54 protein-coding genes, 1 tRNA gene and 1 pseudogene (2 of these 56 cut by a window edge) are annotated in these 56,593 nt (G+C 71.1%); 35 read left to right on the forward strand and 21 right to left on the reverse strand.

What is annotated here, in order from left to right; genetic code table 11:
* From ssd to ABZ808_RS11775, 8 genes and pseudogenes are all read left to right on the forward strand, one after another.
* A protein-coding gene (gene ssd, locus ABZ808_RS11740; RefSeq protein WP_357004836.1) for a septum site-determining protein Ssd crosses the window boundary here: on the forward strand, positions 1–421 show its final stretch. Its footprint begins 635 nt before the window's first position; 421 of the gene's 1,056 nt are visible here — the last part of the coding sequence; its start codon lies off the left edge, out of view; it ends in the stop codon at positions 419–421.
* Positions 418–1,629, forward strand: a complete 1,212-nt coding sequence (locus tag ABZ808_RS11745) for a TadA family conjugal transfer-associated ATPase (protein ID WP_357004055.1) — start codon at positions 418–420, stop codon at positions 1,627–1,629. Before ssd ends, ABZ808_RS11745 begins: the two co-directional genes overlap by 4 nt.
* 641 nt (positions 1,630–2,270) lie before the next feature.
* A pseudogene (locus ABZ808_RS11750) lies at positions 2,271–2,873 on the forward strand (hypothetical protein); the annotation flags it as partial.
* Positions 2,873–3,601 carry a type II secretion system F family protein gene (locus ABZ808_RS11755; protein WP_357004058.1) on the forward strand — a complete coding sequence of 243 codons (729 nt, stop codon included), beginning with the start codon at positions 2,873–2,875 and terminating at the stop codon, positions 3,599–3,601. The pseudogene ABZ808_RS11750 and the gene ABZ808_RS11755, both read left to right, overlap by 1 nt.
* Before the next feature lie 20 nt (positions 3,602–3,621).
* Positions 3,622–3,789, forward strand: coding sequence for a DUF4244 domain-containing protein (locus tag ABZ808_RS11760; protein WP_081883916.1), 168 nt, complete (start codon positions 3,622–3,624; stop codon positions 3,787–3,789).
* A gap of 50 nt (positions 3,790–3,839) precedes the next feature.
* Positions 3,840–4,226: a TadE family type IV pilus minor pilin gene (locus ABZ808_RS11765; RefSeq protein WP_357004061.1), complete on the forward strand. Its 387-nt coding sequence runs from the start codon at positions 3,840–3,842 to the stop codon at positions 4,224–4,226.
* A gap of 20 nt (positions 4,227–4,246) precedes the next feature.
* Positions 4,247–4,636 (forward strand): Rv3654c family TadE-like protein, encoded by a 390-nt coding sequence (locus ABZ808_RS11770; protein ID WP_357004064.1) that lies wholly within the window; start codon positions 4,247–4,249, stop codon positions 4,634–4,636.
* A complete protein-coding gene (locus ABZ808_RS11775; protein ID WP_357004067.1) occupies positions 4,633–4,815 on the forward strand; it encodes a hypothetical protein in 183 nt (60 codons plus the stop codon). The genes ABZ808_RS11770 and ABZ808_RS11775 overlap by 4 nt, the downstream gene beginning before the upstream one ends.
* A gap of 1 nt (position 4,816) precedes the next feature.
* Here the strand turns inward: ABZ808_RS11775 and ABZ808_RS11780 are convergent, their stop codons facing one another.
* From ABZ808_RS11780 to ABZ808_RS11790, 3 genes are all read right to left on the reverse strand, one after another.
* Entirely contained in the window at positions 4,817–5,395 is a 579-nt protein-coding gene (locus ABZ808_RS11780) for a hypothetical protein (RefSeq protein ID WP_357004070.1), read from the reverse strand.
* Positions 5,396–5,519: 124 nt separating this feature from the next.
* A complete protein-coding gene (locus ABZ808_RS11785; RefSeq protein WP_357004073.1) occupies positions 5,520–5,723 on the reverse strand; it encodes a hypothetical protein in 204 nt (67 codons plus the stop codon).
* Between the two features lie 100 nt (positions 5,724–5,823).
* Positions 5,824–8,196, reverse strand: a complete 2,373-nt coding sequence (locus ABZ808_RS11790) for a DEAD/DEAH box helicase (RefSeq protein ID WP_357004839.1) — start codon at positions 8,194–8,196, stop codon at positions 5,824–5,826.
* A 188-nt stretch (positions 8,197–8,384) separates the two neighbouring features.
* Here ABZ808_RS11790 and ABZ808_RS11795 point away from each other — a divergent pair, with 188 nt between their 5' ends.
* From ABZ808_RS11795 to topA, 6 genes are all read left to right on the forward strand, one after another.
* The gene (locus ABZ808_RS11795) at positions 8,385–8,741 is read left to right on the forward strand and encodes an STAS domain-containing protein (RefSeq protein WP_357004076.1); all 357 of its coding nucleotides are present in this window, start codon (positions 8,385–8,387) and stop codon (positions 8,739–8,741) included.
* Complete coding sequence (locus ABZ808_RS11800) at positions 8,738–9,175, forward strand: ATP-binding protein (protein WP_357004079.1); 438 nt, start codon at positions 8,738–8,740, stop codon at positions 9,173–9,175. The genes ABZ808_RS11795 and ABZ808_RS11800 overlap by 4 nt, the downstream gene beginning before the upstream one ends.
* Positions 9,176–9,489: 314 nt before the next feature.
* Complete coding sequence (locus tag ABZ808_RS11805) at positions 9,490–11,850, forward strand: sodium-translocating pyrophosphatase (RefSeq protein WP_357004082.1); 2,361 nt, start codon at positions 9,490–9,492, stop codon at positions 11,848–11,850.
* Positions 11,851–11,965: 115 nt separating this feature from the next.
* Positions 11,966–12,508 (forward strand): hypothetical protein, encoded by a 543-nt coding sequence (locus ABZ808_RS11810; RefSeq protein WP_357004086.1) that lies wholly within the window; start codon positions 11,966–11,968, stop codon positions 12,506–12,508.
* A gap of 80 nt (positions 12,509–12,588) precedes the next feature.
* A complete protein-coding gene (locus tag ABZ808_RS11815; RefSeq protein WP_357004841.1) occupies positions 12,589–13,242 on the forward strand; it encodes a hypothetical protein in 654 nt (217 codons plus the stop codon).
* Positions 13,243–13,645: 403 nt separating this feature from the next.
* Positions 13,646–16,498 (forward strand): type I DNA topoisomerase, encoded by a 2,853-nt coding sequence (topA, locus tag ABZ808_RS11820; RefSeq protein WP_357004089.1) that lies wholly within the window; start codon positions 13,646–13,648, stop codon positions 16,496–16,498.
* Positions 16,499–16,651: 153 nt separating this feature from the next.
* Here topA and ABZ808_RS11825 read toward each other — a convergent pair whose 3' ends face one another.
* The gene (locus tag ABZ808_RS11825) at positions 16,652–17,968 is read right to left on the reverse strand and encodes a D-arabinono-1,4-lactone oxidase (RefSeq protein WP_357004092.1); all 1,317 of its coding nucleotides are present in this window, start codon (positions 17,966–17,968) and stop codon (positions 16,652–16,654) included.
* 225 nt (positions 17,969–18,193) lie between these two features.
* Between ABZ808_RS11825 and ABZ808_RS11830 the strand changes: the two genes are divergently transcribed.
* Positions 18,194–18,796 carry a TetR family transcriptional regulator gene (locus ABZ808_RS11830; RefSeq protein WP_357004845.1) on the forward strand — a complete coding sequence of 201 codons (603 nt, stop codon included), beginning with the start codon at positions 18,194–18,196 and terminating at the stop codon, positions 18,794–18,796.
* A gap of 136 nt (positions 18,797–18,932) precedes the next feature.
* Here the strand turns inward: ABZ808_RS11830 and ABZ808_RS11835 are convergent, their stop codons facing one another.
* Positions 18,933–20,141 carry an amino acid deaminase/aldolase gene (locus tag ABZ808_RS11835; RefSeq protein ID WP_357004095.1) on the reverse strand — a complete coding sequence of 403 codons (1,209 nt, stop codon included), beginning with the start codon at positions 20,139–20,141 and terminating at the stop codon, positions 18,933–18,935.
* A gap of 307 nt (positions 20,142–20,448) precedes the next feature.
* On the opposite strand from ABZ808_RS11835, the gene tmk reads away from it, so the two are divergent.
* From tmk to ricT, 6 genes are all read left to right on the forward strand, one after another.
* Positions 20,449–22,548 carry a dTMP kinase gene (gene tmk / locus ABZ808_RS11840; RefSeq protein WP_357004848.1) on the forward strand — a complete coding sequence of 700 codons (2,100 nt, stop codon included), beginning with the start codon at positions 20,449–20,451 and terminating at the stop codon, positions 22,546–22,548.
* Positions 22,548–23,828 (forward strand): DNA polymerase III subunit delta', encoded by a 1,281-nt coding sequence (locus ABZ808_RS11845; protein WP_357004098.1) that lies wholly within the window; start codon positions 22,548–22,550, stop codon positions 23,826–23,828. Before tmk ends, ABZ808_RS11845 begins: the two co-directional genes overlap by 1 nt.
* A gap of 145 nt (positions 23,829–23,973) precedes the next feature.
* Positions 23,974–24,300, forward strand: a complete 327-nt coding sequence (locus ABZ808_RS11850; RefSeq protein ID WP_357004101.1) for a YbaB/EbfC family nucleoid-associated protein — start codon at positions 23,974–23,976, stop codon at positions 24,298–24,300.
* 1 nt (position 24,301) lies between these two features.
* A complete protein-coding gene (locus ABZ808_RS11855; RefSeq protein ID WP_357004104.1) occupies positions 24,302–24,607 on the forward strand; it encodes a hypothetical protein in 306 nt (101 codons plus the stop codon).
* A complete protein-coding gene (locus ABZ808_RS11860; protein WP_357004107.1) occupies positions 24,607–25,287 on the forward strand; it encodes a hypothetical protein in 681 nt (226 codons plus the stop codon). The genes ABZ808_RS11855 and ABZ808_RS11860 overlap by 1 nt, the downstream gene beginning before the upstream one ends.
* Before the next feature lie 166 nt (positions 25,288–25,453).
* The gene (ricT, locus tag ABZ808_RS11865; RefSeq protein ID WP_357004110.1) at positions 25,454–26,293 is read left to right on the forward strand and encodes a regulatory iron-sulfur-containing complex subunit RicT; all 840 of its coding nucleotides are present in this window, start codon (positions 25,454–25,456) and stop codon (positions 26,291–26,293) included.
* A gap of 46 nt (positions 26,294–26,339) precedes the next feature.
* Here the strand turns inward: ricT and ABZ808_RS11870 are convergent, their stop codons facing one another.
* Complete coding sequence (locus ABZ808_RS11870) at positions 26,340–28,133, reverse strand: metallophosphoesterase (RefSeq protein ID WP_357004113.1); 1,794 nt, start codon at positions 28,131–28,133, stop codon at positions 26,340–26,342.
* A gap of 142 nt (positions 28,134–28,275) precedes the next feature.
* Between ABZ808_RS11870 and ABZ808_RS11875 the strand changes: the two genes are divergently transcribed.
* Positions 28,276–28,352, forward strand: a tRNA-Thr gene (locus tag ABZ808_RS11875).
* Positions 28,353–28,444: 92 nt separating this feature from the next.
* On the opposite strand, the gene ABZ808_RS11880 is transcribed toward ABZ808_RS11875, so the two are convergent.
* Entirely contained in the window at positions 28,445–29,035 is a 591-nt protein-coding gene (locus ABZ808_RS11880) for a site-specific integrase (RefSeq protein ID WP_357004116.1), read from the reverse strand.
* Positions 29,036–29,563: 528 nt separating this feature from the next.
* Complete coding sequence (locus ABZ808_RS11885) at positions 29,564–30,613, reverse strand: DNA cytosine methyltransferase (RefSeq protein ID WP_357004119.1); 1,050 nt, start codon at positions 30,611–30,613, stop codon at positions 29,564–29,566.
* 125 nt (positions 30,614–30,738) lie between these two features.
* Between ABZ808_RS11885 and ABZ808_RS11890 the strand changes: the two genes are divergently transcribed.
* The 4 genes from ABZ808_RS11890 to ABZ808_RS11905 all read left to right on the forward strand — a co-directional run bounded on the left by ABZ808_RS11890 (position 30,739) and on the right by ABZ808_RS11905 (position 35,496).
* Entirely contained in the window at positions 30,739–33,006 is a 2,268-nt protein-coding gene (locus ABZ808_RS11890) for an ATP-binding protein (RefSeq protein WP_357004121.1), read from the forward strand.
* Positions 33,007–33,545: 539 nt separating this feature from the next.
* Positions 33,546–33,938: a hypothetical protein gene (locus tag ABZ808_RS11895; RefSeq protein WP_357004123.1), complete on the forward strand. Its 393-nt coding sequence runs from the start codon at positions 33,546–33,548 to the stop codon at positions 33,936–33,938.
* 408 nt (positions 33,939–34,346) lie between these two features.
* The gene (locus ABZ808_RS11900; RefSeq protein WP_357004125.1) at positions 34,347–35,069 is read left to right on the forward strand and encodes an SDR family oxidoreductase; all 723 of its coding nucleotides are present in this window, start codon (positions 34,347–34,349) and stop codon (positions 35,067–35,069) included.
* A 1-nt stretch (position 35,070) separates the two neighbouring features.
* Complete coding sequence (locus tag ABZ808_RS11905; protein ID WP_357004127.1) at positions 35,071–35,496, forward strand: Atu4866 domain-containing protein; 426 nt, start codon at positions 35,071–35,073, stop codon at positions 35,494–35,496.
* A 57-nt stretch (positions 35,497–35,553) separates the two neighbouring features.
* Here ABZ808_RS11905 and ABZ808_RS11910 read toward each other — a convergent pair whose 3' ends face one another.
* Both ABZ808_RS11910 and ABZ808_RS11915 read right to left on the reverse strand, forming a co-directional pair.
* Entirely contained in the window at positions 35,554–36,300 is a 747-nt protein-coding gene (locus ABZ808_RS11910; RefSeq protein WP_357004129.1) for a hypothetical protein, read from the reverse strand.
* Positions 36,301–36,562: 262 nt separating this feature from the next.
* Positions 36,563–37,207 carry a class I SAM-dependent methyltransferase gene (locus ABZ808_RS11915; protein ID WP_357004132.1) on the reverse strand — a complete coding sequence of 215 codons (645 nt, stop codon included), beginning with the start codon at positions 37,205–37,207 and terminating at the stop codon, positions 36,563–36,565.
* Between the two features lie 146 nt (positions 37,208–37,353).
* Between ABZ808_RS11915 and ABZ808_RS11920 the strand changes: the two genes are divergently transcribed.
* Both ABZ808_RS11920 and ABZ808_RS11925 read left to right on the forward strand, forming a co-directional pair.
* Positions 37,354–37,752, forward strand: coding sequence for a VOC family protein (locus ABZ808_RS11920; protein ID WP_357004135.1), 399 nt, complete (start codon positions 37,354–37,356; stop codon positions 37,750–37,752).
* Positions 37,753–37,799: 47 nt separating this feature from the next.
* Positions 37,800–38,345, forward strand: coding sequence for a DUF4240 domain-containing protein (locus ABZ808_RS11925; RefSeq protein ID WP_357004138.1), 546 nt, complete (start codon positions 37,800–37,802; stop codon positions 38,343–38,345).
* A 66-nt stretch (positions 38,346–38,411) separates the two neighbouring features.
* On the opposite strand, the gene ABZ808_RS11930 is transcribed toward ABZ808_RS11925, so the two are convergent.
* Positions 38,412–39,029, reverse strand: a complete 618-nt coding sequence (locus tag ABZ808_RS11930) for a pyridoxamine 5'-phosphate oxidase family protein (RefSeq protein WP_357004141.1) — start codon at positions 39,027–39,029, stop codon at positions 38,412–38,414.
* 164 nt (positions 39,030–39,193) lie between these two features.
* Here ABZ808_RS11930 and ABZ808_RS11935 point away from each other — a divergent pair, with 164 nt between their 5' ends.
* From ABZ808_RS11935 to ABZ808_RS11945, 3 genes are read left to right on the forward strand one after another with little or no spacing between them, the layout of a single operon-like run.
* Complete coding sequence (locus ABZ808_RS11935) at positions 39,194–39,700, forward strand: DUF2231 domain-containing protein (RefSeq protein WP_357004144.1); 507 nt, start codon at positions 39,194–39,196, stop codon at positions 39,698–39,700.
* Entirely contained in the window at positions 39,697–40,242 is a 546-nt protein-coding gene (locus tag ABZ808_RS11940) for an Hsp20/alpha crystallin family protein (protein ID WP_357004147.1), read from the forward strand. The genes ABZ808_RS11935 and ABZ808_RS11940 overlap by 4 nt, the downstream gene beginning before the upstream one ends.
* 8 nt (positions 40,243–40,250) lie before the next feature.
* Positions 40,251–41,357, forward strand: a complete 1,107-nt coding sequence (locus tag ABZ808_RS11945) for a glycosyltransferase family 9 protein (protein WP_357004150.1) — start codon at positions 40,251–40,253, stop codon at positions 41,355–41,357.
* Here ABZ808_RS11945 and ABZ808_RS11950 read toward each other — a convergent pair whose 3' ends face one another.
* Both ABZ808_RS11950 and rfaE2 read right to left on the reverse strand, forming a co-directional pair.
* Positions 41,358–42,236, reverse strand: a complete 879-nt coding sequence (locus ABZ808_RS11950; protein WP_357004154.1) for a glycosyltransferase — start codon at positions 42,234–42,236, stop codon at positions 41,358–41,360. It lies immediately after the preceding gene.
* Positions 42,233–44,074, reverse strand: coding sequence for a D-glycero-beta-D-manno-heptose 1-phosphate adenylyltransferase (gene rfaE2, locus ABZ808_RS11955; protein WP_357004157.1), 1,842 nt, complete (start codon positions 44,072–44,074; stop codon positions 42,233–42,235). The genes ABZ808_RS11950 and rfaE2 overlap by 4 nt, the downstream gene beginning before the upstream one ends.
* A gap of 185 nt (positions 44,075–44,259) precedes the next feature.
* Here rfaE2 and ABZ808_RS11960 point away from each other — a divergent pair, with 185 nt between their 5' ends.
* Positions 44,260–45,933, forward strand: a complete 1,674-nt coding sequence (locus ABZ808_RS11960; RefSeq protein WP_357004161.1) for an MDR family MFS transporter — start codon at positions 44,260–44,262, stop codon at positions 45,931–45,933.
* Positions 45,934–45,981: 48 nt separating this feature from the next.
* Here ABZ808_RS11960 and ABZ808_RS11965 read toward each other — a convergent pair whose 3' ends face one another.
* Positions 45,982–46,614 carry a TetR/AcrR family transcriptional regulator gene (locus tag ABZ808_RS11965; protein WP_357004164.1) on the reverse strand — a complete coding sequence of 211 codons (633 nt, stop codon included), beginning with the start codon at positions 46,612–46,614 and terminating at the stop codon, positions 45,982–45,984.
* Positions 46,615–46,740: 126 nt separating this feature from the next.
* On the opposite strand from ABZ808_RS11965, the gene ABZ808_RS11970 reads away from it, so the two are divergent.
* Complete coding sequence (locus ABZ808_RS11970; RefSeq protein ID WP_357004167.1) at positions 46,741–47,772, forward strand: aldo/keto reductase; 1,032 nt, start codon at positions 46,741–46,743, stop codon at positions 47,770–47,772.
* Positions 47,773–47,804: 32 nt separating this feature from the next.
* On the opposite strand, the gene ABZ808_RS11975 is transcribed toward ABZ808_RS11970, so the two are convergent.
* Positions 47,805–48,296: an NUDIX domain-containing protein gene (locus tag ABZ808_RS11975; protein WP_357004170.1), complete on the reverse strand. Its 492-nt coding sequence runs from the start codon at positions 48,294–48,296 to the stop codon at positions 47,805–47,807.
* Between the two features lie 56 nt (positions 48,297–48,352).
* Here ABZ808_RS11975 and ABZ808_RS11980 point away from each other — a divergent pair, with 56 nt between their 5' ends.
* Positions 48,353–50,002 carry a fatty acid--CoA ligase gene (locus ABZ808_RS11980; RefSeq protein WP_357004173.1) on the forward strand — a complete coding sequence of 550 codons (1,650 nt, stop codon included), beginning with the start codon at positions 48,353–48,355 and terminating at the stop codon, positions 50,000–50,002.
* Positions 50,003–50,188: 186 nt separating this feature from the next.
* On the opposite strand, the gene ABZ808_RS11985 is transcribed toward ABZ808_RS11980, so the two are convergent.
* From ABZ808_RS11985 to ABZ808_RS12010, 6 genes are all read right to left on the reverse strand, one after another.
* On the reverse strand, positions 50,189–51,199 hold the full coding sequence (locus tag ABZ808_RS11985; RefSeq protein ID WP_357004176.1) for an NADPH:quinone reductase: 1,011 nt from the start codon (positions 51,197–51,199) through the stop codon (positions 50,189–50,191).
* A gap of 153 nt (positions 51,200–51,352) precedes the next feature.
* Positions 51,353–52,009 (reverse strand): HAD family phosphatase, encoded by a 657-nt coding sequence (locus ABZ808_RS11990; protein ID WP_357004179.1) that lies wholly within the window; start codon positions 52,007–52,009, stop codon positions 51,353–51,355.
* A 32-nt stretch (positions 52,010–52,041) separates the two neighbouring features.
* Complete coding sequence (locus tag ABZ808_RS11995) at positions 52,042–52,866, reverse strand: hypothetical protein (RefSeq protein WP_357004851.1); 825 nt, start codon at positions 52,864–52,866, stop codon at positions 52,042–52,044.
* 187 nt (positions 52,867–53,053) lie between these two features.
* Positions 53,054–53,767 carry an FKBP-type peptidyl-prolyl cis-trans isomerase gene (locus ABZ808_RS12000; protein ID WP_357004182.1) on the reverse strand — a complete coding sequence of 238 codons (714 nt, stop codon included), beginning with the start codon at positions 53,765–53,767 and terminating at the stop codon, positions 53,054–53,056.
* A gap of 100 nt (positions 53,768–53,867) precedes the next feature.
* Entirely contained in the window at positions 53,868–54,506 is a 639-nt protein-coding gene (locus ABZ808_RS12005) for a DUF4241 domain-containing protein (protein WP_357004185.1), read from the reverse strand.
* 74 nt (positions 54,507–54,580) lie between these two features.
* Positions 54,581–55,606: a Ku protein gene (locus tag ABZ808_RS12010; protein WP_357004188.1), complete on the reverse strand. Its 1,026-nt coding sequence runs from the start codon at positions 55,604–55,606 to the stop codon at positions 54,581–54,583.
* 85 nt (positions 55,607–55,691) lie between these two features.
* On the opposite strand from ABZ808_RS12010, the gene ligD reads away from it, so the two are divergent.
* Positions 55,692–56,593, forward strand: the 5' portion of a protein-coding gene (ligD, locus tag ABZ808_RS12015; protein ID WP_357004190.1) for a non-homologous end-joining DNA ligase. Its footprint extends 40 nt past the window's final position; only the first 902 of its 942 coding nucleotides appear in the window; it begins with the start codon at positions 55,692–55,694; its stop codon lies beyond the right edge, outside the window.

Raw genomic sequence — 56,593 nt, forward strand, 5'->3', positions numbered from 1 at the left:
CGCGATGGCGGCGACCGTCGACGCCGCCCAGCGCGGTCGGGACTTCGTCGTGATCGATCTGCCCCGACAACTGGACGACGCCGCCGTGATCGCGTTGCAGGCGGCCGACCACGCGTTCGTCGTCGTCCCGGCGGAACTGCGGGCCACCGCGGCCGCCGCCCGGGTGGTGGCCGCCGCCACCCCGCACTGCGCCGCGCTCTCGGTGGTGGTGCGCGGGCCGGCCCCGGGTCGGCTGCGCGCGACCGAGGTGGCGCGGGCGCTCGGGCTTCCCCTCGCCGGCACGCTACGGCCCGAGCCCGGCCTCTGTCGTGGCCTGGAAAGGGGCGAGGCGCCAGCGGCCGCCGGCAAGGGTCCGCTGGCCGTGCTCTGCCAGCGGATCGTCGCGGACCTCACCGGCGTGCCTGTGCCGGGTGCGGCATGACGGGCCGGCCGGAGGACGGCGACCTCGCGGTCCGGGTGCGGCAGCGGATCGCCGGCGCCACCACCCCGGTCACCCCCGCGGCGATCGTCGCCGCCGTACGAGCCGAGCCGGCCGCTGCGGTGTTGGGCGACACCGCCGTGCTGCGGATCGCCGACCGCGTGCACGACGACCTCGTCGGTGCCGGGCCGCTGGCACCGCTGCTGGCCGATCCGGAGGTGACCGACGTCCTGGTCAACGGCGCCCGCGTCTGGGTCGACCGAGGATCAGGGCTGCACCAGGTGGCGATCCCGATGGGTTCGGTGGAGGACGTCCGCCGGTTGGCGCAGCGGCTGGTCGCCAGCGCCGGACGGCGGCTCGACGACGGCTCCCCGTACGCGGACGCCCGGCTACCCGACGGCACCCGCCTGCACGCCGTGCTGCCGCCGGTTGCCACCGAGGGTCCCTACCTGTCCCTGCGGACGTTCCGGCACCGGCCGTTCACCCTCGACGAGTTGGTACGGCAGGGAACGGTGCCGCGACCGGTGGCACCACTGCTCGCCGCCATCGTCGCGGCCCGGCTGGCGTACCTGGTCACCGGCGGCACGGGGTCGGGCAAGACGACCCTGCTCAACACGTTGCTCGGGTTGGTGCCGGGCACCGAGCGGATCGTTCTGGTGGAGGACGCCGCCGAACTGCAACCGGGGCACCCGCACGTGGTGGGGCTGCAGGCCCGTACGGCCAACGTGGAGGGAACGGGCGTGGTCAGCCTCGCCGACCTGGTTCGGCAGGCGTTGCGGATGCGCCCCGACCGGCTGGTGGTCGGGGAGTGCCGGGGCGGCGAGGTGGTCGACCTGCTGGCCGCTCTGAACACCGGCCACGACGGCGGTGCCGGCACGCTGCACGCCAACACCCCGTCCGACGTGCTGGCCCGGCTGGAGGCGCTCGGCATGCTGGGTGGGCTGCCGCGCGCCGCGCTGCACGCCCAGGTGGTCGCCGCGTTGCAGGTGCTGTTCCAGGTGCGCCGGGGTGATCGGGGACGAGTCCTGGAGTCGATCTGCCTGCTGCTTCCCGAAGGGCCGGAGCGGTTGGTCACCGTGGTGCCGGCCTGGGTACGCGGTCGCGGGCTGGGGATGGCCGCCCGTGCCCTCGGCGCGCTGCTGCGGGACCGTGGCGTAGCGGTGCCGCCGATCCTCAGCGAGCCGTGGCCCGGATCGGCGGGTCCGGCGTGAGCGCCGCGACGATGCTGGTGGCGGTGCTCCTGTTGGCTGCTGCGGCCCTGGTGGCCTGGCCCGTGCGGAGCATCCGTGCCCGCCGCCGTCGCGTACTGGCGTCGCGGAGTGGCGCCGACGACGCCCTGGTGGAGTGGGTCAGGAGCCTCGGTCGCGTACTCGATGGGTCTGTGGACGGGGCCGGTGCGGCGCTGACCTCGGCCCGTCCGGCCGCTGTCTCTTACCCGACGGGAGCGCCGGATTCGAGTGGTGGGCGGACGGCGGTCAACTGGTCCACGCGGGACCGCGACGACAGCACGAGCCAGCCGAGAGCATCGGGCGGGCCGCTGGGGTCCACCCGACCGGCGGGCCCGGGACGTCCGCCGACGCGTCGGGATCCCCGGCGCCCGGCTGCCGCAGCCCGTCCGGAGGCCGAGACCCTGGACACCGGACGGCGTGCCGGTACGTCCGTGGCCGCGCCGACGATCGACGGCATAGATCTGGAGCTGGACTGGCCTGGCGACAGTTGGGGCGTACCGGCGGTCGACAGCGGGCCACACGACGGCCCGGACGTCGATCGATCCGACCCGGCGCGCACTGATCCTGCGGACCCGGCGGCGGGCAGGGCGACGGCGCGACTCGCGATCCGCGTCAACCAGCCGCCAACGCGTCTGTTGCTGCTGGTGGGCCTGGTGGGCGCCGGTGTCGGTGCCGTGGCCGCCGGGCCGGTGGCCGCCGTCGCGGTGGCCGGCTACGGCACGCTGGCCGTGCGCGCCCTGCTGCGCTGGCGGGCCAACCGGCTCGCCGAGCGGCTTCGACGGCGCGGGTTGGACCTGCTCTGCGGTCTGGCGGCGGACCTCCGGGCGGGCCTACCCGTCCCGCCGGCACTCGAGATCGCCGCCGTCAGCGGGCCGGGCGGGTCGGACCGGCTTCGCCAGCTGACCTCGGCCGCGGTGCGGCTGGCTGACCGGACCGGCGCGCCGCTTGCGGAGTTGGTCGAGCGAATCGAGGCGGATGCCCGGGCGACCGACCGAGGGCTGGCCGCCGCCGCGGCACAGGCGGCCGGTGCCCGGGCCACGGCCTGGTTGCTGGCGGCCCTGCCAGTCGGAGGGATCGGGCTCGGCTACGGGATCGGGGTCGACCCTCTGGCGGTGCTCCTGCACAGCACGGTCGGCGGGGTCTGCGCGGTCCTCGCCGTGGCTCTGCAGGTCATCGGCCTGTTCTGGGCTGAGCGGCTGGGCGCCACCCCGGGGCGGGCCGCCTGATGTCCCGGACGGCTCTCGTGGCCGCCGCTCTGGTGGTGGCGGCGCTGCTCGTCGCGCCGCTACGGCTGGGCCGCCCGGCTCGCCGAGCCGACCCGCCGGCAACCTCCCGACCACCCGGACCAGCCGGCCGACGACGACCGGACGCGATCCGGCTCGCCGCCGGGATTGCCGGGCTTGCCGTGGCTGTGGTCGTCGGAGGTTGGCTCGGGCTGCTCGGCGCGATCCCGACGGCGGTCCTGTTGGACGTGCTGTTGCGGCGGATCGAATCCCCTGCGGCACGCAACCGGAGGCTCCGCGAGGCCGTCGACCTGCCGCTCGCCGCCGACCTGTTGGCAGCGGCGATGCGGGCGGGCGCCCCGGTCGACCGCTCGGTGCTCGCCGTGGCCGAGGCGCTGGACGGTCCGCTCGCCGACCGACTGGCCCGGGTTGGCCGCACCCTTCTGCTCGGCGGTGGCCCGGCGGAGGCGTGGTCGGCCCTGGACGGGGTGCCCGGTGCGGAGCGGCTGGCCGCGGCGGCGTTCCGCTCGGCCAACAGCGGCGCAGCCCTGGCCGGTGCGCTGACGCGTCTCGCCGATGACCTGCGTGCCGACCGGGCTACCGCCGCCGAGGCGTCGGCCCGTCGGGCGGGTGTGTTCATCGTGCTGCCGCTGGGGCTCTGCTTCCTGCCCGCGTTCATTCTCGCCGGCCTGGTGCCGGTGATCGTCGCCGTCCTCGGCGACGTGCTCTGACCCATCGAGAAGGGAAAACCATGCGTAAGCTCATCGCCCGCCTGCGCGGCGACGCCGGGATGAACACCGCCGAGTACGCCGTCGGCACGCTCGCCGCAGTCGCCTTCGCCGGGATCCTGTTGAAGGTGCTGACCTCCGGCAACGTCCAGTCGGCGCTGACCGCCGTCATCGACCGGGCGCTCAAGTGATCGGGCGCCGGCAGGCTGGCCGCGATGCGCGGTCCGGCACTCGGGGGCGGGTGGCCGGCGGCGGGCGACGACAGCGCGCTGTCGGACGGGCTGCCGAGGGGGATCGGGGATCCTTCACCGCCGAACTGGCGGCTGGCCTGCCGGCGCTGCTCCTGCTCCTGCTCGCCGGGCTGACCACGGTCAACGCCGTCAGCATCCGGGCCGGTTGCCTGCACGCCGCTCGGGAGGCGGCGCTGGCCGCCGCGCGGGGTGAGGCCGGGAATCTTGGCCCTGGCGCCCCGCCAGGTGCGGACGTGTCGGTGTCGATCGTCGGGGACCGGGCGCAGGCAACGGTACGGGCACCCGTGCGCGCGTTGGGCGGGCGGCTGCCGCGGATCACCGTGGTCGCCACCGCCGTCGCCGCACTCGAACCCGGGGCCGGGCAGGAGACCCGGTGAACGACCGGGCAGGAGATTCGGTGTGCGAGCAGCCATGGGGTGAGCGGCCGGGCATCGAACCGGCGGGCGGTGAGCGAGGCGGGGCGACCGTCCTGCTGTTGGCGGTGGGGCTGGTCTTCGTGCTGGTGGGGACATTCGGCGCTGCCGTCGCCGTGGCCGGAATGGCGGCTCAGCGGGCGGCGGTGGCGGCCGACCTCGGTGCCCTCGCCGGGGCTGCCAGGGCGCTCGACGGCGACGCGGTGGCCTGCGCCGCCGCCGGGGACATCGCGGGCCGCAACGGTGGCCGACTGGTCGGCTGTCGCCTTGACGGGCTGGACGTGCTGGTGACCGTCGAAGTGGTGTTCACGCCACTTCCCGGGCTGACCAGGGTCGCAGCGTCAACCGCGCGGGCTGGCCCGGTGCGCGGTTGACGCTGGCGCGGGCTCTGGAGTCGTCGGTCGCCGAGTTGGCGCGGCAGCCCGCCGGCCGGGATCGGGGCGGAGGCCCCGACCCCGGCCGACGGCCGACGGAGGTGGTCGAGCGGGAGGTGGTCGAGCAGGGGGTGGTCGAGCGGGAGTGCCTGAGCGGGGTGGCTGAGCGGGGTGGGTAGGTCAGCGGGACTGGAGCGCGTCGAGGGCGACGGCCATCGCGATGACGAGGCGGCGGTCGATCTGCGGGTTCTGCACCTCGACGACGTACTTGTCGCGCAGGCCCCACTTCTTGATCACCGAGAAGGCCGGCTGGCCGCTGGCGGTGAAGTCGAAGTGGTACGGCAGCCAGGACAGCGAGTCGACGAACCGGCGCAGCAGCGCCACCGGCATGCTGCGCTCCTGGCCCGTCACCTGCGGCAGGCCGGCCTGCTCGACGTGCCAGGTGGAGCGGAGCAGCGACTGGGCGAAGTCCTTGCGGAACAGGCCGATCGGGTTGCCGGCCGCGTCGGTGACGTCGTACGTGGCGCCGAGGTCGAGGCGCTGGCGGGCCTTGAAGCCCAGCAGGGGCTGCTGCTTGGAGTCGTCGGTGTAGATCGTCACCTGCTCCTTGAAGGCGAGCCGCTTCTGCTGCGCGAAGGCCAGCAGCTCACCCTCGGTGCCGTCCGGCGCGACCGCCCGGACCTCGTACTGGTTGACCATCATCCGCAGCCGCTGGCGGATGTGGAACTGCTGCAGGGTCTGCAAGTTGTCGAGCTGCATGGGTTTCTCCTCAGAGGGGCTGATGCGCCGGAGTCTCGCACAGGCCGGCAACTGCCGCCGGCCCGCCGCCTCCGGCGCTCCCACCCCTGGTCGGCCCGTCCCGTCCGGCCCGTCGCTTGGGAGTTCAGCGGCCGTCGACGGTGACGCGCAGCGCCCAACCGTTGAGAACCTGATGAATGCCGCGCAGCCGTTCGTTGATCTGTTCCAGTCGTTCCGCCTGGGCCAGGGCGGCCAGCGCGGACGCGAGCGCGATCTGCTGGTCGAGGGTGAGATGTTCCTGGTCGATGGTGTAGAGCAGGTCGACGGTCTCGGCGATGGTGTCGGCCACAGCTCCTCCTCAGGCGCGGGGGACGAACAACGAAATAGACATCGATGGAAGCGCTCCCAGGCTATTGTGCCCAGGGCCACGGGGATTCATGCAAGACGGCTCAGGTGGGCAGATTCGCCAGCACCACGTCGAGTACCCGGATCGCGTCCGGCTTGGAGAGCGGGTTGTTGCCGTTACCGCACTTCGGCGACTGCACGCAGGACGGGCACCCGGTCTCGCAGCCACACTCCGCGATCGCGTCCCGGGTCGCCCGCAGCCACGCCGAGGCCGTCCCGTACGCCCGCTCGGCGAAACCCGCCCCACCCGGGTGCCCGTCGTAGACGAAGACCGTCGGCGCCTCGGTGTCCGGGTGCAGGGCGGTGGAGAGTCCACCGATGTCCCACCGGTCACAGGTGGCCATCAGCGGAAGCAGGCCGATCGCGGCGTGTTCGGCGGCGTGCAACGCACCGGGCACATCCGAGGTCTGCACCCCTGCGGAGGTCAGCGACTGCGGGGACAGCGTGAACCACACCGCCACCGTGCGCAGCTCCCGGGTGGGCAGGTCCAGGGGCCGGGTGTCGATCACCTCGCCGGTGGCGATCCGGCGCCGCTGGTACGACACCACCTGACTGGTCACGTCCACCTCGCCGAGGAACATCCCGACCGGCCCTGCGTCCACGTAGGAGCGCACGGACACCACGGACAGGTCGGTGACGTCGCGGGCGTGGGTGGACCAGTCCGGCTCCTCGGCGTGCACCAGCGCGCAGCCGTCGGCCAGGTCGAGTTCGTCGACCACGTACGAGACGCCCTGGTGCAGGTAGACCGCGCCGGGGTGGAGCAGGAAGTGCGAGGAGCCGCCGTCGACCGTGCCGAGCAGGCGGCCGGTCGACGACTCCACCACGCAGACCGGGGCGCCGCCCTCGCCGCGCAGGTCCACGTCGGGGCGTTCCCGGTGCCGCCAGTACCAGCCGGTGGGCCGCTGCCGCAGCGCCCCGGCCGCCACCAGCTCGTCGACCGCCTCCTTCGCCCCGTCGCCGAAGAGCGCCAGGTCGGCCGGGGTGAGCGGCGCCTCGGCCGCCGCGCAGGCCAGCTGTGGGGTCAGCACGTACGGGTTGGCCGGGTCGAGCACCGTGGCCTCCACCGGCGCACCGAAGATCGCCTCCGGGTGGTGCACGAGGTAGGTGTCGAGCGGGTCGTCCCGGGCCACCAGCACCGCGAGGGCCTCCTGCCCGGAGCGCCCGGCGCGGCCCGCCTGCTGCCACAGCGACGCCCGGGTGCCCGGGTAGCCGCAAATCAGCACCGCGTCCAGCCCGACCAGGTCCACGCCCAGTTCCAGGGCGTTGGTGGAGGCCAGGCCGAGCAGGTCGCCGTGCAGCAGTGCGCGCTCCAGCTCGCGTCGCTCCTCGCGCAGGTAGCCGCCCCGGTAGGCGGCCACCCGGTCGCCGAGCCCTGGGACCGCGTCGTCCAGTGCCCGGCGCGCGTTGGCCGCCACCACCTCGGCGCCCTTGCGGGACCGGACGAACGCGAGCGTGCGTACCCCCTCGGAGACCGTGTCGGCGAGCAGGTCCGCGGTCTCCCGCAGCGCCGACCGGCGGACCTGGTGGAGGTCGTCATGGTCGCCCGTCGCCTGCGGGGGCACCGGGGAAGAGGAGCCCGAGTCGGGTGGGAGCAGCGGCGGCTCCCAGAGCGCGAAGGTCACCCCGCCGCGCGGTGACGCGTCCTCGGTGACCGCCGTCACCGGCAGGCCGGTCAGCCGGCCGGCGGCCGTCGCCGGGTCGCCGGAGGTCGCCGAGGCGAGGACGAACACCGGTGTGGCCCCGAAACGCGCACACTGCCGGCGCAACCTGCGCAGCACGTGCGCCACGTGCGAGCCGAACACCCCCCGGTAGGTGTGGCACTCGTCAATCACCACGTACGCCAGTCGGCGCAGGAAGCCGGACCACTGGGCGTGCCCGGGCAGGATGCCGTGGTGCAGCATGTCGGGGTTGGTGAGCACGAAGCGGGAGTGCCGGCGGATCCACTCCCGCTCGGCGCGCGGAGTGTCCCCGTCGTAGCAGGCGGGGCGTACCCCCTCCAGCTCCAGTTCGGCGACGGCCCGCAGCTGGTCGGCGGCGAGCGCTTTGGTCGGCGCAAGGTAGAGCACTGTGGCCCGGGGGTCGGCGAGCAGGGTGGCCAGCGCCGGAAGCTGGTACGCCAGCGACTTGCCGGACGCGGTGCCGGTGGCGACCACCACGTGCCCGCCCTCGTACGCCAGGGTGGCCGCCTCGGCCTGGTGTCGCCAGGGCGCGACCACGCCGCGGCGGGCGAACGCCGCGCGCAGCTCCGTCGGCGCCCACGGCGGCCACGGCGCGGGCACCCCGGCGCGGGCCGGCACCCGCTCGACGTGGGTGACCGGGTCGCCGGCACCCCGGGCGCGCAGCCGGCGCAGCAGGTCGACCGGCGCTGATGCAGGGCCGTGACCTGCGGGCGCGCTGGCTGCGGGCGACGGCTTCAGGTCGCTGACCGGCGACGGACGCGCCGAGCTGAAGTCGTCGGAAGTCACGTCCTGCACTCTCGCACTGGTGTTCGGAGATGAAAAGTCAGGCCCGGGGGTAAGGGGAAGCCTCCGCCGGTGACCGCAGGGTGCCCCGGCGGTAGTGGTTAGATGCCCAGGAGAGTTTACGGCTCTGGCGAGGAGGACCGATGGAGCTGTCGTTGGCGACGCGCACCGTGGGCGAGCACACGGTGCTTGAGGTCGGCGGTGAGGTGGACGTCTACACCGCGCCCCGGCTCCGCGAACGACTCCTCGAGCTGATCGACGGTGGTGTCCGGCACGTGGTGGTGGACCTCGGTCGGGTGGACTTCCTCGACTCCACCGGGCTCGGCGTGTTGGTGGGCGCGCACAAGCGGCTGCGGACGGCCGGCGGCTCGTTCGCCCTGGTCTGCGACAAGGAGCCGCTGCTCAAGATCTTCCGGATCACGGCACTGGACCAGGTGTTCCCGCTGCACCCTACGGTCGAGGCAGCGGTCGGCGCGGGCCCGACCGGCGCCAGCGCGTGATGGCGACGGTCCGCCTCTCCTTCTCTCCGGCGCCGGTGCACGTGCGTACCGCCCGCCTGGTCGGCGTCGCCGTCGCCCGGCGCGCCGGCGTCCGTGAGGACCTGCTGGACGAGGTCCGCCTGGCCATCGGCGAGGCGTGCACCCGGGCGGTTGCCCTGCACCGGCAGTACGGCCTGGCCGATCCGGTGCTGGTGGAGATGTCCGACGGCGGCACGTACGCGGTGCGCGTGGTGGATCGGGCACCGATCGAGGCCGGCATCGGGTTGACGGCGCTGCCGCCGGACGAGTTGGCCAACGAGTCGCTGACCGATGAGGCGTTGACCACGGGCGTCGGCTTCGCGCTGCTCGCCGGCTTCGTCGAGGACCTGCAGGTGCGCCCGGTCGACGAGGGCATCGGCACCGAGGTACGGATGGTGTGGCCGGTCAGCCGCTGACAGATCCCGATTGGTAGGCCGCATCCCCACCGGGGGTGCGGCCTCTTGTCATGGACCAGGCCCTATATCAGATTTCGTTTCATAACACAGCGACGAAGATCATCGAGACACGGTGCCACCTGCGTGTGACCTCCGACACGGCGGAGGGCTACAGTACCCGGGTTGTCAGCAAGTGACCCATCCCGCAGCCAGCGGTTATGGGTGGTCATCGCTGGTCCGCTGGGATGGGATGGCGCGCTTGCGAGTCCGCATCCAGGCGCTGGTCGGTGCGTCTCCACCCACCGGCGCGAGTGTTCGGTAACAGGAGGACACAGATGTCCGAGACCTTGGCCGCCGATGGCGGCGGGCTTTCCCTTACCGGAAGCAATGTCACGTACGTCGTCATCGCCGCGGTCATCGCGCTGGTGGCGCTCGTCTTCGCCGCCGCCCTGACAAAGGCGGTGCTGGCAGCCGGCAAGGGCACCACCAACATGCAGGAGATCTCGGAGGCGGTCCAGGAGGGCGCCTCGGCCTACCTGCTCCGTCAGTTCCGTACCCTGGCGATCTTCGTCGTCATCGCCGTGGTTCTGCTCTTCCTGCTGCCGGTGCACGACACCAATGGCAGTGAGTTCGCGGTGAAGTTCGGCCGCTCGCTCTTCTTCGTGGTGGGCGCCCTGTTCAGCGCGTCCATCGGTGGCGCCGGCATGTGGCTGGCAACCCGCGCGAACCTGCGCGTGGCCGCCGCCGCCCGGGAGCGACAGGGTGGCCGCGAGGCGGCCATGAAGATCGCCTTCCGGACCGGTGGCGTGGTCGGCTTCCTCACCGTCGGCCTCGGCCTCTTCGGCGCCGCGCTCGTCGTCCTGGTCTACCGGGGTGACGCGCCGACCGTGCTGGAGGGCTTCGGCTTCGGCGCCGCGCTGCTCGCGATGTTCATGCGGGTCGGCGGTGGCATCTTCACCAAGGCCGCCGACGTCGGCGCCGACCTCGTCGGCAAGGTCGAGCAGGGCATCCCCGAGGACGACCCGCGTAACGCCGCCACCATCGCCGACAACGTGGGCGACAACGTCGGTGACTGCGCCGGCATGGCCGCCGACCTCTTCGAGTCGTACGCGGTGACGCTTGTCGCCGCGCTGATCCTCGGCCGCGCCGCGTTCGGCGAGGAGGGCCTGGTCTTCCCGCTGATCATCTCCACCATCGGCGTGCTGGTCGCGATCTTCGGGGTCTTCATCACCCGGCTGCGCGCGTCCGACCGCAACGCCCTGACCGCGATCAACCGGGCCTTCTACATCTCGGCCGTGCTCTCCGCCGTGCTCGTGGCGATCGCCGCCTACGCGTACCTGCCGGCGACCTTCGGCGAGTTCAGCAGCGGGCTGACCGACGCGACCGGCAACCCGCGGCTCGTGGCCATCGGCGCGGTCGTGATCGGCATCGTGCTGGCCGGCGCGATCCAGGCGCTGACCGGCTACTTCACCGAGACCAACCGCCGTCCGGTGCAGGACATCGGCAAGAGCTCACAGACCGGTGCGGCCACCGTCATCCTGGCCGGCATCAGCGTCGGCCTGGAGTCGGCGGTCTACTCGGCGCTGCTCATCGGCGCTGGTGTCTTCGGCGCGTTCCTGCTCGGCGGCAGCTCCATCACGCTGTCGCTGTTCGCGGTGGCGCTGGCGGGCACCGGCCTGCTCACCACCGTCGGCGTGATCGTGGCGATGGACACCTTCGGGCCGATCTCCGACAACGCCCAGGGCATCGCCGAGATGTCCGGCGACATCGACGAGCACGGCGCACGGACGCTCACCGAGCTGGACGCGGTCGGCAACACCACCAAGGCGATCACCAAGGGCATCGCGATCGCCACCGCGGTGCTCGCGGCGACCGCGCTGTTCGGCTCGTACACCGACTCGCTGCGCACCGCGTACGCGGACGCCGGTGTGGGCGACGTCGGCGGCGAGATCCTCAACTCGCTGAACGTGGCGAACCCGCGTAACCTGGTCGGCCTGATCATCGGTGCGGCGGTCGTGTTCCTCTTCTCCGGGCTGGCCATCAACGCGGTGTCCCGCTCGGCCGGCGCCGTGGTGATGGAGGTCCGCCGGCAGTTCCGTGAGCTGCCCGGCATCATGGACCGCACCCAGCGCCCGGAGTACGGCAAGGTCGTCGACATCTGCACCCGGGACGCGCAGCGCGAGCTGGTGACCCCCGGCCTGCTCGCCATCCTCGCGCCGATCGCGGTCGGCTTCGGCCTCGGGCCGGGCGCGCTGGCCGCGTACCTGGCCGGAGCGATCGGGGCCGGCACCCTGATGGCCGTCTTCCTGGCCAACTCCGGTGGCGCCTGGGACAACGCCAAGAAGATGGTCGAGGACGGCGCGTACGGCGGCAAGGGATCCGAGGCGCACGCCGCCACGGTCATCGGCGACACCGTCGGTGACCCGTTCAAGGACACCGCCGGCCCGGCGATCAACCCGCTGATCAAGGTGATGAACCTGGTCTCGCTGCTGATCGCCCCCGCCGTGGTGGCGTGGAGCGTCGGTGACGATCGCAATGTCGGGCTGCGGGTGACCATCGCGCTGGTCGCGACGGCGATCATCGTGGCGTCCGTCGTGTTCAGCAAGCGCAAGGGCATCGCGATGGACGACTCCGACACCGGTGGCAACACCGGCGCGGGCAGCACCGACCACCGCCCGGAGACGGTCAACGCCTGACCTGAACCGACACCCGGTCCCCGGTCGGCGCGACAGGCCGATCGGGGACCGTCAGTGTCCGGTCCGATCCATCTGACCAGTGCCACACCTGCCCAAACGTCGTACGCTGCAACGCATGCGTACGTGCCGGGCGTCTGCCGCCGGAAAGCTCACGGTGGTCCTGGCCACGTTCGTCGTCGTCCTCACCGGCTGTGGCGGTGGACCCAGCCCACGGGCCTGGGCGGCCTCGGTCTGCGGCGCGCTCACCCCGTGGCGCTCCGAGATCAGCAAGTTGACCAGCAGCACCGACGAGCAGATGACCGCGCAGACCACCCCGGCGCAGGCCAAGGAGAACCTGGTGCGGCTCTTCGGCGGAGCGGAGCAGGCGAGCGAGACCGCGCGGCGCAAGGTGGAGCAGGCCGGCATCCCGGAGACCGAGAACGGCGAGGCCATCTCCGTCGGCTTCCGTACCTCCCTGGGGAAGATGCGCGACGCCTACGGCCGCGCGCGGGACACCATCGACGGGCTGGGCACCGGCGAGCCCACTGTCTTCTACGACGGCGTGCGGGCCGCCGTGGCGACGCTCAACAAGGAGTACGACGCCAGCGCGCTGGACACCAGTCAGCTCAACTCCGAGGAGCTGAAACAGGCCTTCGACGAGGTGCCGGAGTGTCGCTGAGCGGGCTCGACGACACCGGGGCGGCGCAGCCACCGCCGGCCCTGTTTCCCGCACCCGAGCCCGACCCGCCGACGTCCGCCATGGGACGGCGGCGCGGCGGCCCGAACCGTCCCGGGCCAGCCCTCCCCGGGTCGTCCAACGCGGATGACGCGGGGCGGCAACTGGTCTTCTTCGGCGCGGAGGCCGCCGAACCGACGGTCGCCGACCTGGCCGGGTTGCTCGCGGGGCCGGGTGAGGTCGTCCGGATGGGCGGCACCGCGCGCCTCTCGGTGCGGGTGGACGCCGCCTGGCGGGTGCACGTGCTCGTCGCCGAACTGGCGCTGCGGGGCCTCGCCGCGAGCTGGGAGCCGACCGAGGACGAGCGACACACCGTCCGTACGTCGTACACCCGGATGTTGAAGCCGCTCGCGGTCGCCTGGCTGCACGGCACGGTCAAACGCGCGCCGGCGGTGTTCCACCTCACCGGCCGGCGGCTGCGGCTCTGGGTCGCCGCGGCCGGGACGCCGGAGCCGCCCGGCGGCTACCTGCTGCGGCTCGGCGACGGCGACCAGGACTCCTGGGACGCGATCGGTGCCGCGCTCGCCGCCGCCGGCCTGTCCGGCCCGCTGCTCGGCCCGGACGAGGGCGGCCCGGCGTACCGGATCACCGGCCGCCGCCGCCTGACCCGGCTAGCCGAACTGATAGGCCGCCCACCACCCTCAACACCCCCCAACACCTGGCCCCCAAACCCCTAACCCCACCCTCACCGAGTCGATCATGGAGTTGTGGTGGGGGACGTAGTGCTCTTCCGGTGTGAAAACGCCCACCACTAGTCCATGATCGACGTGGTTGGGCCGCAATTTAGAGGTGTCCGGTGCCGGACAGGCGGCGGGTCTCCGCCGAGGAGAACGGGTGGTTCGGGCCTCGGTCGAGGGTCCGCCATCGTCACAGTGACCCGCTTTGAGCCCTACCCACGGTGTACGGTGGCGCCGTCCGGCAGTGCTGAGCGCCGCGCCGCAGCGGTTTGCCGCCCGCGAAACCTGAAACGCGGACGGCGCGTTACGTTGGACATCCGGACCGCCGGTGCCACGGCGGGGTCGAGAGCTGTCGCTTTTCGAGCGCCGGCAGGCCACGAGCAGGAGTGAGGTCGACAGAGACGTGCCGAGCAACGCTGGAACCACCCGTCTGGTCATCGTCGAGTCACCGGCGAAGGCCAAGACGATCTCGGGCTACCTCGGCCCGGGGTACGTCGTGGAGGCCAGCTTCGGTCACGTCCGCGACCTGCCGCGCAACGCCGCCGACGTGCCGGCCAAGTACAAGGGTGAGCCGTGGGCTCGCCTCGGGGTGGACGTCGACAACGGCTTCCAGGCCCTCTACGTCGTCTCCGCCGACCGCCGCCAGCAGATCAGCAAGCTGGTGAAGCTGTCGAAGGAAGTCGACGAGATCTTCCTGGCGACGGATGAGGACCGCGAGGGCGAGGCGATCGCCTGGCACCTGGTTGAGACGCTCAAGCCCAAGGTGCCGGTCAAGCGGATGGTCTTCCACGAGATCACCAAGCCGGCGATCCAGGCGGCGGTGGCGAACCCCCGGGAGATCGACCGCGATCTGGTCGACGCCCAGGAGGCGCGGCGGATCCTCGACCGGCTCTACGGCTACGAGGTCTCCCCGGTGCTGTGGAAGAAGGTCATGCCGAAGCTCTCGGCCGGCCGCGTGCAGTCCGTGGCGACCCGGATCGTGGTCGAGCGGGAGCGGCAGCGGATGGCGTTCCGCACCGCCGAATACTGGGACATCCTGGCGACTCTCGCCGTGGCGAACGCTGGCGAGGGGCCGCGGGCGTTCAACGCCACCCTGATCGCGCTGAACGGCGACCGGATCGCCACCGGCAAGGACTTCGAGGCGACCACCGGCAAGGTGAAGCCCGGCGCCGGCGTGGTGCACCTGGACGAGGGCGGTGCCCGCGGGCTCGCGGCCCGGTTGGAGGGGCGGCCGTTCACCGTCACCCGCGTCGAGGAGAAGCCCTACCGCCGCCGCCCGTACGCGCCGTTCATCACCTCCACGCTCCAGCAGGAGGCGGCCCGCAAGCTGCGCCTGTCCTCGCAGCAGACGATGCGTACCGCGCAGCGGCTCTACGAGAACGGCTACATCACCTATATGCGTACCGACTCGGTGAACCTGTCGGAGACCGCCATCTCGGCGGCCCGCCGGCAGATCGTCGAGCTGTACGGCGAGCGCAGCGTGCCGCCGGAGCCGCGCCGCTACACCGGCAAGGTGAAGAACGCCCAGGAGGCGCACGAGGCGATCCGCCCGGCGGGGGACAACTTCCGCACCCCGGGCGAGGTGGCCAAGGAGCTCTCCGCCGAGGAGTTCAAGCTCTACGAGCTGATCTGGCGCCGCACCATCGCCTCGCAGATGACCGACGCGGTCGGCTCCAGCGTCTCGGTGCGTATCCGCGCGGTCTCCACCTCCCAGGAGGAGGCCGACTTCGGCGCGACCGGCAAGACCATCACCGACCCGGGCTTCCTGCGCGCGTACGTCGAGTCCAGCGACGACGAGAACGCCGAGGCCGAGGACGCCGAGCGTCGGCTGCCGACCCTGGTCAAGGACCAGCCGCTGACCGCCGACGAGCTGGCGGCGCAGGGTCACCACACCCAGCCGCCGTCGCGCTACACGGAAGCGTCGCTGGTCAAGGCACTGGAGGAGCTGGGCATCGGCCGCCCGTCCACCTACGCGTCGATCATGCAGACGATCCAGGACCGGGGGTACGTCACCAAGCGCGGCCAGGCGATGATCCCGACGTTCCTGGCGTTCGCGGTGATCGGGCTGATGGAGCAGCACTACCCCCGCCTGATCGACTACGACTTCACGGCCAGCATGGAGAACGAGCTGGACGAGATCGCCGGCGGTGACCACGCTGCGGTCGACTTCCTCACCGCGTTCTACTTCGGCAGCTCCAACGGTGCCGGTGACCAGGACATCGCCCGTTCCGGCGGCCTCAAGAAGCTGGTCACCGAGAACCTCAGCGACATCGACGCCCGCAGCGTCAACTCCATCCCGCTCTTCACCGACGACGATGGCCGCGAGGTCGTCGTGCGGGTCGGCCGGTACGGGCCGTATCTCCAGCGGGAGCTGCCCGACGGCGCGCAGCCGGCGCCGGCCGCCTCGGGTGACGGCGAGGAGGGCGGCGCCCAGGGTGACCGGGCGCCGATCCCCGAGGGCCTGGCCCCGGACGAGCTGACCCCCGAGAAGGTGCACGAGCTGTTCCTCGGCGGCAGCGGCGAGCGCAAGCTCGGCGACGACCCGGCCACCGGCGAGCCGATCGTGCTCAAGGCCGGCCGCTTCGGCCCGTACGTGTCCAGCGGTGAGCGGAAGTCGTCGCTGCTGCGCTCGCAGACGCCCGACTCGCTCACCCTGGAGCAGGCGCTGAAGCTGCTCAGCCTGCCCCGGTTGGTGGGCGTCGCGCCGGACGGCGTCGAGGTGTTCGCCAACAATGGCCGCTACGGCCCGTACGTGAAGCAGGGCGAGGAGTTCCGCTCGCTGGAGTCCGAAGAGCAGATGTTCACGGTCAGCCTGGACGAGGCGCTGGCCCTGCTGGCGGCTCCGAAGACCCGTGGACGGCGGGCCGCCGCGCCGCCGCTGCGGGAGATGGGCGTCGACCCGCTGACCGAGAAGCCGCTGGTGATCAAGGACGGCCGGTTCGGCCCGTACGTCACCGACGGGGAGTTCAACGCGTCGCTGCGCCGCGGGCAGACCCCGGAGGCGTTGAGCATCGAGGAAGCCTCGGAGATGCTCGCCGAGAAGCGGGCCAAGGGTCCGGCGCCGAAGAAGGCGGCGGCGAAGAAGGCTCCGGCTAAGAAGGCTCCGGCGAAGAAGGCCACGGCCACCAAGAAGACGGCCGCCGCCAGCAAGTCCACCGCCGCGAAGAAGACCACAACGGCCAAGGCCACCACAGCGGCCAAGAAGGCACCGGCCAAGAAGGCTGCTCCCCGCAAGGCCGCAACGACCACCGAGTAAGCCGTGGGCAGTTTTGATCCACTCAGTTTCGCCGATATGGGGGCATCCGTTCCCAGGGACACCGCCACATCGGCGAAACGGAGTCGATCAAGCCCTCGCAGGCGCGCCCAACCCTCGCCGGGCGGGTCAAGCCCCCCGGGCGCGCTCTAGCCGTCAGGCGCCGAGGATGTGGGTCAGGTGGGGGTTGGCGAAGACGCGGTTGGGGTCCAGCCGGTCGCGTTGGGCCAGGAAGTCGGCGAAGCGCGGATAGGCCGTGCTCAGCGAGTCGGCGTCGCGGTAGTGCAGCTTGCCCCAGTGTGGGCGGCCGCCCAGCTCGGCGGCGATCTTCTCGAAGGCCTGGAAGTAGGGCTCGTACGGCATACCGACGTACTGGTGCACGGCGATGTACGCGGAGTCCCGGCCGTAGCCGTGCGACAGCCAGATGTCGTCGGCGGCGGTGAACCGCACCTCCACCGGGAAGAGCACCTTGAACGGCAGCCCGTCGACGATGCGCCGGAGCGCGGTCAGCGCCTCGGGGAGCGCCTCGCGGGGCAGGCCGTACTCCATCTCCACGAAGCGGACCCGGCGCGGTGTGCAGAACACCCGGTCGGAGCGGCCGGTGTACCGCCGTTCGGTGAGCGCGCGGGCGGAGACGGCGCTGATGCCCGGTGCCAGGGCGGGCACGGCCCGGCCGACGCGGCAGGCGCCGGCGAAGACGGTGTTGGACAGGAAGTCGTCGTCCAGCCAGCCGCGCCACCGGGGCAGGGGTTGGTCGTTGGCGGGTACCCGGTCGTTGGCCTTGACCTGGACGCGTGTGGTGTAGGGGAACCAGTAGAACTCGACGTGGTCGTGCCTGCCGACGAGTGCCGGCAGTTCGCCGAGCACGTCGGCGAGTTCGGCCGGGCGTTCGTGGGCGCACAGGATGAAGGCGTCCACGCAGCGCAGCGTCACGTCGACCAGGACGCCGAGCGCGCCGAGTGACACCCGGGCGGCGGCGAAGACGTCGGGGTGTTCGTCGGCGGAGCAGTGCAGCACCTCGCCGGTGCCGGTGACCAGGGTGAGCGCCTCGACGAAGGTGGAGAGGCAGCCGTAGGCGGCGCCGGTGCCGTGGGTGCCCGTGGAGATCGCCCCGGCCACCGTCTGCGCGTCGATGTCGCCGAGGTTGGGCAGTGCGAGGCGGTGCCGGGCGAGCAGCCCGTTGAGCGTTCGCAGGGTCATTCCCGCCGGCACGGTGACCAGTCGCCGCTCGACGTCGACGCTGACAATGGTGTCCAGCTCGGACAGCTCCATCCGCCGATCGTCGGCCAGGGCGATGGCGGTGAACGAGTGGCCGCTGCCGGCGACGCGGATCCGGCCTCCGGCGGCGGCGGTGGCCCGGACGGCTTCGGCGACGTCGCTCGGCGAGCCGGGGCGCAGGATCGCGGTGGCGCTGCCACGCTGGTTGCCGGCCCAGTTGGACCAGCGGGCGGTGAGCGGTGCGGTGCCGGCCATGCGCGCTCCTCATCATGAATATGAAGTGACTTCATATCAGGAACGTTGTACCTGGTAAATACCGCAATTGCGGTCCGATCGTTGTACCGATAGTCACGGCATCGTGACGTGAAGATATGTTCATCCGTCGAAGGGGGGTGGCGCCGAGTGTCCACACCAGCCGCCACGACCGGGCCGCTGCGCCGCGTACCGGTGCAGGGTCGAAGTGTCGCGCGAGTCCAGCGCATGTTGGATGCCTGCGCCGAGCTCGTCGACGAGGTGGGGTACGAGGGGCTGACCACGACCCTGCTCGCCGAGCGCGCCGAAGTGGCGATCGGGTCGGTCTACCAGTTCTTTCCGGACAAGCGGGCGATCGTGCAGGCGTTGACCCTGCGCACGATGGAGTCCTACCTGCAGCGGCTCGACGAGCGCTTCGCCTCCGACGAGATGACCCACTGGTGGGACGGCGTCGACGCGGGGATCGACGAGTACATCACGATGCACCGCACCGTCCCCGGGTTCCGTACTCTGCACTTCGGCGACGTGGTCGACCTGCACCTGCTCGATGAGCAGCGCGACAACAACGGCGTGATCGCCGACCAGTTGGCTCGGGTGCTCACCGAGCGCTTCGGTCTGACCGACGTGCCGAAGCTGCGTTTCGTCCTGGAGATCGCGGTGGAGGCGGCCGACGCGCTGATCAAGCTCGCGTTCCGGCGGAAGTCCGACGGCGACGAGCGGGTGCTGCTCGAGGCGAAGGCGCTGATCCGGGAGTACCTGCACCGCCAGGTCGACGGCTCCGAGAGTGACCGTTCCCTCCCCGAGCAGACCGAGGCGGCCCAACCCGCCTGAGCCGACCCGTGGCCCCGCGCCCCGGGCCTGCCCGGTCCGGTGCCTGAGCGGCACTGCGGGGCCAGCCCGGGGCCGGCTTCGCGTCGGGCCGCGGGTGCCGGCCCGACCGCCACGTTCGCGGCCCGGCCCTGGCGCGTCAGAGGAAGGCGTGGCCCTCGCCCCGGTAGGTGGGCACGGTCGCCACGACCGCATCCGCCTCGACCAGGTGCAGCTCGTTGACCCGCTCGCACAGCTCACCCGCCTTGGCGTGCCGGAACCACACCCGGTCGCCCACGCGCAGGGTGGTCGCCGCCGCGCCGGACAGCGGGGTCTGCACCTCACCGGCACCTTCGGTGCCGACCAGCTTCAGGCCGGCCGGCAACCACGGTTGGGGGAGTCGGCTGTCGGCGGCCGGCCCGGAGGCGATCCAACCGCCGCCGAGCACGGTCGCCAGCTCCGGCGTCGGTCGGCGGACCACCGCGCAGGCGAAGAACGCCGCCGGGGTGGGCCGCCAGGCGCGGTACGCGTCGAACAGCGTCGGCCCGTACAGGCCCGATCCCGCGGTGACCTCGGTGACCGCGGGATCGGCGCTGGTCGCGGCCACGCTGCCGGTGCCGCCGCCGTTGACGAACTCCAGGTCGGCGTGCTCGCGTACCGCAGCCACCGCCGCGCCCCGGCGGGCCAGCAACTCGCGGTACGACCCGCGTTGGGCCAGCCTGATCGCTCCGGCCAGCAGCGTCTGCCCCGGCGGCGCGTCGCCCAGGCCGGCGATCTGCGCCTCGTACGACATCAATCCGACCAGCCGGAAGCCGGCGCGACCGGCCACGGCGGCGGCGAGCGCGCCGGCCGCCCGGGCGCTGTGCACCGGTGAGCGGCGGACACCGACGTGGACCCGCCCGCGCAGCGGTCGCCAGGAGGCGTCCAGGTCAAGGCAGAGCCGCAGCTCGGCGCGCTGCCCGGGGGCGCGGACGGCGTCGACGAGGTCGAGCTGCCCGGTGCTGTCGATCATGAGAGTGATCGCGGCGGCGAGTGTCGGGTCGGCCGCCAGTTCGGCGAGCGCCGCCCGATCCACGCTCGGGTAGGCGACGAGCACGTCGTCGCTCACCCCGGCGCGCACCAGCCAGATCGCCTCGGGCAGGGTGAAAGCCATCACGCCGCGCCAGCCGGGTCGGCCGAGGGCTCGGCCGATCAGCTCCCGACTGCGGACCGACTTGCTGGCCAGTCGGAGTGGTTTGCCGGCGGCGCGGTCGGCCAGTGCGGCCGAATTCGCGTCGAATGCGGTGAGATCCACCACGGCGTAGGGCGGGTCGAGGTGCTCGGTCGCCCGTTCCAGGCGCTCGCGGAGTTTGTCGCTCTCGATGGCCACGTGTGCACGCTAACTGTCCGACGGTGAATGCGAAATACCCTCGCGTACGTCCGGGCTGCGGTCGGTGCCTCCGGCGGCCTAGGCTCAGCGAGCAGGAGAATGTCGCCGGTGGGGCGGCCCCCACCGGGTCTAGAGTGTTCCACCGGAGGAGCCCAGCGATGGGCCGGCACGTGGAGGTACGGCCATCGAAAGCCAGAACAGCGGCGAGTCGCGCGGCGTGTCGCGCTCGGGCGATCAGTCGAGCAACGCCGCCAACCAGCCCAGCGGTGGTCAGGTCGATCTGTCCGGTTACGCCGCGATCCGCTCGGTGCTGCGTATCCGGCCTTTCCGGCGGCTCTGGATCGTGCTCGGCGCGGCCTCCTTCGGTGACTGGCTCGGCCTGCTGGCCACCTCCGTCTTCGCCGCCTCCCAGGTGCAGGGCAGCACCGCGCAGGGTGCGGTCTTCGGTGGCGTGATCGCCATCCGACTGCTCCCCGCCCTGGTGCTCGGCCCGGTGGCCGGCGTGCTCGCCGACCGGTTCGACCGTCGTTGGACGATGGTCATCTGCGACCTGCTCCGGTTCGTGCTCTTCGCCTCGATCCCGATGGTGGCGCTGGCCGGTGCCAGCGGCGGGATGGTGGTCCTGTGGGCGACCATCGCCACCTTCCTGATCGAGTCGATCACGCTGATCTGGATTCCGGCCAAGGAGGCCGCGGTCCCCAACCTGATCCCGCGCGCCCGGTTGGAAGCGGCCAACCAGCTCACGCTGATCACCACCTACGGCCTGACCCCGGTGCTCGCCGCGGCGATCAGCGCTGGCCTGGACCGCAGCGTCCGGGGCGTGACCGGCGGCAACTTCCCGGACTGGGCCGAGCCGGCGCAGTTGGCGCTCTGGTTCAACTCCCTGTCCCGGCTGGCCACCGCCCTGGTCGTCGCGTTCGGCATCAAGGAGATCAGCCAGGGGCAGACCGCAGAGGGCGACCGCCACGAGCAGAGCATGCTGCGCCAGTTCAAGGAGGGCTGGCAGTTCATCGGCCAGACCCCGCTGGTGCGCGGGCTGGTCCTCGGCATCCTCGGCGCGTTCGCCGGCGGCGGCATCGTCATCGGTACGGCGAAGTTCTTCGCCAGTTCGCTCGGTGCCGGCGACGCCGCGTTCTCGCTGCTCTTCGGTGCGATCTTCGTCGGCCTGGCGCTCGGCATCGGCCTCGGCCCGATGATCGTCAAGGAGATGTCCCGGCGCCGCTGGTTCGGCATGAGCATCGTGCTGGCCAGCGCCGCCGTGATGACCCTCGCCTTCGCCATCCACCTGTCCATGGCGATCGTCGGCGCGGTGCTGGTCGGCGCCGGCGCCGGCATGGCCTTCCTGGCCGGCACCACCCTGCTCGGCGGCGAGATCAAGGACGAGGTGCGCGGCCGGGTCTTCGCCGTGGTGCAGATCGGCACCCGACTGGTGCTGATCCTGGCCATCGCGCTGAGCAGCCTGCTCGCCGGTGTCGGCGGCTCGCGCAAGCTGGAGATCGCCGACCTGGGCATCTCCATCTCGTCGACCCGACTGCTGCTGCTCGCCGCCGGTGCCGCCGGCATCTTCGCCGGAATCAGCGCGTTCGGCCAGATGGACGACAAGAAGGGCGTCCCCGTCCTGGCCGACCTCTGGGGCTCGATCCGTGGCCGCCCGCTGATGCCCGCCGAGCCGTTCGTCTCCGCCGGGCTGTTCGTGGTGTTCGAAGGCGGCGAGGGTGCCGGCAAGTCCACCCAGCTCGCCGCGCTCGCCGAGCGGCTGCGCGGCCAGGGGCACGACGTCGTGGTCACCCGTGAGCCGGGGGCGACCGCGGTCGGCCAGCGGATCCGGTCGCTGGTGCTCGACACGTCCGGCGACGACGCGCCCTCCCCGCGTGCCGAGGCACTCCTGTACGCCGCCGACCGGGCGCACCACGTGGCCGCCGTGGTCCGGCCCGCGCTGGTCCGGGGCGGCGTGGTGATCAGTGACCGGTACGTCGACTCGTCCCTGGCATACCAGGGTGCGGGGCGGACGCTCCCGGTCGACGAGGTCTCCTGGCTCTCCTCCTGGGCCACCGGTGGGCTCAAGCCCGACCTGGTGGTGCTGCTGGACGTCGAGCCGCGTACCGGCCTGTCCCGGGTCGTCTCCCGCAACGCGGGCACCGACCGGCTGGAGGCCGAGTCGGTCGCCTTCCACGAGCGGGTCCGGTACGCCTTCCTCGACCTCGCCGCCGCCGACCCGAAGCGCTATCTGGTGCTCGACGCGTCCCGGCCGGCCGACGAGATCACCGGGCTGGTGGTCCGGCGTGTGGAGGAGCTGCTCGGCAAGCCGGGCGGCATCGTGCACCCCCGCCCGGCGCAGGGTCCGGACACCTCGGTGCAGCCTGAGTTATCCGACGCGGAGCTGGTGACGATGGAGCACAAGACCTGATGCCGGACGTCTTCGCCGACCTCGTCGGCCAGGACGAGGCGGTGACCGAGCTGCGCCGGGCAGCCGCCGCTGCCGCCGCCGTGCTGCGTGCCGGCGCGGCCGACCGGGCACCCGCGCTGCTCGCCGCCGGCCCGGTCGGCGATGCCGAGTCCGCGCTCGCGGCCGACGATGCCGCGCCCGGCGGGGTGGATCCGTCCGCCGGGATGACGCACGCCTGGATCTTCACCGGGCCGCCCGGTTCCGGCCGCTCCGTCGCCGCGCGGGCCTTCGCCGCCGCCCTGCAGTGCGTGCACGGCACCGGCTGCGGCGACTGCCCCGGCTGCCGCACCACGCTGGGCGGCACCCACGCCGACGTCCGGCTGGTGGTGCCGGAAGGGCTCTCCATCGGCGTCGGCGAGATGCGTGCGCTGGTGCTCCGCGCGGCCAGCACCCCGTCCGGCGGGCGCTGGCAGGTGGTGGTCATCGAGGACGCCGACCGGCTCACCGAGGCCGCCGGCAACGCGCTGCTCAAGGCGATCGAGGAGCCTCCGCCGCGTACGGTCTTCCTGCTCTGCGCCCCGTCCACCCACCCGGACGACATCTCGGTGACCATCCGGTCGCGCTGCCGGGTCGTACCCCTGCGGCAGCCGCCGGCCACGGCGGTGGCCGAGGTTCTGGTCCGTCGGGACGGCATCGCGCCCGACGTGGCGCAGTGGGCGGCGGCAGCCGCGCAGGGTCATGTGGGTCGGGCCCGCCGGCTGGCCCGCGATCCGGAGGCCCGCAAGCGTCGTGAGGCGGTGCTCGCCGTACCGCGTCGGCTGACCGGCGTCGGCGCGGCGTTCGACGCGGCGTCCGCGTTGATCGAGGCGGCCGAGGCGGAGGCCGAGGCGTCGGTGTCCGAGGCCGACACGACCGAACGCAGCGCGTTGGAGCGGGCGCTCGGCGCGGGCGGCACCGGCCGGGGCGCTGCCGGGGCGATGCGCGGCGCAGCCGGGCAGCTCAAGGAGTTGGAGAAGCGGCAGAAGTCGCGAGCCACCCGGGCCCAGCGGGACGCGCTGGACCGGGCGTTGGTCGACCTGGCCGGCTTCTACCGGGACGCGCTCACCATGGCGCTGCGCGCGCCGGTCGACCCCGTGCACACCGACACCGCCGCGCTGGCCGGCGCCGGGGCCCAGAAGTGGGACGCCGAGGGGTCGCTGCGCCGGCTGGAGGCTGTGCTCGCCTGCCGGGCGGCGATCGAGGCGAACGTCAAGCCACGGATCGCGGTCGAGGCCATGATGCTCGCCCTCTGGAAGGGCTGAAACCGCAGCCCTCCGGCCGTGGTCCCGCCTCGGTGGATCGTCATCCACAGGGCATCGACACGCGCGATTGCTGTGCGGTACGGTCCGGTGTGCCGTGGTGACGGTCGCAGCACGCTCAGTGAGGACCACCCGGGAGGAGTCGCCGATGCCGCGGGAGATCGACGAAGCCTGGATCGAGGAGGCGGTGCGGCGCTACCGCCGCATCGAATCGCTCCAGGCCGAGTTCGACCAGGCGGTGTCGACCGTCGAGGTCACCGTCCGCTCGCCGGACGGGCTGGTCGAGGTGGTGGTCACCGCCGGCGGTCGGATCACCGACGTCCGGTTCCTCGGGCCACTGCACGCCCGCAGCCCACGGGACGTGGCCGGCTCCGTGCAGGCCGCGGTCACCGCGGCGGCCGACGCCGCCGAGTGGGCCCGCGAGAAGCTGCACAACGAGACCTTCGCCGCCTACCGACCGCTCGCGGGGGCCTGAGATGGAGGCGCTGCGCGCTCTCTCCGCCCGCCTGGACGAGGCGAGCGCCACGCTGACCGCGCTGTCCCACCGGGTCACCGCCAGCGACCCGGCCCAGGCGGCCTTCGGCGTGGACGCCCCCGGCCGACCCGGCGAGATCGGCCGTGCGCTGCACCGGCAGTGGGCCGCCGCCACCGACGACCGGGCTCGCGAGGCGCGGGCTGCGGCCCACCGGCTGGCCGCCGCCGCCTCGGCGGTCCGCGAGGCCGCCGACCGTTACGGCGACGTCGACCGGGCCGCCCGACGCCGCATCACCGGGGAGCGGTGATGGACCCGCTGGACCGGCTCGCCGACCCCGGCCTCGACCTGCTGCGCCGAGTGGACGCGTTGCTCGCCGCCGGTGTTCCTGAGGGGCACCGGGTCTGGCCGCTGCTGCGCCGGATGCAGGTGCTGCCGGGCGACGCCGTCCGCGGCTTCCTCGACCTCCACCCGGCACCGCTCACCGGCGCCGGGCACGCGGTGCGCCGGCTGGTCCGGGGGTACGACGACGTCAGCGCCGCGCTCACCGACCCGGTGCTCTGGTCCGGCCCGGCCGCCTCGGCGTACGGGCAGGAACGCGCGGCGCTGCTGCGCCACCTCGACGAAGGCCCGGAGAGCCTGGTCGGGCGACTGGAGTCCACCGCCGGATACGCCGACGCGCTCGCCGACTGGGTGGAGGGCAGCCGCCTCGCCCTGGCCCGCACGTTGGCCGATGTGCTGCGCTCGGCCGAGGCGGTCGCCGTGGTGGCCGCCACCGCGGCTGGTCCACCGCATCGGTTCGAGCCGGTCGGGCCGGGCGTGGCCGACGCGGCCGAGATCGCCGCGCGGGTGCTGGCGGTGCTCTGCGTCGCGTACGACGGTGTCGAGACGTTGCTGCGCCAGTGGGCGCCGAGCCTGGCCGAGTCCACCTGGCGGCCGGCGGTGGACGGCCGCCCTCGCTACGACGAGCCCACCCGGGTCGGCTGGTAGTCGGTCGCCGTTACCCCGGACAGACCACGGGCGCCCGGCGCGAGCCGGCGACGCCTGGTCTTTTCCCTGCACCCCCGCAGGTCGACGGCCATGGATGGAAGCACGGCGTAGTCGTTCGGCGACGGCCGGAGCGCGGCACCGCCGTGGTCCGTCGTAGGGTGGGGGGATGGGCATGCTCTGCGCGGTCAGCTTCAACCGGTACGGGCGCCTCTACTACCTCGACCCGGGCGAGTTGCGCCCGCAGGTCGGCGACAAGGTGCTGGTGCCGACCGACGACGGGCCCGAGGTGGCCGAGTGCGTCTGGGCCGCGCAGTGGGTGACCGAGGAGACCGACGGCTTCCCCCGGCTGGTGGGGCTGGCCGGTGACGACGACCTGAGCCGGGACGAGGCGCTGCGTCGGCGTAAGGCCGAGGCCAAGGTGGCGGCGAAGCGGCTGATCCGGGCGCACGGCCTGCCGATGAAGGTGGTGGCCGTCGACCACGTGCTCACCTCCGCCGACGGCGGCGGGGAACGCAGCACCGTCTACTTCACCGCCCCGCACCGGGTGGACTTCCGATCGCTGGTCCGCGACCTGGGCGCCACCCTGCACTGCCGGGTCGAGCTGCGGCAGCTCTCCGCCCGGGACTCGGCGCGGGTGCAGGGCGGCATCGGCTCGTGTGGCCGGGACCTGTGCTGCGCCACCTTCCTCAACGACTTCGAGCCGGTGACCATCCGGATGGCCAAGGACCAGGATCTGCCGCTGAACCCGCTGCGCATCTCGGGCGCGTGCGGCCGGTTGATGTGCTGCCTGAAATACGAGCACCCGCTGTACGCCCGATTTGCCGAGTCTGCGCCGGCAATCGGCAGTCGGGTGACGACGCCCGAGGGTGATGGCCGAGTGGTAGGACACAGCGTCCCGAAGGACTCGGTGACCGTGCGCCTGGACGCCGACGGCTCCCGCTGCTCCTGCTCCCGCGCCTCCGTCTGCGCCCCCCGCCAAGCCCACGACGAGCACTACACCCCCTAACCCCCCCCCGGGCCGCCCCGCCCCCCACGCGGGGTTGATCATGAAGTTATTGCCCGTCGCCTCGGCGGGTCGTAGCAATAACTTCTTGATCGACGAGGGTGATGGGGGGTTCGGCCAGGCGGGGGGTCAGGGGGGTTTTTGGGGTCAGCCAGCTGGCCGTGGGGGACTGGTCGGGGTTTACCTGCCAGTCGCGGGAAACCCGGTCCACCCCGATCGGGTAGATGGTCAGCGTGCCGTCCGGGTCGATGCGCAGCCGGAGGAACGACTTGGAGTCCTCGATGCCCTGCCCGGCGAACAGCTCGTTGACGTTCACCCCGAACGACCCCGCCACCAGCAGGTACGCCGCCACCAGTTGGCTGGACAGCAGGCCGATCACCGGGCCGTACAGCACCACCGCGGCGACCGCCGGCAGAGGCCACGGCCAGTCGTAGAACGGCAGCGCCAGCCAGGCCCAGGTGCCGGCCGCGGCCAGCGCCACGTGCGCCACGCCGTGGCTGACGCCGAGGATCCAGTGTCGTACGTGCCGCTTGCCGCTCGCGTTGGGTGGCTGGGCGAACAGGACCGCCGCCGCCAGAGTGACCAGCACCATCGCCACCAGCGGAACGCTGAACAGCCGCTGCCCGGTGGCGTCGGCCCAGTTCGCGGCAGCGCCGGCCATGGCCAGCATCAGCAACGTGTGCAGGGTGCCGAGCAGGGTGGTGAAGCCCGGATTGCGGAACGGCAGCCGGGCAAAGATGCCCCAGCCGTAGCGGCGGGAGCGGGCCGCGTCCGGATAGCGGGCCACCAGGTCGTACGGGCGGGCGCGGCTGGCCTTTCGCGCCAACGTGTCGCGCGGCGGCACCTCGATGCGCTCCGGCAACTTGTGGGTGGGGTACAGGTACGCCCCGCCGCCGCCGCAGGTGATCAGCTGCCGATCCGTACCCGTGTAGCGGGCGTAGTGGTGCAGGTCGCCGGAGAGCAGCAACCGGACCTTCGCCCCGGTCGGGTCGATGATCGTCCGGATGAAGTAGTCGATCGAGTCGTACGCCGTCGGATGGTCGGCGGCTTTGACCCAGGTCGGCGCCGGCGCCGCGATGATCACCTTCGACTCCGGGCCGAGCCGCCGGGCCACCTCGTCGAAGTACGTAAGCTGCGGGTCGTCCAGGTACGAGCCGGACTGGTCGTCCACGCCGAGCAGCCACCAGCCGGCCGGCAACTCCACCGCGAAGTACGACCGCGACTGCCCGGTGCCCCAACCGCCGAAGTTCCGGTCCCGGGACCGGACGAACAACCGCAGGAACGCGGTCAACCCGTCGTACCAGTCGTGGTTGCCGGGCACCGCGAAGAGCGTCGGCCGCTCCGACGGAGTGCCCGGCAGTGCCGCCTGGTAGGGGCCTTTGCACCGGTTCTCGTACTCCGCGTAGGCCGCCGATGGGTACACCTGGTCGCCACCCATCACCAGGGTCTGCGCCCGGGGCAGCCGATGCCCGTCCACGGCCAGTTCCGGTTGTGCCAGCAGGTACGCCACCGAGTAGGTGGCGTTGAAGCCGTCGCCCAGGTCGGCCACATAGTCGAGCCAGAGCCCGCCATCCGGCCCAACCTGGCGGAAGATGCCGTCGTCGAACGCGTTCTGCAACTCACGCTTGTCCAGGTACGCCCCGAACAGCATCGCCAGCAGCGTCCGGAGGCCCGTGCTGATCAGCAGGAACGGGGCCAGCCACGGCACCGGCTTGCGCGGGGTGAAGCCCAGCTCCAGCGGGTCGGTGGAGCGCGGCCGGTGGGCGACCCGCTCCTCGGCCGGTACGGCATCGGGGCGGGCGTCCGTCGGATCGGGGGTGCGAGGGGTGTGATCGTCGCTCACCCGCCGCAGCCTAGTGCCGCTCCCGATGATCCGCTGTCCGGTAAACGTCTAGATGGCATCCGTTGTCCGGTTGGTGGCAGTGGGCGGTGTGGGGTATCCCGTTCGGCCCACCGCCGGGGGTGCCGTACACTTGCTGATCGTTGCCGCCTTAGCTCAGTCGGCTAGAGCGACGCACTCGTAATGCGTAGGTCGACGGTTCGATTCCGTCAGGCGGCTCCACTGAAAGGCCCAGGTCACCGGCTTGATCGCCGATCATGACCTGGGCCTTTTGCTTACCGTCGCGAGGTCGAGCAGCCAAGCGAGCAGCCAACCTACTCACCGGACCACAGCGCGCCCTCCAGCCGTGCCGCAGCTTCCCGAGCCACCTCAGGGGCCACGTGGGCGTAGATGTTGAGAGTGACGCTGATCTGAGAGTGACCGAGGATCTCCATGACCACGCGGGCGGGCACGCCCTGGGCGAGAAGGACGCTGGCTGCCGTGTGCCGCAGGTCGTGAAGACGAACCTGCCGTAGGCCGGCCCGCCGGATGATTTCCCGGAACGACCGGTAGTCGTTACGCGGGTGGATGGGTGTGCCGACGGACGTGGCAAAGACCAAACCTGGGTCAGCCCAGTTGTCGACGTCGAACCGTTCCGCTGCCTGGTGTTCCTGGTGGCGGCGAAGTGCCGTGAGCACCGTGGGTGGCAGCGGAAGAGTTCGGCGAGACCGGGCAGTCTTGGTTTCCACGAAGACCAGAGCGCCCGTGTCAGGGTCACGCTGTAGCTGTCCTCGCACGCGGAGCGTTCCAGCGGTGAGGTCGATGTCATCCCACCGCAGTCCCAAGACCTCGCCTTGGCGGAGCCCGAGCGCGATCCCGATGAGCCAGCGAGCTTCCAGGGCGGAGGCCTTTCTGTACGTCTTCAAGGCGGCCCTGAACGGGCCGCACGCGCCGCCGCCTGGGCGCGCGCCGGCCGCTGCCGCTGTCGCTCTGCGGCCGTCACGCCTGATGCCCGGCGGCTGGCGCGGAGAGCGGAAAACCCTGAGGGCCGCCGCAGAAGGGACAGGATTTTGACCGGTGCGTGGTGGGCCGGCAGCCGGCCGGGCCGCGCGGCCAACCCGCGCGGCGTAGGAGAGCGCACGCCAGCCGCGTCGGCGAGCTGGCGGCGGGTGACGGGGCTGCGGTTAGTGCGCCTCCGGCGGGGGCGCTCCGGCTCCAGGATGGCCGAAGCTGCGTCGGCGAGTTGCGGTCCGTGGGTGGTTGCGGTAGGCCATCCCGCCTGCCATCAACCCGGGCGAGCCGAGCAGACCACCGCCCGACCCGCCAGCGTCCGTACGAACCGTCAAGGTCCGCTTGACGTGGCGGGCCGGGCGGCGGCCCGCTCCCCAAGAGGGCGGGTCGATGGCAGACGGGATGAAAGATGGCCAAGGTGTGTTGGCCTATCCGTCATTCGACTAGCGACCAGGACTATCGTGAAGTAGGCGGCGAACAGTCGCCCCTAGAGCCGCAGCCATACGAACCGGGACTGCATTTCCTATTTGCCGTTCGATCGAGCCAAAGTTGCCCTTGAACGTGTAGGTCGGCGGAAACGTTTGAAAAGCTGCCGCCTCGCGGAGCGTGAGGCCCCGATGCTCGGTTGGATGAATGAATGAGCCACATGCCGGAGTCGCGCACCTGGTAGTCATTGTCGGCGCGGGCTCGTCCATACGTACCCGACCATAGGAGGCCGTTGCGTTCCTAACGCGTAGGTTTTCATGGCAAGCCAACCGATGTTCCGGCGGCAGATCGAAACGATTGCCTCCAACAGGGACGGCTTTGATGCGGGCGAGGACCTTTGCCGAGTGAACGCGGTGCCTGTCAAGGTCGCCGCCTGCTTGCAGCGTGGCGGAAAGCTGCTCTAAGGCGGTCCGGACCGTCGTGGGCTTCTCCACGAACCACTCTCCGAGCAGATCAGAGAGCGCGTCGGGGAGAGGCTTACGTCGGCCCCGAATCGCCAGCATAATCAATCGCCGTCTCCGCTGGGGCACTCCGACCCAAGCAGCATCAAGACGGAAGGTCTTGATCTGATAACCAAGCTTGCGTAGGGCCATCTGAACGCGACTGAAACGCGCGTCTTTCTCAAGCCCTGGCACGTTCTCAAGTAGCACTGCGGAAGGCTTAAAGGCTCGGACGAAGCGAATCACATCGAGGACTAGGTCGTTGCGGTCGCTCGCTTCAGCCGAATCGCCGCCGGGACCCAGCGACGAGAATCCTTGACAGGGCGGACAAGCTTTCAGAAGCGTCAGCTCCCCCGCATCTAGACCCAACTCTCGGAGCATGCCGGCGGCGGTGAGCAACCGAATATCGCGGTCCCAAAGCTTGACATCAGGATGATTGGCTCTATAAGAAGCAGCGGCATCGGAGTCAATCTCCACAGCCCCGATGACGTCAAACCCTGCCACCCGAAGTCCCTCAGTGGCGCCCCCGGCGCCGGCGAACAAGTCGACGCATGTTAGGCGGGTCACGGCCGGGATGCTACCTGATCAAGGGAGTGCCGTGTACCCCACGCGCCGTAGTGGACAGTGCACAGCGGGGTAGCGGGCTCGCTCCTGATCGGACAGGATGCAGGTTCTAACGGCGAGGAGGTCCAGTGGACGAGACCTATCAACCTGGGGGACACGACCGCGCAGGCGGACCTCTGCAACCGGGCGATGCCATGGGAGCTCAAGGTGGCCGGCAGGTGCCAGCTGCGCGCTCGGCGGCTGACCAGGCACCCGCAGCACCCAAGTACACCATGAAGATCAGCCGGCTTACGATCGATAAGCTTGGCATCAAGCTCTACGACCGAGTCACGGCGGTTCTTGCTGAACTCATCGCGAACTCCTACGACGCGGATGCAGAAACGGTAACCATCACCCTGCCTTGGGGAACGCTACTTGCCCGTTCTGGCAAGTCCGGTCCGGGTGATCACATCAAACCCGCCGAAGACGGCGACGGGCCGCAGAGGGCGACCGAAGTAGCAGACCCGCAAGGCTCGCTGCTCAGCAGCGATGAGGCCGGTGGAGTCGATGGGCACGGGCAAGGGCACGAAATCCTAATTGTGGATGACGGCCATGGGATGACTTCGGAGGAGCTGAATAGGCACTATCTCTCAGTTGGCGCAGACCGGAGGAAGCGAACGGGTAGCGACAAGTCCCGCGACCGTCATCGGCCCGTGATGGGCCGCAAGGGTATTGGCAAGCTTGCTCCGTTTGGAATTTGCGAGACTGTTGAGGTGATCACCGCCGGAGGCGATAAAACCCCTCAAGGCTATAGGGTGTCACATATCGTTATGCGTTTGTCGGAAATGCTTGCCGACACGGATGACGAATACAACCCGGAACCGGGTGGACTTGATGGAACCTTCTTTAAGGATCCGGGTACGACCGTTAAGCTTAGAGATTTCTTCAGGAAGCGTGTTCCCAGTCGCGACGAGCTTGATAGGCAGCTTTCGGCTCGCTTCGGCCTCAGCCGCACTGACTGGATGGTCAGAGTCGTCAACTCGCTCCAGGAGGAGCAATCCTTCGAGCTAGGCACGTTGAAGATTGATTTTATGGACGATACCTATACGGACGTCTCTGATCTGCCGGTGAAGTATGAAGAAAACTTTTTTCCCGTCACGGGCTTTGTGGCTTACTCGAAAAAGCCGTATAAGGACCCGGCAATGGCGGGCGTTCGTATTTATGCCCGAGGGAAGATCGTCGCGCAGACGCGCGATTTCGATATCGGCGCGGGCTTCACTGGCGAATACACCCTTAGGTCATACCTTGTAGGTGAAATTCATGCCGAATGGCTGGACCAAGAAGACGACCTAGTGCGGTCTGACCGGCAGGACATCATCTGGCATTCGGATCAAGGCGAGGCGCTGCGGATCTGGGGACAGAAGGTGATTAAGACTCTCGCTAAGCGTGGCGCTGAAGCGATGAAGAAAGAACGGTGGGCCGAATTTGAAAAGAAATCTGATCTGAAGAAGCGGCTTGACCAAGCAGCGCCGAACGAACCGGAGCTGAAACACTCCGTGACCGAGGCGGCAAAGCTGCTCGTGAAGGATATCGATCCGGAAGCTCTGCAAGACCAAGACCATGTCGACCGGCTAACTGACCTTGCCTTCTCGATTGGCCCACACCAGACGCTCCTTGGAACCCTTAGGGAAGTTTCCGAAACAACAGCAACGACGGTTGACGCGGTCATGGCGCTTTTCCAAAGGGCTCGTCTAGTTGAGATGTACTCCCTCGGCCAGGTGGCTGAGGAGCGACTCGACGTGATTACGAAGTTGGAAGAATTGGTTGCCAACGGCAGAACGCTTGAGAGGCCGCTGCAAGAGCTGATCGAGCAGGCACCTTGGTTGTTGGCCCCAGAGTGGACGCCCCTCGGGATGAATGAGTCGCTGAAGCGAGTGCGGGCGAGCTTTGAGATTTGGTATGAGAAGGTATTCCGAAAGTCGGTCGTTACGTCTGCCATCGACAATGAGCGGAAAGAGCCTGACTTCGTTATGCTCAACGACGCCGGAGTTCTCTGGATCGTTGAGATCAAGCGCCTTGAGTACCACTTAACGGACGAAGAGTATCAACGCGGATTCGGCTACCTTGCTGCGCTAACGAAATTCCTTGACGATAACAAGGAGCTTGGCGACCAGTTCCCCATCCGACGGCTGACGTTTGTCTCGGACTACATTGATAGACTCAGTCCAGTATCGCTTTCGTCTCTAAATTCGGATCCTCGCGTGTCTCACCGGACCTGGCACGAACTCCTAGACTTCACGAAGCGCGCGCACCGAGACTTCCTAGAAAGGGTAGAGGCTTCCGGTGTCAGCCTCCGGGCAGGCGAAGTTCCCCTTGATGATGACGCCCTATTCGATGATCCGCACACACTGAATTAGTGGATGTCGATATAGCCGTCGACAACCGACGTGATGAGGGTTGGTTGCGTTGTTTAGTGGCAGTTGGGCGGTGCTTGAGCGAACAGGACGGTACCTGCTGACATTCACCAGCTGAGGAGAGCAGGTTCCCCCAGCGGGGCGGCCTGGCTCTCTACGAGGAACGGCTGTCGACAGCAACGCTGACAGCAACCGCGTCGGACGGCTGCACCCTAACGGGTGCCGGCATGGACGAAGCGCCGAGCGTGCAGCCGCTTCCGGACGTGCGCGGACGTGATGCACAGAGCTTGTAAGCGAGGCGTCGCAGTCGACCTGTCTGCCTGCACATGGGTTTGACAAGCATCGCTACCTTCCTAGCCGAGGGAGCGAAGGGCCAGGTGGCGATGACTCAAGTAGTTACCGCACTAACGACTGTCGTCGCGGTGCTTGCAGGATCAGCGGCTACGTACCTCGTTGGCAGGCTAGCGGATCGAGACAGGTTTGCCAGAGAGCTTAGGGTTCGCTGGGATCAGCGCCGGCTTGATGCCTGTCTGTCCTACGTCTTGGCAGCGAAGCTGGCGGGTACCGTCGCCATCCAGGTTCATCAACCCCGCATCGATGGTGCGCCCGAGACCGATCTTGCCGGATTGCTTCAGCAGCTAGGAGAGGCTGAGGGGCGCCGAGCCGAGGCGTTCGAGGCGTTACCCCTGCTCGCAGACGGCGACACCATCGAAGCCGCCCACGAGCTGAACCGCGCTACGTGGCAGCTTGCGCAAACCGCCCGGCAAGGCATGAAGCTGGATGAACAGGTTTGGCAGGGCCAGGCCGACAAGTGGGTAACTGCCCTGAACAACTTCCACTCCGCGGCTCGGGCCGGGCTGAACGTCCCGGGACGCTTCTCCAGACGAGACATCGCTGCATTGGTGATATCGCGCCCCGAGCGAGCAGCCGTGTAGGAGGCGGCAGGCGCGGGTGGATCCCGTTAAGCAGCCAAGCGAGCAGCCAAACCAGCGAACATGAGCGGACGATCGTGGACCGGGACGCCAAGGTGCGCAGGAGTACCAGGCGGTGGACCAGCGCCAGGCAACCGACTCGTAATGCGTAGGTCGACGGTTCGATTCCGTCAGGCGGCTCGGTACAGAAGCCCAGGTCATAGACCTGGGCTTCGCCGTTTCCCGGGCTCCGGCGCTGACCGGATGCCACAAACTCCGGCATCGTTATCTCACGCCGCGCACGCGATAGTCGTCGAGCGGATCGGTGCCATCCACGGCCGCGACATTGCCACGCACGGCCGGCCGGCAGGGCGGTCTGCCGGGGTGTGACACACCCTGGTTGACGGCCGCCGGAACTTGGAAGGTGGATTCATGGAATCCACAAACAAGGTCGTTCTGGTGACCGGCGCGAGCAGCGGAATCGGCGAGGCGGTCGCGCTGCGCCTGGCCCGCGAGGGACATCACGTGGTCGCGGGCGCCCGGCGGCGAGATCGGCTTGCCGCGCTCGCCGAACACCACGACAACATCCGGGTACGACGGCTCGACGTGACCGACCGTGGCGACGTCGCGGCGTTCGTCGACAGTGCGGTCGCCGAGTTCGGGCGGGTCGACGTGATTGTCAACAACGCGGGCCTGATGCCGCTGTCCCGGCTCGACGCGTTGCTGGTGGATGAGTGGGACCAGATGCTGGATGTCAACGTGCGGGGCCTGCTGCACGGCATCGCCGGCGTCCTGCCGGTCTTCCAGCGGCAGGGCAGCGGTCACCTGATCACCGTCGCCTCCGTCGGCGCCCACGAGGTGGTGCCGACCTCCGCGGTGTACTCGGCGACGAAGTTCGCGGCGTGGGCGATCACCGAGGGTCTACGTCTGGAGGCTGACCCGAGCCTGCGGGTCACCACGATCACGCCCGGCGTCGTCGAGTCCGAGTTGGCCGAGTCGATCACCGATTCGGTCGCCCGTGCGGCCATGAAGGAGTACCGCAAGAACTCGATTTCGCCGGATGCCATCGCGCGGGCCATCTCGTTCGCTGTCGACCAGCCGGCGGACGTCGACGTCAACGAAATCATCATCCGTCCGACCCGGCAGCGAGGCTGACATGTCCGGTATCGATCAACGCAAGGTGGTTGCCACCTTCTTCGCTACGGCGGCGCTCACCGCCTGCGGGACGGAGACACCGTCCGCGCCACTACCCGCGCAGGCAACGGCGCGGCCCTCGACCACCGAAACCACCACCCACGGGTACGTCGGGATGTGGGTCACCGCCGACAACCAGATCCGGCAGGAGTTGCTGGCCAACGGGCGATACGACGAGGCACGTGGGCACCGGGACAGTGCCTACACCGGCCGGTACGAGGTGACCGGCGACCACATCGACTATTGGGATGACACCGGGTTCACCGCCGACGGCCGCTTCGAGGGGGATGTCCTGCACCACGGCGGCTACCTGTTCTATCGCGAGGGCAGCGCGGCCCACCGACAGGCTGTTGCCGCACGCGGATCCGCCGGGCACTCCTCCTCGTAGGCCCGGAGCGGCGGCCCGTTTCCACAGGGACGCGCCCTCGCCGGTTCCGCTGGTCGATCACACCGTTTCGGTGGTCCGCACCTCGTTCGCATCGCGGGCCGACGCCGCGTTCCGTCGCCTCGCGAACACGATGAACCCCGCCAGCAGGACAACGAGCCACAGCGGCACCAGCACGGGAGCCAGTGCCGGCCAGATGGGCCACACCGGCTCGGCGAGGCCGTCCGTGAGGTCCGCCCAGGTGAGGGCAATGCCCGGGAAGAGGCCGACTGCCACGAGCGTGACGACCAGGATGGGTACGGGCCGCCGTCGCCGCACCCCCAGCCAGAACAGCGCGGCGCCGGCGGCGGCGCCGAGGAGCGTGCCAGCGACCGTGGTGGCGAGGTACCCGTCCGGCGCGGACGGTGCGATGCTCAGCCTCGACCCGTTGGTCCCGTGGGTCAGCGTGGCCGTCACTCCGTCCCGTGTGACCCGCAAGCCGTCACATGGGGCGTTCGGTAAACGATGGAGGCCCTGCCATCCTCGCGTCGCCGCGTTGTGCCGCAGTTGGTCGGAGAGCGGGCAGTTGGCGCGGTCGCCGTACTGGAACTCCGCGTGAATGGAGCCGAAGTCGTCATCCGCCAGGAAGGTGCCGTACCGATAGCCGCGTGCGATCATCACCCCGCCGGTCACCTCCGCGTCAGGGAGCAGTTCGGCCGCGATGCTCTCCGTCTGGTCATGGCTGAGTGGTGTGGCGCCGCGTCCGCCGTACCAGGAACCGGCGCTCAGGCCGACCGTGCCCAGCAGCACCGCGCCGAGCAGTAGCACCGCGACGCCCCGCAGCCGAGGACCCACCGACCCACCCCCTGTGAAAGTGCGGCACAGCGTCGCCACCCGATCTGCCCCCGGTGCTCGGCGATCCGGCCGTGCACCGGTCGAGGGCGACCGCGCCACGCTGGTGGCCGCTCAGTCTAGGGAGAACTCGCTACCCCCGATGACCCGAATCACGTCGGGCGGCAGCAGCCGCACGCGTACCCCGTCGCGCGCGTTCGCCTGGCCTTTCGGGGACCTGCCGGAGGCGGGCGGTCCGTCACGGGTCGCGGCGCGCGAAGACGATCCCGCCGAGCCGACTCTCGGGCGAGACGACTGTCGTCTGCGCCTCGACCGTGAAGCCGCCGTCGTGCAGCCAGGCCGCCACCTGGGCTGGCTGACGGCGGTGCACGTGGACGTTCATCGGGTGGCCGCCGTACCCCTGCGTCTTGAGGGTGGTCTCGTCGCCCACGTGGAAGCCGAGCAGCAGCGGGCCGCCGGGACGCAGCGCCCGCCGGAAGTGCGCCAGGACCGCGCCGATCTGGTCCTCGGGGATGTGGATCAGCGAATACCAGGCCAGCAGGCCGGCGACCGAGCCCTCGGCCAGCGGGAGGTCGGTCATGGAGCCCACCTCGAACCGCAGGCCGGGATGATCGCGCCGGGCCACGTCGATCATCGCGGGTGAGAGGTCGATGCCGAAGGCGTCGATGCCGAGCCCGTGCAGGTGCGCGGTGATGCGCCCCGATCCGCAGCCGACGTCCGCGACCGCTCCGTCACCGGCTGCCCGGACGAGGTCAGCGAACAGGGCGAAGGCCGCCCGTTCGTAGGGCGCTTCGGCCAGGAGACCGCGCAGCAGGTACGCGTAACTGTCGGCGACCGTGTCGTAGGAGGTGCGGGTGTCCGCCAGCCAGCCGTCCTCGCTCATGACGGCCACGCTAGACCGACGGCCACGCTAGACCGACGACCGGTGGCGCGGCGTCCGGTCCGACCCGGGCCCGCGCCGATGAGTTCGTGTCTCCGACGACGTCCATCCTGGAGAGACCATCCGCCGGACATCCTGGAGCCGATGCCATGACGTACGCCCCCGTGACAGTCAGCCTGCCCATCGCCGATCGCGCGACCGCACACCGCTTCTACTCCGACGGCCTCGGCCTGGAGGCGGTGGGGGAGTTGGCCGACGACGGTCTGCCGGAGCCGTTGCAGTTCGTGGTCAACGACGGGTTGCGGCTGATGCTCATCCCGACCGGCGGCTTCGGCTGGGTGATCGGCCCGCACGAGGTCGCCACGCGGGGTCAGAGTGAGTGCGTGCTCAGCCTCGACGTCGCCTCTCCCGCTGACGCGGACGCGATCGTCGAGCGGGCCCGCGCCGCCGGCGCCGAGGTGGTCACCGAGCCAACAGCACAGCCCTGGGGGTACGCGGGGGCGTTCGCCGACCCGGACGGTCACCTGTGGATGGTGTCCGCTGAGTAGCGGCCAGACCCGGCAGGACTGTCGGTGGTGCCGGATACGGTCCGGTCGTGACAGTGACCACCGATGCCACCGGCATGTTGCCCACCGCCGCCGACGAGGCCCGACTGTGGGCGCTCATCGAGTCGGCGTGGGCCGGGCTCGACGCGGAGGCGCTGGCGCTGCGCCGGGCCCTCGTCGAGCGTGATCCCGACAGCGACGATGACGATGCGCGGTTCTACGCGATCGACGACTGGCTGGCCCCGTTCATCGCCCGCCTCGGCGCCCTCAGCGACGAGTTGTCCGCGCAGGAGTTGACCGACCTCGACCGGGTGGTGGAGCGCAAGCTCTACGACATCGACCGGGAGGACATCCACGAGGTGACCGACGGCTCGGACGACGGCTTCCTCTACTGCCGGGGCTTCATCGTCGCCCTCGGCCGGGCCTACTACGAGGCCGTCCGCGCCAACCCTGCTCTCGCTCTGGAGGACGCCGACTGCGAGGACATGTGCTATTTCTTCGCCCACCTGCACAACGACCGGTTCGGTGGTTGGCCGCAGACCGGCTCCGGCATCTCCCGGGAGTCGTTTGGCAACCCCACCGGCTGGTCGACCTGACGGCTCGACGGCCGTCAAGACGCGAGGGCTGCCGGGGCGGCGCGGGTGCCACCCCGGGCGCCCGCGTCAGGAGTAGATCGTCTTGGCGTACTCCGGGCCGTAGTGTCGTTCCAGCTCTTCCAGGCTCTCCACGGGTGCCTCGACCTCTTTGATGAGGCGCGCCCGGGCCGGCAACACGTCGGGCTGCCAGGTCTCCGGCTGCCACAGCGACGACCGCAGGAACGCCTTCGCGCAGTGGTAGAAGATCTGCTCGACCTCCACCACCACCGCGAGCACCGGCCGGTGCCCCTTGACCACCATGTCGTCGAACCAGGGTGCGTCCCGCACCAGTCGGGCCCGACCGTTGATCCGCAGCGTGTCGGTCCGCCCGGGGATCATGAAGATCAGCCCGACGTGCGGGTTGTCCAGGATGTTGCGGTAGCCGTCCGCGCGCTTGTTGCCCGGCCGCTCCGGCAGCGCGATGGTGGTGTCGTCCAACACCAGCGCGAAGCCGGCCGGGTCGCCCTTGGGCGACACATCGCAACTGCCGTCCGCGCCGGCCGTGGCGATCAGGCAGAACGGCGCGGCGGCGAGCCACTGCCGGTCCCGTTCGTGCAGGCGGACGCGATCCTTGTTGGCGGCCCGGGGGTGCGGCTCCCCGAGCAGCTCGCGTAACTCCTCGTGCGACGTGATCTCCACCGTCACGTGATCCTCCCCCAACCGTTTACCTGGGTGACGGACGCCACCATCGCCAAGCCTAGGCCGCGTGACCAGCGCGAGGTTTGTCCCCGCTCGCGCGGGGTAGGGCCTCACCCGACGCGCCCGCCGCACGCACCGTCCGCAGCACGCCGACCAGTGGAGGCCGGGATATGGAGAGCCGACTCAAGGTGCTGGGTCACCCAGTCCATCCGATGCTGGTCATGTTCCCGGTCGCGCTGCTGGTCACCGCAGTGCTCTTCGACGTGATCGACGCGGTCGGTGGGCCCGACTTCCTCGGCGAGGTCGCGTACTGGAACATCACCGTCGGCCTGATCGGCGGCCTGCTCGCCGCGGCGGCCGGCTCGTTCGATCTGCTGGCGATTCCGACGGGCACCCGCGCCAAGCGGGTGGGCGTGCTGCACGCCGGGGCCAACCTCGCGGTGATCCTGCTCTTCGCGGCCGTCTGGGCGGTCCGGCTCAACGCCGATTCCCGGGCGGCCGGTGGCGCGCTGATCGCCATCGAGGTGGTCGCTGTGGCGATCCTCGGGTGCAGCGCCTGGCTCGGCGGGGAGCTGGTCGACCGGCTCGGTGTGGGCGTCGACCGTGACGCGAATCTGGACGCGCCCAGCTCACTGCGGCCTTCCACGACCTCCCATCGGATCGGTGAGGGGCGATGAGTGAGCAGCCCGGCGGCTTCAGCCGGGGATGGCGGAGCCGGCAGCAGGGCTGGGACCCGATGGGTGAGCTGCAGTCGCTGCGCGCCGAGCTGAGCCGGCTGGTCGGCGGTCGGGCCGGGGCGTCCGACGTCGAGCTGACCGAGACCTCCGACGGCTGGGAGGTCGTCGTCCGGTTGCCCGGGGTGGCGCCGGAGGAGGTGGCGGTCGAGCTGGACGACCGGGAGTTGTGCGTGCGAGCCCGCTCCGAGGCGGAGGTCAACGCCGACCAGGGCATCCCGGGCGGTTTCGAGACGCGCGGCTTCGAGTACCGCGTGGACCTGCCGTCCCGGGTCGACCCGGACGGCATCGACGCGGTGATGGACCACGGCCTGCTGCGGGTCCGCCTGCCGCGGGCGGCCCGGCCCACGCCGCGCACCATCACCGTCGGCCGCACCGGGCCGCGCTCCACCGTCCTGTCCGGTGGTACGCCGATGCCGGGCGATCCCGCCGCGGACCGGGAGCTGCACCACCCGGACACCGTCGGCGAGATCGACCGGCCGTAGCGGTCAGCGTGGTCACCCCGTCCCTGCTCGGCCTGACGGCGGGGCTGGTCCCCGACGTGCGGCGGATCGCGGTGCTGCGGGCCAACGCGCTCGGCGACTTCATCTTCGCCCTGCCGGCGTTGGACGCGCTGCGCGCCGCGTACCCCTCGGCGGAGATCGTGCTGCTCGGCGCGCCGTGGCACGCGAAGCTCTGGTGTGACCGGCCCGGCCCGGTGGACCGGGTGCTGGTGGTGCCGCCGGCGCGCGGGATCCGCGACGCGGAGGCGGGTGAGCCGGCGTCGACGGTCGACGAGTTCGTGGCGGCGGCCCGTGGTGAGGGCTTCGACCTGGCGGTGCAGATCCACGGGGGTGGCGCCAACTCCAATCCGCTGATGAGCCGCCTCGGAGCCCGGGTCACCGTCGGGCTGCGCGCCGAGGACGCCCCGCCGCTGGACCGGTGGGTCCGCTACGTCTACTACCAGCACGAGGTGATCCGCTACCTGGAGGTGGTGGCCCTGGTGGGCGCGGAGGCGACCACAATCGTGCCGGCGCTGACGGTCACCGACGCCGACCGGGCCGAGGCGGCCCGGGTGCTCGGCCCGGCGGACCGCCCCCGGGTGGCGCTGCACCCCGGCGCCACCGACACCCGTCGCCGCTGGCCAGCCGAGCGCTTCGCCGAGGTGGCCGGTGAGCTGCACCGCGACGGCTACGAGGTGCTGGTCACCGGCACGCCCTCCGAGCGGGAGGTGGTGGACCGGGTGGTCGCGGCGGCGGGGGTGCCGGTCCGGCCGCAGGTTGGCACGTTGAGCCTCGGCGGGCTGGCCGGCTGCTATGCCGGTTGCGCGCTGGTCGTCTCCAACGACACCGGCCCGCTGCACCTGGCCGCCTCGGTGGGCGCCCCCACGGTGGGGATCTTCTGGGTCGGCAACCTGATCAACACAGCGAACCCGTTGCGCGGGCGGCACCGGCCGATCTGCTCCTGGACGGTGCACTGCCCGGTCTGCGGTGTGGACTGCACGCCGGGCATCTACCCGCACCGGCCCGGCGACGGCGAGTGCCCGCACCGGGACTCGTTCGTCATCGACGTGCCGGTGGCCGAGGTGCTGGAAGCGGCCCGCGAGCTGCTCACGCCGTAGTCACGCCGGCTGCGGGGTGTCCTCGTCGGCGAGGACGACCTCCCACGCCTCCACGTCCCGCTCGGTGACCGTGGTGGGGGACTCCAGGTGGTACGCGCCGCTGGGCAGGACACCCGCGCCGCCGTGCCGGGCCAGCACCGCGAGTTGGGCGGCCACGTCCTCGCCCTGGTGGTTCTCCTGCACCCGTCGCCAGAAGTCGAAGCCACCGGAGTCGACGAGTTTGGCCCGGTCGTAGAGCACGCACCCGCCGACCCAGGAGACCTTGTACGCCCGCCACGCGCCGGGCGGCAGCGCCAGCTGGGCGGTGATGTGCAGCAGGTTCGCCGCCGAGTGGATCCGCGCCCGGTTCCACTGCTCGGTGCCCGGCCGGATCCGCTCCGGCGTCGGTGCGCCGGTCCACTCCTCGTAGTGCCCGTGCGTGTCCGGCCGCACGTCGTCGGTGTACGACAGCCCGTGCACCCCGTTGCCGACGAACCCGCAGCCCAACTCCTCGATGGCGGTGACGAGCCGGTGCAGCGCCCCCGGCTCCAGCCAGACGTCGTCGTCGATGCTGAGCACGTACCTGGCGGCCGACGCGGCGAGCAGGTACGCGCGGTGTTCGGCCAGCCCACGCCGGGGCAGGCGGCGGGTCAGCAGCACCGGGTGACCCCCGTGCCGCAGCGCCCGGACCATGGTGGCCGCCGCGGGGTGGGCGTACGCCGGTTCCCCGTCGGACTGGTCGCTGACCACCACACCGAAGCCGGGTACGCCGTTCTGGGCGGCGAGCCCGGCCAGCGTGACCGCCAGCTCGGCGGGCCGGTTACGCGTCGGGATCAGCACGTCGACCAGCCGTTCGGTACGGAACGACGCCGAGGTGCCGAGGTCGAGGGGCCGGTTCACGACGGTTGGGTGCGGGTGCTCAGCGACGGGTCGGGCTCCCGGTCGGTGTCGTGCGGCGACGCATCCTGGCTGTGTGACCGGATCCGCTCGATGATCGCCGAGGTGGACCGATCCGGCACGTACCCCAGGGTGCGTACCTGGCCGCCGAGCCGGCGTACCAGCGGGGCCTCCGGCACCAGCTCCGGCGGGTAGTCCCCACCCTTGACGTACACGTCCGGCCGGACCGCCTCGATCAGCGCGGCGGGCGAGTCCTCCTCGAAGACCACCACGTGGTCCACGCAGGACAGCGCGGCGAGCAGGGCGCCCCGGTCCTCGACCGGGTTGACCGGCCGGTCCGGCCCCTTCAGCCGGCGTACGCTGCCGTCCGAGTTGACCGCAACGATGAGCAGGTCGCCGAGGGCGCGGGCCTGTTCCAGGTAGCGCACGTGGCCTCGGTGCAGCACGTCGAAGCAGCCGTTGGTGAACACCACCGACCGTCCCGCGTCGCGATGCCCGGCGACGATCGCGTCCAGTTCGTCGGTGCCGACCACAGCCGGATGCCCGCTGGTCTCCGGTGGCATGTCGAGGGCGGCGAGCAGGTCGTCGCGCAGGCACACGCAGGTGCCGGTGTCGGACACGGTGATGGTGGCCGCGAGCTGGGCGAGTTGGGCGGCGGTGGGCAGCGGCGCGTCGGCGGCCAGGGCCAGCGTCATCGCCGCCAGGTACGCGTCGCCGGCCCCCACGGCGTGGCTCGCCGGGACCGGGGTGCTGTGGCTGCGCCGCCGCTCGCCATCGGCGCCGCCCACCACCGCGCCCTCGGTGTCCAGGGTCACCGCGACCACGTCGGCGCCGGTGTGCGCACGCAGCTCGGCCAGGCGCGACTCGGCCAGCACGGCCCGGTCCACGCCCGCACCGGCCTCGGTGTTCACTGTGACACCGGTGCCGGTGACGCTGAGTCCGTCGCCGGTGAGCGCCACCCGACCCTCGCTGGCGGTGGGTTCGCCCACCGGCCCGGGCCGGTCGCCGTTGGCGTCCGCACCGACCACCGCGACGCCGTCCGCGCGGGTCCCACCCGGCGCGGCGCCGACGGTCAGCTCTGACGGCCCGTCGGCCGGGTCACTGCCGGGGTGTTCCAGGTGCAGGTCGGTGCCGTTCGTCGGGCGAGACGCGCCGCCGGCACGGGCCAGCAGCCTCGTCGCCTCCGCGAAGCTGGGGGTGACCACGGTCGGAGCGAGGCCCCGCCAGTCGGCGAGGTCATGGGCGTCCAGCGCGACCGTGGCGTACCGCTCCCGCTGCTCGACCAGCCAGGCGCGGACCGGCGCGGGCAGGGCACCCAGGCCGTAGTCGCAGACCACCAGGGTCGGTGCCTCCCCGCCGGCGGCGGCCCGCAGCTCCTCGGTGGCGCAGTCCAGCGCCGTGAGCAGCCGGGACACCCCGTCCGGGTCGAGGGCGTCGTCCGGGTCGCCGGAGTCCTCCCGGAGCAGGATCTGGTTGCCGGCGAGCATCCGCCGCTTCACCGGGGTGGGCCGGCCGGGTTGGCTGACCGTGCGGTCCCAGACGCCGGCGCGGTCCAGACAGTCGTGCAGTTCGTCGCCTGCCACGTCGGCGCCGACCGGGGCCACCAGGACCGCCCGTCCGCCGAGGGTGGCGACGTTGACCGCGGTGTTCGCCGCCCCGCCGGCAGCGGAGATCCGCCGGCGCAGGGTGAGGACCGGGGCGGGCGCCTCCCGGCAGAGCCGGTCGGAGTCGGCGAACCGCCACTCGTCGAGCATGGCGTCACCGACGATCAGGACCGGGCGCCCGAGCCAGCTCTCCACGACGGTGGCGAGCCGGCGCTGTTCCGCTGCTGCTCCTGCCATGCCTCCCCGGGTCCCCAACACCCCCCGCGACAAACCTGCGGCCCTGCGGCCTGCGCAACGGCCTGACCCCGTTGATCAAGAGGTTTGCGTCACGACACGCGCCTGATCTGACGCGAACCTCTTGATCAGCAAGAAGGGTTTGCTGGTCGGGGGCATGTTCTGCTGCTCGCGGGAAAGAAGGCGGGATGACCGAAGCCTCCGCCGCGCCGGTGTTGAATCGTCGGCAGATCCGGCTGCTCATGCTCGGCCTGATGACCGGCATGCTGCTGGCCGCACTCGATCAGACCATCGTCGGTACGGCCCTGCCGACCATCGTCGGTGAGTTGGGCGGGATCAACCACTACTCGTGGGTGGTCACCGCGTACCTGCTCGCCTCGACGGCGTCGACTCCGCTGTACGGCAAGATGGCCGACCTGTACGGCCGCCGTCCGGTGTTCCTCTTCTCGATCGGCACGTTCCTGGTCGGGTCGTTGCTGGCGGGGTTGTCGCAGAACATGACCCAGCTGATCGTCACCCGGGGCATCCAGGGCCTCGGCGCGGGTGGTCTGCTGACGTTGGCGTTCACCATCATCTCGGACGTCGTGTCACCCCGGGAGCGTGGCCGCTACCAGGGATTGTTCGGCGCTGTCTTCGGCATCTCGTCGGTGGCCGGCCCGCTGGTCGGCGGTTACTTCGCGGAGACCGACTGGCGGTGGATCTTCTACATCAACGTGCCGCTGGCGATCCTGGCCATCGTGGTCTGCTACCACGTGATGCGGCTGATCCCGTTCGAGCGCCGGAACCACGCGATCGACTGGCTGGGCGCGGCTCTGCTGGTCGCCGGGGTGAGCTGCCTGCTGCTCGCGTTGAGTTGGGGCGGCACCGAGTACCCGTGGGGCTCCGGGGTGATCATCGGTCTGCTGGTGGCGGGCGCGGTGCTCGCCGTGCTCTTCGTGCTCCAGGAAGCCCGGGTCGCCGAGCCGATCCTGCCGCTGCGGCTGTTCCGCAGCGCCACGTTCGCCCTCGCCAACTCGGCTGGCTTCGTGCTCGGTCTGGTGATGTTCGGGTCGATCATCTTCATCCCGCTGTACCTGCAGATCGTCAAGGGCGCCTCACCGACCCGCAGCGGTCTGCTGATGCTGCCGATGATGGCCGGCATCATCGTCACGTCGATCCTCACCGGGAGGGCGATGAGCCGGATCGGCCGGTACAAGTGGTTCCCGGTCGCCGGATCGGCGACCCTCGTGCTGGGCATGTTGCTGTTCACCCGGCTGCACGTGGACACCTCGCTCTGGGTGGCGTTCGGCTTCATGGTGGTGATCGGTGTCGGCCTGGGGCTGTGCATGCAGTCGCTGGTCCTGGCGGTGCAGAACGCGGTCTCCGTCCGCGACCTGGGCGCTGGTACGTCCTCGGCAACGTTCTTCCGATCCTTGGGTGGTTCGTTCGGCGTGGCGATTCTCGGCACGCTGCTCTCCTCGCGGCTCAACACGCAGTTGGCCGACCGGCTGCCGGGGGCGATCGCCCAGCTTCCGCCGGAACAGCAGGCGGCGGTCGCGGCGAGCGGCGGCACGAACATCTCGATCAACGACCCGGGGACGATCATGGCGCTGCCCGGTGCGGTGCGGTCCGCCATCCAGGAGTCGTTCGTCGACTCGCTGCACCTGGTCTTCCTGACCGCGGGTCTGGTCGCCATCGTGGCGGTGCTGGTCACCGTGGTGATGCCCAACAGCACCCTGCGGGGTGCGGGTCCCGAGGGTGCCACCGGTGGTGCCGACCCGCTGGGCGGTAAGGCTGCGGCACCGGGCGGCAAGCCGCTCACCCGCGAGTCGAAGGAGGAGGCGGCCGCCGACATGGAGGCCAAGTCGCAGACGATGATCTGACCCGTCGGCCGCCCTGGCCCAGGTCGGGGCGGCCGACGGTGGCGGGCCTCAGGCGGGACGGCGGTAGGCGCCGTACCACCAGATCCTGGCCAGCTCCCGGGCTGCCGCCGCGTCCGCCTCGCGCTCGGCCGGGGCCGTGGCGACGTGGTGGGCGAGGAACCGGTCGCCGCCGAGCACGATCAGCTGGCTCGCCGCCGCCGTGTCCAGGCTCGCGGGGATACGCCCGGCCCGCTGCTCGGCCACGAGGACCGCGGCGGTACGTGCCACGAACTGCCCCAGCCCGGCCGCCCAGTACTCCCGGACCACCTCGTCGTACGCGGCGACCTCGCTGATGGCGGCGAGCACCGGGGCGTACGTCCGGTAGATCCGGATCACGTCGGCGAAGACCTCGGTGAGTGATTCGAGTTGGTCACCGGGCCCGGACGGGTCCCACTCGCGGATCCGGTCGAAGGAGGTCTCGCGCATGGTGCCCGCGAGGCGCATGAGCAGCTCGCTCTTGTCCCGGAAGTGGGTGTAGAACGTCGACCGTGCCACCCCCGCCTCGGCGGCGATCCGCTGGACGCCGAGGTCGGTGAAGCGGACCCCCTGCTGGAGCAGCCGCTCGGTGGCGGCCAGCACCCGTGCTTCGACGGCGGCCCGACCGTCGGGGTTGCGCGGGCGGCGTCGGGTGATCGAGGGCATGGTCGGAATCCTAGGTGGCTGGGTGCGGGATCGGCGACGTACGCTGAATTGCCGGACACAGTGTCCGACATAGTGACCACGAGGTGCCTGACCTCGGCCTCCGACCCACCACGAGGAGCAACGCACGTGAAGTACCGACTGCTGGGGAACACCGGCGTGTACGTCTCCGAGATCTCCCTCGGCACGATGACCTTCGGCGGGAGCGGCCACCCGCTCTGGGGCGGCCTGGGCGCGCTGCCGCTGCCCGACGCCCAGCGGCTGGTGGACACCGCGCTGGACGCGGGCGTCAACTTCGTCGACACCGCGGACATGTACAGCGATGGCGAGAGCGAGGAGCTGCTCGGCCAGGCGCTCGGCAAGCGGCGACGCGACGTGGTGCTCGCGACCAAGGTGCACGCCCGGACGGGCCCCGGCCCGAACGACGTCGGCACCTCGCGGTTGCACATCATGCAGGCGCTGGAGGACAGCCTGCGCCGGCTGGGCACCGATCACATCGACCTTTACCAGATCCACAACTTCGACCAGGTCACCCCGATGGAGGAGATGCTGCGCGCGCTGGACGACGCGGTGCAGCAGGGCAAGGTCCGCTACATCGGTTGCGCGAACTTCGCGGCCTGGCAGATCTCCAAGGCGCTGGGCATCTCCGCCCGGGAGAAGTTGGCCGGCTTCGTCTCGGTGCAGTCCTACTACTCACTGCTGGGCCGGGACGTGGAGCGCGACGTGGTGCCGATGGCGCTCGACGAGGGTGTCGGATTGACCGTGTGGAGCCCGCTGGCCGGCGGCTTCCTCTCCGGCAAGATCGGCCGGGACAACGCGGTCGCCGACAGCGGCTCGCGCAGCGCGCAGCCCGGGTACGCCAGCTTCACGCCGTTCGACGCCGAGCACGCCTTCGGAGTGGTCGACGTGCTCAAGGGCGTCGCCGACCGGCACGGGGTCAGCCCGGCCCGGGTGGCGGTCGCCTGGCTGCTCTCCCGGCCGGCCGTGACCAGCGTGATCGTCGGTGCCCGCAAGCAGGAGCAGTTGGTGGACAACATCGCCGCCACGGACCTCACGCTGACCGCGCGGGATCTCACCGAACTCGACGAGATCACCACGCTGCCCGTCGCGTACCCGAACTGGATCCAGGAGGCGTTCGCCGGCGTCCGCTACCCGCAGTAGGCCCGGCGCTCACCCGCCGGGCCGGGCGCGGCCTACTTGAGGATCAGCCGGTTGGTCTGCTCGAAGACGTCCAGGTCGGCCAGGGTTTCGTTGACCGAGGCGGAGAGTGGGGCGGGGAACCGGTCGCGGGGGAAGAAGCCCGCGTCGGTGGTCTCGTCGGTGGTCCGGGCCAACTGCCCGTCCCACTCCTCGACCTTGAAGGCGGTCGTGAAGACCTGGTACGTGTGCCCGTACATGTTGGTGCTGGTCCGGTCCGGGCCGGTGTAGAGGGCGAACGCGCAGACCCGCAGCGCCCGCAGCCCGGTCTCCTCGCGGACCTCCCGCACGGCGCAGTCGGCGATCGACTCGCCCAACTCCATCGCCCCGGCGGGCATGGCCCACTGGCCGTTGTCCGAGCGTTGGATCAGCAGGATGCGCTTGGCGTTGTCGCTGACCACGGCCCGGGCGCCGACGAACATCAGCGTCCGGTCCCCGGCGAGCGCGCGTAGCTGCCCCACGTACGAATCGGCCCAGGAAATGCTCACCTGCGACAATTTACGGGGGTTCCCAACGTGTGACCGGCGACACTAACTTGTTACCCATGCGTAGCACGATGATGGACGCCCCTCTGCAGGTCTCCCGGATTCTTGACCACGGCGCAGGAGTGCACGGCGCGGCGGAGGTGGTCACCTGGACCGGCGGCGAACCCCGTCGGATGACGTACGCCGAGGTGGGCCGTGCGGCCGCCCAGCTGGCACATGCGCTGCGCGACGAGTGCGGGGTGACCGGCGACGAGCGGGTCGCCACCTTCATGTGGAACAACAACGAGCACCTGGTGGCCTACTTCGCGGTGCCGAGCATGGGCGCGGTGCTGCACACCCTCAACATCCGGCTCTTTCCCGACCAGGTCGTCTACATCGCCAACCACGCCGAGGACCGGGTGGTGCTGGTCGACAGCACGCTCATCCCGCTGCTGGCCCGGGTGATCGGCGAGCTGGTCACCGTGCGACACGTGGTGGTGGTCGGCGGCGGTGACCCGGCGCCGCTGGTGGCGGCGGCCGGGGACCGGATCGCCGTGCACCACTGGGACGCGCTGCTCGCCGACCGGCCCGAGGTGTACGACTGGCCGGAGGTGGACGAGCGTGACGCCGCCGCGCTCTGCTACACCTCGGGCACCACGGGCAACCCCAAGGGCGTCGCCTACTCGCACCGCTCGATCTACCTGCACTCGTTGCAGGTCTGCATGCCGGAGGGTTTCGGTCTCGGGCCGACCGACCGGGAGCTGGCCATCGTGCCGATGTTCCACGCCATGTCGTGGGGCCTGCCGTACGCGGCGTTCCTGTCCGGCGCGTCGCTGATCATGCCGGACCGGTTCCTCCAGGCCGCGCCGATCGCCGAGATGATCGCGGCCGAGCGACCGACCCTGGCCGGCGCGGTGCCGACCATCTGGACCGACCTGCTGGCCCACCTCGACACCCACGACGTGGACACCTCGTCGCTCACCGAGGTGATCGTGGGTGGGTCGGCCTGCCCGCCCGCCCTGATGCACGCGTTCGACGAGCGGCACGGGATCGACGTGATCCATGCCTGGGGGATGACGGAGATGTCCCCGCTGGGCTCGGTCTCCCGCCCGCCGGCCGGTGCGACGGGTGAGCTGGCGTGGCGCTACCGCTACACGCAGGGCCGGGTGCCGGCCGGGGTGCAGGCGCGCATCGTCGGCCCGGCGGGCGAGCCGCTGCCCGCCGACGGCACGTCCGTGGGCGAGTTGGAGGTCCGTGGGCCGTGGGTGACCGGCCGGTATGTCGGTGACGACGCGCCCGACGAGGAGAAGTTCCGCGACGGCTGGCTGCGCACCGGTGACGTGGGCACGCTCTCCCCGGACGGGTACCTGACGTTGTCCGACCGCGCCAAGGACGTGATCAAGTCCGGTGGTGAGTGGATTTCGTCGGTGGAGCTGGAAAATGCGCTGATGGCCCACCCGGCGGTGCTGGAGGCCTGCGTGGTGGGGGTGCCCGACGAGCGGTGGGGCGAGCGGCCGTTGGCGACCGTCGTGGTCCGGGAGGGCGCCACGGTGACCGCCGAGGAGCTGCACGACTTCCTGGCCGGCTCGGTGGCGCGCTGGCAGCTGCCCGAGCGGTGGGCGTTCATCGACACCGTGCCGAAGACCAGCGTGGGCAAGTTCGACAAGAAGGTCGTCCGATCGCGGTACGCCGGAGGCGAGCTGACTGTCCGAGAGCTGACAGCCCCGTAACGTTTTGGCGGGCACCGTCGCCTGTTGGGATGAGGAGTTCTCCTGATCATTCCTCCCCAGGGGGCGGCCCCGGCGTTCGCACCGCGCCGGGGCCGCCCTTTCCATGCGGGTAACCCGCACCGCCATTGTTGCGAAAATTGTTCGGCTCTGTCCTGATGACGGGGAAATCGGTGGCCGACGACCCGATCAGACGTCGCTGGTGGTGATCTGCACCTTGCCCACCACCGAGTCCTCCACCGCCTGGTGCGCGGCGGCCGCGTCGGCCAGCGGGTAGGAATGCAGCGGCAGGCCGGCGTCCGCGCCCACCCGGATGCCACCCTGGTTGGCCGCCGCCGCCACGTCGACCACGCCCTGTGCCTTGGCCGCCTTCGGCTCGGTGTAGACCAGCACGAACTGCCAGCGACTGTTCAGCGCGAACAGCGGACGGACCGGCACCGTCATCTCGGCGCCACCGTCGTCGGCGTACACGCAGACCGAGCCGCCCTGCCGCAGCACCTGCGCGTCCGTCGCCGCGTTGCGGGCAGGGGAGACCTCGACGATCGTGTGGACCCCGTCGGGCGCGATCTTGCGGACCTCCTGGACCACGTCCTGCTCCCGATAGTTGATCACGAAGGAGGCGCCGGCCGCCGCCGCGAGCTGGGCCTTTTCCGGGCTGCTCACCGTGGCGATCACCGTGGCGTCGGCCCACCGGGCCAACTGGATCGCCGCGTTGCCGACCGCGCCCGCCCCGCCCTGCACCAGCACGGTGTGGTCGGCCAGCGCACCGGCGCGCAACGCGTCCGGCATCAGCTCGCCGGCCGTCAGGCAGCGGTGCGCGGTCAGGAACGGAATGCCCAGGCTCGCCCCCACCTCGAACGAGGCGTCACCGAGGCGGACCGCCTGCCGCACCGGGACCAGCGTGTACTCGGCGGCGGTGCCCCACGGCCGCTGCCAGGCCGCCTCCCAGATCCAAACCCGCTCGCCGATCAGCTCAGCGTCGACTCCCGTGCCGACCGCCTCCACCACCCCCGCGCCGTCCTGCCCGGGGATCTGCCACTTCTTCGGTGCAGAGGACCGCCGGGACTTCCAGTCCGTCGGGTTCACCCCCGACACCGCCATCCGGACCAGGACCTCGCCCGCCTCCGGCTCCGGCACCGGCCGGTCGACCAACTGGAGCACCGAGGGGTCGCCGGTGCGCTCGTACACGATGGCCTTCATCCGTCGACTCCTCAGCTGTCCGGCGCGCGGCACCCGGGTCGAGCACCGCCGCCTGCGGTACCCCGCACAGTCCCCGTCATGCCGACCGACCCGGCCCGCGAAGACAACCGGGCACACGGTGGCACGGACCGGACGACCGTGACGCCGCGCACGTCAGCCCGGCAGCCCGGCCACCAGCTCCGGGGTCAGCTCACCGACCGAGCCCAAGGTCACCGCCGCCAGCCCGGCCGCGTCCGGATCCAGGGGGTACGAGCCGTGCGGCACCGCCACCACCCGCATCCCCGCCGCCGCGGCCGACCGGACCCCGTTGGACGAGTCCTCCACCGCCGCACAGCGGGTCGCGTCGACGCCGAGGCGCTGTGCGACGGCCAGGTACACGTCCGGTGCCGGCTTGCCCCGCTCGGTCTCCTCGGTGGAGAGAGTGGCGACGAACGCGTCGGTCAGGCCGGTGGCCTCCAACGCCGCCGCGATCAGCCGGGTCGGTGACGAGCTCGCCAACCCCAGCGGCCACCGCGCGGCCAGCCGGCGCACCACCTCGTCGGCGCCGTCGATCAGCGGTACGTGCTCCCGGTAGCGCCGGGCCATCTCCCGCACCACCTCGTCGGCGACCTGCTCGGCGGTGCGCTCCACGCCCAACTCGCCACTGAGATAGTCGGCCCACTCGCCGGTGCTCATGCCCATCAGCCGGCGCTGGGTGTCCGGCTGCCAGGCGCCGCCGTGCTCCGCCACGTACGCCCGCCGAACCTCCTCCCACACCGGTTCAGAATCCACGATCACGCCGTCCAGGTCGAAGACCACCGCATCCACCACGGGCCCATCCTGCCCGACCAACGGGCTCAGGGTCAGGCGGGCAGCGCGGGCAGCCCGATCGGGCTGCCCGGCGGGATCAGCTCGTGACCGGACCGGGCGATCGGGTCCAGCAGCTCACGCAGCCGGTCCGTGCGATCCGCGCCGAGGGCCAGCCACGGGTGCTCGGCGGCCCGGTCGGTGGCGTCCTCGACCGCCTGGAAGCCGGCATGGCCGACGTCGGTGGCCTCGCCGTCCCCGGTCAGCCAGCCGCGCTGCGCCAGCCGCTCGCGGGCGGCGTGCCACTGCTCCTCCGTCCAGCCCCGGCCCAGCAGGTTCACCGGTGACATGTCCACCGCGACCTTCCAGGCCAGCGTCTCCACCGGGTCCAGGCCGGCGGCCACCAGCGCCGCAACGTGCCCGTCGCCGCGATGCTCGCGCAGCGTCGTCGCGGCCTGCCAGATTCGGGCCAGCGGGTACTCCCCGATCGGCAGCGCCGCGTTGGCCGCGCCGAGCACCCGACCGGCCGTCTGCGCCGCCTTGGCGGCCTCCTCCAGCAGGTCGGCGGTCTCCACCAGGTGCGCCTCGGGCAACTCGTAGGTCAGCTCGGCGAGCGCCTGCACGGCACCGGTCAGCCGTGCCCGCAGCGCCTCCTGTGGGGTGGCCAACCGCCAGACCGCCGGCAGGGCCCGGCTCACCATCGGTGGCGCGAAGGTGAAGAAGGCGGCGATCACCGGAGCCGCCTCGGTGGCGCCCAGCGGCGCGGACCGGCCCGCGAAGTAGCCCCGCCAGTAACCGCGCAGGCCGACCGCCTCGTATGCGGCACGGGCCCGGGGGTGGAAGTAGGTGACCGCGTGCACAGCCTCGAAGTGCGTCCACATCAGCCGGGCGGTCCGCCCAGACTCGTCCAGCGTCACGTGCACCTCCGCGTCCCCGTCCCCGGATGCTCACCCCGGGCGGCGAGCCGCCCGGGGTGACGCCGAACTTACTGCCGGTGGGTAACGGGCCGGAAGCCCCATGTGAACAACTCCATCGCGGCCGGACGACAACCGGGGCGAAGCGGACGGGTCACTGAGCGCCGAGCACGTCCACCACGAAGCGCAGCGGGCCGGTCGGACGGCCACCGGCGGCGGCCTCGTCGTTGCCGTACGCCAGCTCGCCCGGGATGTCGAGCTGCACCCGGCTGCCCACGGTCACGCCCACGAGGCCCTGGTCCCAGCCGGGAATGACCTGACCCACACCGATGGCGAAGGTGGCCGGCTGGCCGGCGTTCCAGGACGAGTCGAACTCCTTGCCGTCCTTGTAGAACACGCCCACGTAGTTGGTGGTGATGGTCTGGCCCTGCTTGACCGCCGGGCCGTTGCCCTTGATGACGGGGGTGACCGTGAGCTTGGTCAGCTCGCCCGTGCCCGCCTGCACCGCTGGCTTGGTGCCCAGCGCCGGGTCGGCGCCCTCGGGCAGCTGCGGGGCGGGAGGCGCGGCGGCCTCGTCCGGGGCCGGAGCGGAGGCGGACGGGGTGGCGCCGGCCTGGGTGGCGGGCTTGTCGTCCCGGTTCCGGTCGACCCAGACGAAACCGGCGATCAGCAGCGCCATCGCGGCCACGCCGGCGATCCCACCGATCCACGCGTTGCGGCGGCGCTTGGCCTCGGCGGCCTTCTGCGCCGCCAGCTGGGCGGCCAGACGCCGTCCTGCCTTGGTCGCCGGGCTCTGACCCTCCGACCGGTTCTGCTGCGTGCGCTCGCTCACGTCGTCGACTCCCTGCTGCAAAGGTGTGGCCGGCACCCGGTGCCGGGGGGAAAGCCGACGCACACGGTACCCGCCCTGCGGCCTCCCGTGCCCGTCCCGGACGTCTCGGATCGCCCAGGGACGCCGTCGCGGGACGTTATTCCGGCACCACCATGAAGTCGGTCACGAACGAAGTCACGCCCCCGTCGGCGGCGCGCCCGATCCAGGTTCCGTAGCAGCCATCGCCCCAACCCGTGGCGACGGTGACGACGTTGGCCCCGGTGGTCTCGTCCAGCACGGCGGTGATCAGGCCCGGGACCGGCGACGAGGGCAGTTCCGCCGGGATGAAGACCTCCTCGACCTGCTCCTCGTCCCAGGTTTCCAGGACGGCGAGCGCGGTGGGATCGGCGAGGGTGCCGGCGCCGGCGTCCACCCCGTACCCGAAGTAGTCGTCGGGGCCGAGGGCGGCGACGTCCTGGTCGCCCGCGACGGCCGGTTCCCAGCGGACCGTCGACGCCTCGGAGATCACCAGCTCCAGCGCCGCCACCCGCCGGTCCACCTCGGCGTCCTCCCGCAGCACAGCGGCCACCCAGGCTCGGGCGGGATGACGCCCCGGGGGCACGGTGACCGTGAAGGGCTCGGCCTCGGGGCAGACCAGCGGGTCGCACCCGACCACCTGGCCGGTCGGCAGCACGATGTCGCCCACCGGGTGAACCTCGATCAGGTACGCGCCGTGCTCGTCGGTGAAGCGGGCGCCGGGCGTCAACAACCGGTCCAGGTCAGGGGTGTACGGCATGAGGGCTCCTCCGGTTGCCAGCGGCCGGCGGAGCGTACCCGGCCGGCGGACACCCTTCGGCGCTGCCGTACCGGTCAGGCGGTCTTGCGGGATGCGGTCTTGCGGGCGGCCGTCTTCTTCGCCGGCTCCGCCTTCTTCGCGGGGGTCTTCTTGGCGGCGGTCTTCTTCGCCGGTTCGGCCGCCTTCTTCTCGGCCGTCTTCTTCGCTGCGGCCTTCTTCGCTGGTGCCTTGGTCGCCTTCTTCTCGGCGGCCTTCTGCGCCGAGCGGGCCGACGAGATGGGCGTCGGCTCGCCGCCGCCACCGCCACGGGCGGGTTGTTCGCCGCGCGCCGCGCGGGCCCGGTCCACCGATGCCTTCAGTGCGGCCATCAGGTCCACCGCGGCGGCCGGGGCCTCCTCGACCTCCTCCGGCTGGACGACCTCCCGACCCTCCACCTTCGCGTCGATGACCTCCTGCAACGCCGCCCGGTAGTCGTCGGTGAAGACGTCCGGCTCGAACTCGCCGGTCATCGAGTCGATCAGGGAGCTGGCCATCGCCAGCTCCGGCGGACGGACCTTGAGGTCCTCGTCGAGGAAACCGAAGTCGGGGGTACGGATCTCGTCCGGCCAGAGCATCGTGTTGAGCAGCAGCACGCCCTCGCGTACGCGCAGCGTGGCGAGCTGCTCCCGCTGGCGCAGCGCCACCTTGACGATTGCCACCCGCTCCGAGTCGACGAGCGCGTCGCGCAGCAGCACGTACGGCTTGGTGGCCGTGCCCTCCGGCTCCAGGAAGTACGCCTTGTTGTAGAGGATCGGGTCGACCTGCTCGGCCGGTACGAACTCCAGCACGTCGATCGCGCGTGAGCTGGTCAGTGGCAGGTCGGCGAAGTCCTCGTCGGTGAGGATCACCATCTCGCCACCGCCGATGTCGTAGCCCTTGGCGATGTCGTCGTAGGTGACCTCCTCGCCGCAGACCGAGCAGGTGCGCTTGTAGCGGATCCGGCCGCCGTCCTCGCGGTGCACCTGGTGGAACCGAATGTCCTTCTCCTCGGTCGCGGAGTAGAGCTTCACCCCGATCGAGACGAGCCCGAACGACACGGCTCCCTTCCAGATGGCACGCATCCTGCGCTCCCTTCCCCGGTATCGACCATGCTCGCATCCGAAAGAACCTGACGCGAGGTGTTCGGCCTGCTACTACAGTCGGGTCGTGCCTGGCGCGCCGCTCAAGCCGATGCTCGCGATGACCGGGCCGCTCCCGGCGGGTGACGGCTGGGCGTACGAGTTCAAGTGGGACGGCGTCCGCGCGCTCGCCGACATCTCCGGAGGCGTTCAGCACCTGTACGCCCGCTCCGGCGTCGAGATCACCGCCGCGTACCCGGAGCTGGCCACTCTGCCCGAGCAGGTCGACAACGTGCTGCTCGACGGCGAGGTGGTGCTGTTGGGGGAGGGCGGGCAGCCCTCGTTCACCGCGCTCGCCGAGCGGATGCACGTACGGGACCGGAACAAGGCGGCCCGGTTGGCCGCGGTCATGCCGGTGACGTACATGATCTTCGACCTTCTCCGGTTGAACGGCGACGACCTGACCGGCTGGCCGTACGAGCGCCGCCGCGAGGCCCTGGAAGCGCTCGCGCTCGGTGGCGCCCGGTGGGCGGTGCCTCCGATGTTCGCCGACGGCCAGGCCACCTACGAGGCGGCCGGCGAGCACGGCCTGGAGGGCGTGATGGCCAAGCGGGTCGGCGCCGTCTACCGCCCCGGGGTGCGCTCACCGGACTGGGTGAAGGTCAAGCTGGAGGTGACCGGCGACTTCGTCATCGGCGGCTGGCGACCGGGCGCGCGTCGGATCGGCGGGCTGCTGGTCGGGGTGCCCGGTCCGGACGGCCGGCTGATCTACCGGGGGCGGGTCGGCGGCGGGATCGGCGCCGCCATCGAACGGCAGCTCCTCGCCGAGCTGGAGCCGCTGCGCGCCGGCGTGTCACCGTTCGCGCCGGGCGTGCCGCGCGAGGATGCCCGAGGTGCCATCTGGGTAACACCCAGCGTGGTGGTGGAGGTGAAGTACGGCCAGCGCACCCCCGACGGCCGGCTGCGCTTCCCCCGGGTGCTGCGGTTGCG

This window comes from Micromonospora sp. NPDC047527 (assembly GCF_040643015.1).
In the GTDB taxonomy this organism is placed as follows: domain Bacteria; phylum Actinomycetota; class Actinomycetes; order Mycobacteriales; family Micromonosporaceae; genus Micromonospora.

Excerpts from the sequence above, each read along its gene's own strand:
- ABZ808_RS11935 (WP_357004144.1), top strand. The coding sequence starts at position 39,194 with ATGGAGAGCCGACTCAAGGTGCTGGGTCACCCAGTCCATCCGATGCTG.
- ABZ808_RS11860 (WP_357004107.1), top strand. The coding sequence starts at position 24,607 with ATGGACCCGCTGGACCGGCTCGCCGACCCCGGCCTCGACCTGCTGCGC.
- rfaE2 (WP_357004157.1), bottom strand. The coding sequence starts at position 44,074 with ATGGCAGGAGCAGCAGCGGAACAGCGCCGGCTCGCCACCGTCGTGGAG.
- ABZ808_RS11810 (WP_357004086.1), top strand. The coding sequence starts at position 11,966 with ATGCGTACGTGCCGGGCGTCTGCCGCCGGAAAGCTCACGGTGGTCCTG.
- ABZ808_RS11755 (WP_357004058.1), top strand. The coding sequence starts at position 2,873 with ATGTCCCGGACGGCTCTCGTGGCCGCCGCTCTGGTGGTGGCGGCGCTG.
- ABZ808_RS11845 (WP_357004098.1), top strand. The coding sequence starts at position 22,548 with ATGCCGGACGTCTTCGCCGACCTCGTCGGCCAGGACGAGGCGGTGACC.
- ABZ808_RS11940 (WP_357004147.1), top strand. The coding sequence starts at position 39,697 with ATGAGTGAGCAGCCCGGCGGCTTCAGCCGGGGATGGCGGAGCCGGCAG.
- ABZ808_RS11780 (WP_357004070.1), bottom strand. The coding sequence starts at position 5,395 with ATGCAGCTCGACAACTTGCAGACCCTGCAGCAGTTCCACATCCGCCAG.
- ABZ808_RS11915 (WP_357004132.1), bottom strand. The coding sequence starts at position 37,207 with ATGAGCGAGGACGGCTGGCTGGCGGACACCCGCACCTCCTACGACACG.
- ABZ808_RS11825 (WP_357004092.1), bottom strand. The coding sequence starts at position 17,968 with ATGGCCGGCACCGCACCGCTCACCGCCCGCTGGTCCAACTGGGCCGGC.
- ABZ808_RS11995 (WP_357004851.1), bottom strand. The coding sequence starts at position 52,866 with ATGTGGACGCACTTCGAGGCTGTGCACGCGGTCACCTACTTCCACCCC.
- ABZ808_RS12010 (WP_357004188.1), bottom strand. The coding sequence starts at position 55,606 with ATGCGTGCCATCTGGAAGGGAGCCGTGTCGTTCGGGCTCGTCTCGATC.
- ABZ808_RS11920 (WP_357004135.1), top strand. The coding sequence starts at position 37,354 with ATGACGTACGCCCCCGTGACAGTCAGCCTGCCCATCGCCGATCGCGCG.
- ABZ808_RS11960 (WP_357004161.1), top strand. The coding sequence starts at position 44,260 with ATGACCGAAGCCTCCGCCGCGCCGGTGTTGAATCGTCGGCAGATCCGG.
- ABZ808_RS12005 (WP_357004185.1), bottom strand. The coding sequence starts at position 54,506 with ATGCCGTACACCCCTGACCTGGACCGGTTGTTGACGCCCGGCGCCCGC.
- ABZ808_RS11855 (WP_357004104.1), top strand. The coding sequence starts at position 24,302 with ATGGAGGCGCTGCGCGCTCTCTCCGCCCGCCTGGACGAGGCGAGCGCC.
- ABZ808_RS11985 (WP_357004176.1), bottom strand. The coding sequence starts at position 51,199 with ATGAAGGCCATCGTGTACGAGCGCACCGGCGACCCCTCGGTGCTCCAG.
- ABZ808_RS11760 (WP_081883916.1), top strand. The coding sequence starts at position 3,622 with ATGCGTAAGCTCATCGCCCGCCTGCGCGGCGACGCCGGGATGAACACC.
- ABZ808_RS11805 (WP_357004082.1), top strand. The coding sequence starts at position 9,490 with ATGTCCGAGACCTTGGCCGCCGATGGCGGCGGGCTTTCCCTTACCGGA.
- ABZ808_RS11905 (WP_357004127.1), top strand. The coding sequence starts at position 35,071 with ATGTCCGGTATCGATCAACGCAAGGTGGTTGCCACCTTCTTCGCTACG.
- ABZ808_RS11745 (WP_357004055.1), top strand. The coding sequence starts at position 418 with ATGACGGGCCGGCCGGAGGACGGCGACCTCGCGGTCCGGGTGCGGCAG.
- ABZ808_RS11830 (WP_357004845.1), top strand. The coding sequence starts at position 18,194 with ATGTTGGATGCCTGCGCCGAGCTCGTCGACGAGGTGGGGTACGAGGGG.
- ricT (WP_357004110.1), top strand. The coding sequence starts at position 25,454 with ATGGGCATGCTCTGCGCGGTCAGCTTCAACCGGTACGGGCGCCTCTAC.
- ABZ808_RS11850 (WP_357004101.1), top strand. The coding sequence starts at position 23,974 with ATGCCGCGGGAGATCGACGAAGCCTGGATCGAGGAGGCGGTGCGGCGC.
- ABZ808_RS11965 (WP_357004164.1), bottom strand. The coding sequence starts at position 46,614 with ATGCCCTCGATCACCCGACGCCGCCCGCGCAACCCCGACGGTCGGGCC.
- ABZ808_RS11980 (WP_357004173.1), top strand. The coding sequence starts at position 48,353 with ATGCGTAGCACGATGATGGACGCCCCTCTGCAGGTCTCCCGGATTCTT.
- ABZ808_RS11815 (WP_357004841.1), top strand. The coding sequence starts at position 12,589 with ATGGGACGGCGGCGCGGCGGCCCGAACCGTCCCGGGCCAGCCCTCCCC.
- ABZ808_RS11795 (WP_357004076.1), top strand. The coding sequence starts at position 8,385 with ATGGAGCTGTCGTTGGCGACGCGCACCGTGGGCGAGCACACGGTGCTT.
- ABZ808_RS11900 (WP_357004125.1), top strand. The coding sequence starts at position 34,347 with ATGGAATCCACAAACAAGGTCGTTCTGGTGACCGGCGCGAGCAGCGGA.